Below are 57,671 nucleotides of genomic sequence, written 5' to 3' on the forward strand. Positions count from 1 at the left end.
TGCAGGTGCTCGATACCGGCACTGGCCGCTTCACCAGCGTCGTTCCAGCCCTCGAACGCCGCGATCAGCACCGGGCCGGTCAGCGCGGGGTCGGCTGCGGGTTGCTCGGGTCGTGGATCGGCATCAGTCACCTGCCTAGCGTACGACTCCAACGCCAGCCGCGAGACCGTACGCTGAGCGTATGTCTTCCTCGTTGCTGGAAACGCTCGCCACCCGGGTCGTCGTCGCCGACGGTGCCATGGGGACGGCGCTGCAGGCGCACGATCTGTCGCTGGACGACTTCGCCGGACTGGAAGGCTGCAACGAGATCCTGAACGTCACCCGCCCGGACGTGGTGCGTGGCATCCACCGCGGCTACCTCGAAGCGGGCGCGGACGCGATCGAGACCAACACGTTCGGGGCGAACTACGCCAACCTCGCCGAGTACGGCGTCACGGACCGGATCTACCAGCTCGCCGAGCGCGGGGCGGCGCTGGCCAGGGAAGTCGCCGACGAGTACAGCGCCCCCGGCCGCCCGCGGTTCGTGCTCGGGTCGGTCGGTCCCGGCACCAAGCTGCCCACGCTGGGGCACGCCCCGTTCGCCACGCTCCGGGACGCCTACTACGACCAGGTCCGCGGATTGCTCGACGGCGGCGTGGACGCCGTGCTGGTGGAGACCTGCCAGGACATCCTGCAGGCCAAGGCGGCGCTGATCGGCGCCCGCAGAGCGATGAAGGCCACCGGCAGGACCGTGCCGCTGCTGGCGTCGATCACCGTGGAGACGACCGGCACCATGCTGCTCGGCACCGAGGTCGGCGCGGCGCTGGCCGCACTGGAGCCGATGGGCATCGACGTCATCGGGCTCAACTGCGCCACCGGGCCCGCCGAGATGAGCGAGCATCTGCGGCAGCTGTCGCAGCAGGCGCGCATCCCGCTGTCGGTGATGCCCAACGCCGGGCTGCCGGAGCTGGGGCCGGACGGCGCGGTGTATCCGCTCACTCCGGACGAGCTGGCCGAGGCGCTGAGCACGTTCGTCACCGACTACGGCGTGCAGCTGATCGGCGGCTGTTGCGGCACCACGGCCGAGCACATCCGGCTGCTGGTGGAAGCGGCCAAGGACCTCACCCCGGCCCCGCGCAGGCCGCGGCCGGAGCCGGGGCTGTCGTCGCTGTACCAGGCGGTGCCGTTCGCGCAGGACGCCAGCGTGCTGATGATCGGCGAGCGGACCAACGCCAACGGCTCGAAGAAGTTCCGCGAGGCCATGCTGGACGGCCGGTACGGCGACTGCGTGGAGATCGCCCGCGAGCAGACCCGCGACGGCGCTCACGTCCTCGACCTGTGCGTGGACTACGTGGGCAGGGACGGCTGCGCCGACATGGCCGAACTGGCCGGCCGGTTCGCCACCGCGTCCACGCTGCCGATCATGCTCGACTCCACCGAGGTGGACGTGCTGCGCACCGGGCTGGAGCGGCTGGGCGGCCGGTGCGCGATCAACTCGGTCAACTACGAGGACGGAGACGGCCCGGACTCCCGCTTCGCCAAGGTGATGGACCTGGCAGCCGAGCACGGCGCGGCGGTCGTGGCGCTGACCATCGACGAGGAGGGCCAGGCCCGCACCGCGCAGCGCAAGGTCGAGGTGGCCGAACGGCTGATCGCCGACATCACCGGCAAGTGGGGGCTGGCCAAGTCGGACATCATCGTCGACACCCTGACGTTCACCATTGCCACCGGGCAGGAGGAGTCCCGGCGTGACGCGCTGGAGACCATCGAGGCGATCAGGGAGATCAAGCGCCGCCATCCCGACGTGCAGACCACGCTGGGCATCTCGAACGTCTCGTTCGGGTTGAACCCGGCGGCGCGGCAGGTGCTCAACTCGGTGTTCCTGCACGAGTGCGTGCAGGCGGGCCTGGACACGGCGATCGTGCACGCCTCCAAGATCCTGCCGATGAACAAGATCCCGGACGAGCAGCGCGAGGTCGCGCTCGACCTGATCTACGACCGGCGCCGGGAGGGCTACGACCCGCTGCAGAAGCTGATGCAGCTGTTCGAGGGCGTGTCCGCGGCGGCGGGACGGGAGTCCCGGGCGGCGGAGCTGGCCCGGCTGCCGCTGTTCGAGCGGCTGGAACGGCGCATCGTGGACGGCGAGCGCAACGGCCTGGAGGAGGACCTGGACGCCGCGCTGCGCGAGAAGCCCGCGCTGGCCATCATCAACGAGACGCTGCTGGCCGGCATGAAGACGGTGGGCGAGCTGTTCGGCTCCGGCCAGATGCAGCTGCCGTTCGTGCTGCAGTCGGCCGAGGTGATGAAGGCGGCGGTGGCCTACCTGGAGCCGCACATGGAGAAGTCCGACGCGGCGGGCAAGGGCAAGATCGTGCTGGCCACGGTCAAGGGCGACGTGCACGACATCGGCAAGAACCTGGTGGACATCATCCTGTCCAACAACGGCTACGAGGTCGTCAACCTGGGCATCAAGCAGCCGATCTCGGCCATCCTGGAGGCCGCCGAGCAGACCGACGCCGACGTGATCGGGATGTCCGGGCTGCTGGTGAAGTCCACCGTGGTGATGAAGGAGAACCTGGAGGAGATGAACCGGCGCGGGGTGAGCGCCCGCTGGCCGGTGCTGCTCGGCGGTGCGGCGCTGACCCGCTCGTACGTGGAGAACGACCTCGACGAGTTGTACCTGGGCGAGGTCCGCTACGCCCGCGACGCGTTCGAGGGCCTGCGGCTGATGGACGCCATCATGGCCGCCAAGCGCGGCGAGAGCCCGCTGATCGACGAGGCGGAACAGGCCAAGCGCGCCGAGCGCAAGGCACGCCGCGAGCGGTCGTTGCGGATCGCTGCCAAGCGCAAGGCCCAGACCGCGCAGCAGCCGCCGGAGGAGCTACCGGCCCGTTCGGACGTGGCGACCGACGTGCCGCTGCCCACTCCGCCGTTCTGGGGCACCCGCGTGGTCAAGGGCATCCCGCTCAACGAGTACGCGTCGATGATCGACGAACGGGCCACGTTCATGGGCCAATGGGGCCTGCGCGGGGCCCGCGGCGGCAACGGTCCTACTTACGAGGAGCTGGTGGAGACCGAGGGGCGTCCCCGGCTGCGCTACTGGCTGGACCGGCTCACCGCGGACGGCGTCCTGGCGCACGCCGCGGTCGTCTACGGGTACTTCCCGTGCCTGGCCGAAGGTGACGACGTAGTGGTGCTCAGCGAGCCGCGGCAGGACGCCGACGAGCTGCTGCGCTTCACGTTCCCGCGGCAGGCGCGCGACCGGCGGCTGTGCCTTGCCGACTTCTACCGGCCACGAGAGCTGGCCGCGCCCGGCGAGGTGGACGTGCTGCCGCTGACCCTGGTCACCATGGGCCAGCCGATCGCCGACTACGCCGCCGAGCTGTTCTCCGCCAACGCCTACCGCGACTACCTGGAGGTGCACGGCCTCGGCGTGCAGCTGACCGAGGCGCTGGCGGAGTACTGGCACTGCCGGGTCCGGCAGGAGCTGCGGTTCTCCTCCGGGGCGACGGTGGCCGACGAAGACCCGGAGGACGTCGAGGAGTTCTTCCGGCTCGGCTACCGCGGTGCGCGCTTCTCCCTCGGCTACGGCGCCTGCCCCAACCTGGAGGACCGGGCCAAGATCGTCCGGCTGCTGGAGCCGGAACGGATCGGCGTCAAGCTCTCCGAGGAGTTCCAGCTGCACCCGGAGCAGTCCACCGACGCGATCGTCTGCCACCACCCGGAGGCGAAGTACTTCAACACGTGACGCGGGCGCACGGCGGCCGGCCGGTGCGCCCGGCGGGCGGGTCAGGAGCGCTCGCGCACCATCAGTGCCTGGGCACCGGTGCCGACCGGTCCCTCCAGGTCGTGCAGCACGGAGTTGGCGCACCCGACCCCGTGCGGGCCGATCGTGGTGGCGGCGTCCAGCCCGATCCACTCGCCCTGCGGTGGCCGGACGACGTGCACGGTGAGCTCGGTGTTGATGAACCACCAGCGATTCGGGTCCAGTCGGCCGGAGACGCCGTTGCCGGAGTCGGCCACGGTCATCAGCCGCTGCAACGGCGTGGGCTCCTCCCCGCGCACCAGCGGGATGCGCTGCCGAACCCACACCGTGGCCGGGCCGGGCTCACCCAGGCCACCCTTGATCGAGTGCCACTCCATCGCGTCGATGTAGCCGGGGTGCCAGCCCTCCGGGCGCCCGAACTCGTGCGCGTTCTCCGGCCCGGGCAGCCGGTCGGCGTGCGTGCTGAGCACCGAGGTGGTGTCGCTGTGGATGATCCGCCACGCCCTGGCCTGGGCGACGGTGCGACCGGCCGCGGTCATGTCCGCCTCCAGCATCTCCACCGACCGTCCCGGCCGCACCAGCCGTGCCGTGACGTGCAGCTCGGCGACGGGAACCGGGCCCAGGATCTCCACCGTCACGCGGGCGATCGAGCGGTCGTCGCCGCCCGGCACGCCCTCCAGCGCCCTGGTCAGCAGGGCCGACGGCGGCCCGAGGTGCTGCATGCCCGGGCCCCACGGGCCGTTGGTGTGCTCGGTGGAGGCGTAGGTCTCATCGTCCAGCTGCTGGTAAAAGGCCTCGTCGCTCACGCGGCTAGTCTGCCAGCGAAAGGAGCGTGATGGACTTCGAGCTGCCCGACGCGGTGTTGTGGGACATGGACGGCACCCTCGTCGACACGGAGAAATTGTGGGAGATCGCTCTCGCCGAGCTGGCCGGACGGCTCGGCGGCACGCTGTCGGCGGAGACCCGGGCGGCGATCGTGGGTTCCAACAGCAGACGGACCATGCGCCTGCTGTTCGACGACCTCGGCCTCGAGCTGACCGACGACGCCTACGCCGAGGCGAATGCCTGGCTCGAGGCCCGGATGCACGAGCTGTTCGCCGGCGACGTCCCGTGGCGCCCTGGCGCCGAGGAGGCGCTGCGCATGGTGCGCGAGACCGGGCTGCCCACGGCGCTGGTCACCTCCACGGTGCGGCCGCTGGCCGAGCGCGCGCTGGACCACATCGGCAGGCACTGGTTCGACACCACCGTGGCCGGGGACGAGGTCGACGGGCTCAACAAACCGCATCCGCGTCCGTATCTGCGCGCGGCCGAGCTGCTGGGCGTGGCGCCGAGCCGCTGCGTGGCGATCGAGGATTCCCCGGTGGGCAGCGCCGCCGCGCAGGCGGCAGGCTGCGGGGTGATCGTGGTGCCGAACGACGTTCCGGTGGAGCCGGGGCCGTCGATGCTGATGCTGGAGACCCTCGTCGGGCTGCGGCCGCGGCATCTCGGCGACGCCTTCGCCCTGGTCCGCCGTACGCGGGAGGGCGACGGCGACCGGGCTTGCCGAACCGCGTGACGGCACCGCCGCGTGAGTGTGACGCCCGACGCCGCGGCGTGGCCCGCGCACGCGGGCGACCGGGCGGAGTGCGAGGATTGGCGTCCGTGAAGACCTTCGACGAACTGTTCGCCGAGCTGACCGAAAAGGCCCGTACCCGGCCGCCGGATTCCGGGACGGTGCGGGCACTGGACGCCGGCGTGCACGAGCAGGGCAAGAAGGTCCTCGAAGAAGCGGGCGAGGTCTGGCTGGCCGCCGAGCACGAATCCGACGAGGCGCTGGCCGAGGAGATCTCGCAGCTGCTGTACCGCGTGCAGGTGCTCATGCTCTCCCGCGGCCTGACCCTCGACGACGTCTACCGGTACCTGTAGGGGAGAACCATGCTGAGAGTCGCCGTGCCCAACAAGGGCGCGCTGGCCGGCGCCGCATCCGAGATGCTTGCCGAGGCGGGGTACCGGCAACGCCATGAGCCGCGCGACCTGACGGTGCTCGACCAGGCCAACGACGTGGAGTTCTTCTTCCTGCGGCCCAAGGACATCCCGATCTACGTCGGATCCGGCGAGCTCGACCTGGGCATCACCGGCCGGGACCTGGCGCTGGACTCGGGTGCGCCGGTGGTGGAGCGGCTGGCGCTGGGCTTCGGCGGCTCGACGTTCCGCTACGCCACCACCGCGGGCCGCGACTGGGAGGTCTCCGACCTGCACGGCAAGCGCATCGCCACGTCCTACCCGCGGCTGGTGGCGGGCGATCTGGCCAAGCGCGGCATCGAGGCGGACATCATCCGGCTGGACGGGGCGGTGGAGATCTCCATCCAGCTCGGCGTCGCCGACGCCATCGCCGACGTGGTGGGCAGCGGCCGTACCCTGCGCCAGCACAACCTGGCCCCGTTCGGCGAGCCGATCTGCGTGTCGGAGGCGGTGCTGATCGAGCGGGCCAACGGCAGGCGGCCGGAATACGACAAAGCGAAGGACCAGCTCACCGCGCGGGTGCAGGGCGTGGTGTTCGCGCAGCAGTACCTGATGCTCGACTACAACTGCCCGCGCGACAAGCTCGACGCCGCCACGGCCATCACGCCGGGGCTGGAGTCGCCCACGATGTCCCCGCTGGCCGACGAGAACTGGGTGGCGGTGCGCGCCATGGTCGCCCGCCGCGAGGTCAACCAGATCATGGACGCGCTCGCCGAGGTCGGCGCCAAGGCGATCCTGGCGTCGGACATCCGCTCCTGCCGGTTGTGAGGCGCCCTGCTGGGGCGGCCGGTCGCGTCCGCGCTGGCCACCGGGGCCGCGTTCGGCCTGGTCCTGCAGCGCATCGAAGGCCGGCGAGCGGGCCGTGCCTGCGGGCGGCGTCGCCGGCTACTTCTTCACCGCCATGGTGAGCCCGTCGGCCACGGTCAGCAGCACCACGTCCACCCGCGTATCGGCCGCGACATGGGCGTTGAACGCGGCGATGTGCTCGGTCATCGGGTTGCCGTCCGGGTCCGCTCCCGGCACGACCCGCCCGCTCCACAGCGTGTTGTCCGCCAGCACCACGCCGCCGCGGCGCATACGCGGGACCAGCTCCTCCCAGTAGTCGATGTAGGACTCCTTGTCCGCGTCGATGAAGGCCAGGTCGATGATCGGGGCCCTGGGCAGCGACGCGAGCGTCTGCCTGGCCGGGGCGATCCGCAGCTCGATGCGGTCGGACACCCCGGCCAGCTCCCAGTGCTTGCGGGCGATGGCCGTCCACTCCTCGCTGACGTCGCAGCACAGCATCCGCCCGCCGTCGACGAGCCCGCGGGCGATCGCCAGCGACGAATACCCGGTGAACGTCCCGACTTCGACCGCGTAGCGCGCGGACATCACGCGCGCCAGCAAGGTGAGGAACACGCCCTGATCGACCGAGACCTGCATGGTGGCCGCATTGCCGGTCGCGCGTGCCGTTTCCTCGATGAGCGACCGCTGCACGTCGTCCGGCTGATTGCTGTGTGCGAGGACGTAGTCGTGCAGCTGCGGCGTGATGTTCAGCGTGGGTCGCGGCGCCATGCTTGGACCCTACTGCCGGATGCGGCCGTCCAGCGGTGGTCCTTCCGGATGAAGTGCGCCTCCGGCGGGCTGCGGTGCACGATGACGACGTCGCGCGCCAGGGCTCGGTGGGTCAGCGCCGAGTGCGCTTGGGCATCATGTCGTAGAGGTTGTTCCGTTGCTCGGCGTCCTGACGGCGCCGCTGACCGGCGACTTCGGTGATGAAGTCCTCGAAGTCGAACTCACGGCTGGGGACCTGCCGCCGGTGCACCCGCCTGGCCAGGTGCGAATCGACCACGCGAGCGATCTGCCGCATGGCGACCGCCTGCGGGCTCTGCGGCGCGTAGGTGGTCACGGGCATGCCCCGCTCGGCCGCCTCGTTCACCACCACGCCCATCGGAACGTGCGCCAGGATCGGCATGCCGACGCCCTGGAAGGCCCGCAGCACGGCTTCCGAGTAGGCGCTCAGCGGCCTGCGGTACAGCCCGGGCACCAGCCCGAAGTACTCGATCGGCGGGCGGTCGATGCGCTGCTCCAGGTGCCGCACCTGCTCGGTGAGCAGCCGCACCGCCCGGATGCTGGTGCGGTCCGGCTGCACCGGCACCAGGACGCCGTCGGTCGCCGCCAGCGCGTTGTTGGTGAGCAGGTCCAGCGCGGGCGGGCAGTCGATGATCACGTGCTGGTAGTCGGCGAACTGCAGGACCCTGGCCAGCTCCCACGGGGCGACCCGCAGCCGGTGCTGCCGCCGGATGAGGTCGAACATCGCCCGCGCGGTGGGCACCACGTGGAAGCACCCGCCGGGGCCGATGTTGCTGCGCTGGTGGGGGACGGCGAGCTCGGAGATCGGCCCCTTCCACATCTTGGTCAGCGCCATCGGCAGGCACGGCCGTCCTGGCGGGACCTCAGGCAGGCCGAGGAACTCGGTGGTGGCGTGTCCCTGGGGATCCAGATCGATCAACAGCACTCGGCGGCCCTGCTCGGCCAGCGCGGCGGCGACGCCCACCGACAGTGCCGTCTTGCCGACCCCGCCCTTCTGGTTGACCACCGAGGTGACTTGCATCGTCACGTTCGTCCGCTCTCCCTCACGGTGACAGCACGTGCTGACCCGCTCACAGCTGAGGTTAACGACGCTAGTTGATCACGTGCGCGCGTGGGTGATCCAGCCAGGCCGGTCAGTCGGCGCGATCGAGCGCCGTCTCGGTGCCGAGGTCGAGCGCGGGCCAGCCCGGGTAGGCAGGCGGGGTTCCGCCGAAGGCCGGGCAGTGCGCCTTGTGGTCGCACCAGTCGCACAGCTTGCTCTTCGACGGGCGGAAGTCGCCGGTCTCGCCCGCGCGCAGGATCGCGCGCCAGATCGCGCCCAGGGTGCGCTCGAACCGCACCAGCTCCGCCTCGTCGGGGGAGTAGGCGAGCGCTTCGCCGTCCTTCAGGTAGATCAGCTTCAGCTGGCGGGGCACCACACCGCGCAGCCGCCACAGCGCCACGGCGTAGAACTTCATCTGGAACAGCGCCCGCATCTCGCCGACCGCCCGCGGCGCGGCACCGGTCTTGTAGTCCACCACCCGCAGGTCGCCGGTCGGTGCCACGTCCAGCCGGTCGACGAACCCGCGGAGCAGCAGGCCGTCGCCGATCTCCACCTCGACCCGCAGCTCACACGCCTCCGGCTCCAGCCGCCGCGGATCCTCCAGCCGGAAATAGGTGTCGATCAGCTTGCCGGCCGACTCCAGCCACGCGGTCTCCGGAGTGACCTCGTCCTCGTGGAACACCCGTGCCAGTTCGGGCTGCTCGGCGGCGAGCTTTTCCCATGCGGGCACCAGCAGCGCCTTGGCGCGCTCGGGCACCCGCTCGGCGGCGGGCAGCGAGAACAGCCGCTCCAGCACCGTGTGCACCAGGGTGCCGCGGACCTGCGCCGGGGTCGGCCGTTCCGGCAGCTTGTCCACCACCCGGAACCGGTACAGCAGCGGGCACTGCTTGAAGTCGCCTGCCCGGGACGGGGACAGGGCGGGCCGGCGGACGGTGCCTGCCGCCTCCGGCGTCCCAGCGCGGGCGGGCTCTGCCGAGTCCGTGGCGGTGATCATGCGACGACCATAGGGCAGGGCGCCGACGAAGTGGCGCCCCGACACGGATCCGTTGCCGGCTCGTGGCGGGAGCGACCGGAGCCTGCTGGGGACCGGCCGGGCGTGGCGGGCGGGCCGAGCGGTGGGAATTCGCCCGGGCCGGCCGGGCGTGACCGACGGGCCGAGCGGTGGGGAATTCGCCGGGTTCGCGCGTTCACCCCGGCCCCACACCGAGCGATCTAAGCTCGGAACATGGCACCGCAGCGGACACCACCCGGCACGCCCTACGGCGTGCGGCCGGCTGTGCCCGCCGAACCCGGCGAAGGGCTGCGGTTGTTCTCGGTCACCGGCGTGCCGGTGTTCCTGGCGCCGTCCTGGTGGGTGGGCTCGCTGGTGGTCGTCCTGCTGTATGCGCCGCTGGTCGAGCGCCTGCTGCCCGGTGCCGGTGCGGGGCTGTCCCTGGCCCTGGCTGCCTCGTTCGCGGTGCTGCTCGGGGTGTCGGTACTGGCCCACGAGCTGGGGCACACCCTGGTGGCGGTCCGGCTCGGCATGCCGGTTCGCCGCCTGAAGCTGTATCTGCTCGGTGGTTTGTCCGAGGTGGTGCGCACGCCGCGCAAGCCGAGGGAGGAAGGCCTGGTCGCGGCGGCCGGCCCGGTGGTCTCGCTGATCCTGGCGGGCGGGTTCGGGCTGTTGCTGCTCGTGGTGCCGCCGGGGGCGAGCTGGCTGCTGGTGGCGCAATGCGCGGTGGCCAACCTGGCCGTCGCGGTGTTCAACGTGCTGCCCGGGCTGCCGCTGGACGGCGGACGGATGCTGCGTGCCGGGGTGTGGGCGCTGACCGGGCGCCGTGCCATCGGAACCAGGGCGGCCGTCGTGGGCGGGTGGCTGGTCACCGTGGTGCTGGCCGGCTGGGCGGTCTGGGGGCTGATGGAGGGCAGCCAGGACCGGTGGCTGCGCCTCGCGGTGAGCGTGATCACCGGCTGGTTCGTGGTCACCGGGGCGCATGCCGAGCTCGTCGGCGAGCAGCAGCGGCGGCAGTGGCCGGCCGAGCTGGACGTGCGCAAGGTGATGCGTCCGGTGCTGCAGCTGCCCGCGGAAAGCCCGGTGTCGGCCGCGTGGGAAGCGTCGGCCGGACGAGGCGTGGTGCTGGTCCGGGCCGACGGGGTGGCCGCCGGCCTGCTCGACGGCTCGGCCGCACGCAGGCTGGCCGAGGAGACGCCGAACGCACCCGCCGAGCTGGCGGCCGAGCCGGTCCGCCCGGAATCGGTGCTGCTCGTCTCCGAGCCGGGTGACGAGATCGCCGCACGGGTGCGCGAGACCCCGGCGGTGCAGTTCCTGGTGGTGGACGACGACGGCAGGCCGGTGGGCGTCCTCCGGCGCGAGGACGTGCGTGCCGCCATGCTGGCCGATCGGGGCGCCTGACGCCGGGCTAAGTAGGCTGCTGCGGCGATGAACGAGGACGCGGCTCGCGGGTGCTTCCACCCCGGCGACAGAGTGCAGCTGACCGATCCCAAGGGGCGCAAGTACACGGTCGTGCTGAACAAGGGGGACGCCTTCCACACTCACCACGGCGTGATCGCGCACGACGACCTGATCGGCCTGCCGGAGGGGTCAGTGGTCACGTCCAGCGGTGGCACGGCGTTTCTGGCGTTGCGACCGCTGCTGGCCGACTACGTGCTGTCGATGCCGCGTGGCGCGCAGGTGATCTACCCCAAGGACGCGGCGCAGATCGTCATGTGGGGCGACATCTTCCCGGGAGCGCGCGTGCTGGAAGCCGGAGCCGGATCCGGTGCCCTGACCTGCTCGCTGCTGCGCGCGGTCGGCCGCGACGGCGAGGTCATTTCCTACGAGGTGCGCGACGACCACGCCAAGCACGCCGAACGGAACGTGGCGCGGTTCTTCGGCGAGATGCCGGAGAACTGGACTTTGCATGTCGCCGACGTCAGCACACACAGCGGTGACGTGGACCGTGTCATTCTCGACATGCTGGCCCCGTGGGACGTGCTGCCGACCGTGGCCGAGAACCTCGTTCCCGGCGGTGTTCTGGTGGTGTACGTGGCCACGGTGACACAGCTGTCCCGGATCACCGAGGCGCTGCGGGAACAGCAGTGCTGGACCGAGCCGCAGGCGTGGGAGACGCTGCAGCGGCCCTGGCACGTGGTCGGTCTCGCGGTGCGGCCGGAGCACAAGATGCAGGCGCACACCGCTTTCCTGCTCACCGCACGGCGGCTGGCCGACGGGGTGACGCCGCCGCCGGTACACCGGCGCCCGTCGGCCAGCCGGTAGCCCGCGCGCGGCCGGGTGCCCGTCAGCCAGCCGGTAGCCGCGCACGGTCGCGGAGGTTCCACCGGAGAAGGCGCAGGCCCCGGAGCCGTCGGCGTCCGGGGCCTGCGGCCGCTACTTCGTGCGTCCGGGGGCCTGCGGGCGTTACTTCGTCACGCACCAGCCGCTGCTTTCCTTGCGCAGCGGCATCTTGCCGTCGAGGCTGGTGCCCTTGTTGACGATGTCGACCGGGACCTTGGCGGTCGTGCCGGTGATTTCCGGGTCTCCGGTGATGGTCATGGTGATGTCCGGCGCCTTGCTGAAGTCGACGTTGTGGAGTTCACCGGCGTCGGAACAGAGGGTCGTGACCAGGCGGTCCTTGTCCTTGGCGTTGAACGCGGAGACGAAGGTCTGCGCCACCGACATCACGGCGGCCGACTCCGCCCCGCCGCCCGCCGGGGGCACGTCACCACCGGGAGGCACGTCGCCGCCCGGCACGTCACCCCCGGGCAGCCCTCCCGGGGTCTTGATGTCGGGCTTCGGGGGCACCTGGCCGCTGGAGCCGGAGGCGGTCGTGGCCGGCGCCGCGACGTTGTCGTCGCCGTCCTTGCCGTCGTCGTCGGAGAGGAAGAACCCCGGCTTCCAGAATCCGGTGATCCCGACCGCGGCGAGGATCACCACCACCGCGACGACCACCCCGACGATCGCGCCGACGTTCTTCTTCTTCGGCGGTTCGCCGCCCGGCTGGCCGGGGATCGGATAGGCGCCCTGCGGGTACGGCGGCTGCGGCGGGTGGCCCGGCTGTTGCGGCGGCCAGCCCTGCGGCTGGCCGTACGGCCCCTGCGGCGGGTAGCTCATGGTGACCCCTCCTGCGTTGTGTCGTGGTGCACATCCCGGCGCGTCGGGGATACCCCGCCGGCACCGCACAGCGATCGCACCAGCCGGCAGTCGGTCCGGCCGGATGAGACGAGGCGAAGACGTGCCGACCTGTCGGTCGATCACGCGACGCGCTGTCCGTGATCACAAGCGTCTGTGCACTCTACGACGTTTCCGGGGCCGGGATGGATCCGGGCGGGAACCGTCGGGTTTCGGACGGCGTCGTCGCACCAGGGCATGCGGCGGCGGAACCCGGCCACCTGCCAGGCGCAATCGTCCGCCTCAGCCGATGGACGAGGCGCACCAGCCGTCGCCTTCCTTGCGGAAGTTCAGCGTGCTGGTGCGTTCCCCGGCCGGGCCGGACACCTTGACCGGAATGGTCGCGCGCTGGCCGTTGATCGTGGCGTCACCGGCGATGCTCCACCGGATGCCGTCCGGGAACGAGTCGTAGTCGGACTGCCGCTCGTTCTCCGGATTGCACGACACCGTCTTGACTTTCGCGGAGTTCTTGGTGTTCAGGCCCTCGATCACCGTGGTGGCGATCTGCTTGACCCTGACGATGTCCGTCGCGGGGCCGCCGTCCAGCGGATGCGCCGGCCCCTGGCCGCCCTGCAGCGTCGGGCCGGTGCCTGCGCCGCCCGCCTGGCCGTCCTGCTGCTGGCCGGACTGAGCCTGGCCGGTGCCGGGCTCGTCGCCGAGGAAGAATCCCGGCGCCACGAACCCGGTGAACAGCACGACGCCGGCCACCACGGCGACTGCGCCCGCGGTGATGCCGATCAGGCGACCATTGCGCGGCGGCTCGTCCTCCGGGTACTCGTCGCCGATCTGGCCGGGGCCGTACGGGGCGTAGGGATCATCCGGCCGGTTGCCGCTGCCGGTGGGCGGGCAAGGATGACCGTAGGGCCCGTAGTGCGGCTGTGCACGGTGAGGCTGCTGTTCGTACGGCTGGGCGGGCTGCTGCGCGAAAGCCGGCCCATACGGACCGGCGTGCCCGTCGTACGGTCCACCATGCTGGACGTCGAACCCGCCGCCGTACGGTTGCTGCCGGTACGGGTCTGCCGGGTGTGGTGGGTAAGACATGGCGCCCCTTGTCTGTCTGTCCGACCCCAGTGGGAACCTTCCTCCCTGCGTCGCCAACCGCCTCCAACAAGCGTTACCGAATGTTATCCAGCCGGTGTCCGAATGCAGTGAAATCGGCGCGTGCGGCCACCGCGGGTGGCCGGAAAGGCACCAGCCGCACCGGTTCGGACCAATGATCGATCGGACCGTTCCATGGTTCCGGCGCGGACATTGCCGGTGCGTGAACGGTCGGTAGCCGTGAGGTGTCGTCGGCTCTACCGCAACGGAGGATTGCGGGTCAGCCGATGATCACATTTGCGACTCGCCGGGCCGATTCCTTCTCATGGAACCCCTTTGCATGTCGCCGCTCGTCGGTACCGTGGTAATCGAGAACGCAAGGAGGTGCCGCATGCACAACGAGCGCCCAGGGGGCCGGCACGAGGAGGACGGCGGCCTGACGGAACACGCGGAGACGGCCGGCGACACACCGGCGGCGGCCGGGGAGACCGACGGTGCGCTCAGCGGCGAGCAGGCCCGCGAGGTCAGGTACCTGCAGGAGGAAGCGTCCAGGCTGCGCCGCAGGGCGGCGTCGGCGCCGGACTCCGACCGGGTCCTGGAACAGCGACTGGCCGAGGCGTCGGAGCGGATCGCCCAGCTGACCGAGCGCAACGCCAAGCTGGTGGAGACGTTGCGGGACGCCCGCAGCCAACTGATCGCGTTGCGCGAGGAAGTGGACCGGCTTGCCCAGCCGCCGAGCAGCTACGGCACGTTCTTGCGGGCATTCGACGACGGCACCGTGGACGTGTTCACCTCGGGCAGGCGGATGCGCGTGGCGGTGTCGCCCACGATCGACGTCGAACAGCTCAAGCGCGGCCAGACGCTGCGGCTGAACGAAGCGCTGACGGTGGTGGAGGCGGGCGACTTCGAGCGCACCGGCGAGGTGTGCACGCTGCGCGAGCTGCTGCCCGCAGCCGCCGACGGCGAGGCGGAGCGTGCCCTGGTGGTCGGCCATGCCGACGAGGAGCGGGTGGTCTGGCTGGCCGATCCGCTGGTCGACTCGGAGACCAAGCTCAGGCCGGGTGACTCGCTGCTGGTCGACCTCAAGGCCGGGTACGCCTACGAGCGGGTGCCCAAGTCCGAGGTCGAGGACCTGGTGCTGGAAGAGGTGCCGGACGTCAGCTACGAGGACATCGGCGGCCTGCAGAAGCAGATCGAGCAGATCCGCGACGCGGTCGAGCTGCCGTTCCTGCACGCCGACCTGTACCGCGAGTACCAGCTGCGCCCGCCGAAGGGCGTGCTGCTGTACGGCCCGCCCGGCTGCGGCAAGACGCTCATCGCCAAGGCGGTGGCGAACTCGCTGGCCAAGCAGGTAGCCGCGGGCAAGGGCGGCAACCCGAAGGAGGCGAAGTCCTACTTCCTCAACATCAAGGGCCCGGAGCTGCTGAACAAGTTCGTCGGCGAGACCGAACGGCACATCCGGATGATCTTCCAGCGGGCGCGGGAGAAGGCGTCCGACGGCACGCCGGTGATCGTGTTCTTCGACGAGATGGACTCGATCTTCCGTACCCGCGGCAGCGGGGTGTCCTCGGACGTGGAGACCACGATCGTGCCGCAGCTGCTGTCGGAGATCGACGGTGTCGAGGGGCTGGAGAACGTCATCGTCATCGGGGCGTCCAACCGCGAGGACATGATCGACCCGGCGATCCTGCGGCCCGGCAGGCTCGACGTGAAGATCAAGATCGAGCGGCCGGACGCGGAAGGCGCCAAGGACATCTTCTCCAAGTACCTCAAGACCGGCCTGCCGATCCACGCCGACGACCTGGCCGAGTTCGGCGGCGACGAGCAGGCGTGCCTGGACGCGATGATCCAGCACACCGTGGAGCGGATGTACGCCGAGACGGAGGAGAACCGCTTCCTGGAGGTCACCTACGCCAACGGCGACAAGGAAGTGCTGTACTTCCGCGACTTCAACTCCGGTGCCATGATTCAGAACATCGTGGACCGGTCGAAGAAGGCGGCCATCAAGTCGGTGCTGGAGACCAACCAGCCCGGCCTGCGGGTGCAGCACCTGCTGGACGCCATCGTGGACGAGTTCGCGGAGAACGAGGACCTGCCCAACACCACCAACCCGGACGACTGGGCGCGCATCTCCGGCAAGAAGGGCGAGCGCATCGTCTACATCCGGACGTTGGTGTCGGGCAAGAACCAGGACGCCGGCAGGGCCATCGACACGGCCACCAACACCGGCCAGTACTTGTGACGCTCGGCGCGGGGCACGCCCCCACGAGCAGTGTTGTCGGAAGGTCGGAGGGCGCCCGGCACGCGGTTCGGACCGCGGCCGGGCGCCTTCTTCCTGCCGCGGCTGGCGCAGGTCGGCACGGTGGGATGCGGGAAGCGGCCGCGGCCTGACACGGGTTTGCTCGTCCGCCGGACGGACGGCGTCGTGCTGCCGTTCGACCGCGTGACTGGGGCGGTTTCGGGTCGTACGGGCTCCCGGTCGGTTCCCTTGCCCGTCAAGGCGGCCGCCGTGCCCCAGGTGCCCGAGCGTGGGAGCCCGGTCGTGTCTCGGCGCTACCGGGTTTCGGTCGGCCTGTGCTCGATGGCAGGCGCGATGCGCGTCCACAGGCCTCGTCCAAGGGGCGGCGGAGTGTTCAAGCCAGGGCTACCGCCGCTGAGCGGGGGAAAGGCAAGTTCGAGCCACGGCTGCCACCGAAGGGCAGGGGAGCAGTGGGACGCGAGCCACAGCTGCTGTTCACGGGGCGGTGACCGCTGAGGTTCGAGCCGCACCTGCCGTCCGAGGGGGAGAGTGACCGGCGGGTTGAGAGCGGTCGCACGGCGGGGAGCGGCGGGATGCGCGCCACGGTTGCTGTCGGACGGGAGAGTGACCAGCGGGATCCGAGCCACCCAGCCTGCACCGGTATCCGCCACGTGCGCCGAAGAGACTCCAGCCCGGGCGCCTACCTCTGCGCTTGCGCCCCGCCATGGAGGCACGTCGCCCCGCCACCGCGGTGAGCTCTCTGCCTCGTACATGGCGAACCGCCCGCCGGCCCGCGTGGTCGCGAGCCGGCGGGCGGTGTCGGCACACCGGAATTCGGACAGGAATCAGATCGTCATGCGCGCTGCCACAGTGCCGGAACGTTCGGCGGCTCCCAGCCGGTCAGCGCCGTGTGACCCTGCAGGCAGACGTAGGTGACACCGTCGTAGGTGACCTTGTCGCCGGCCTTGTAGGTCGTCCCTGGCTGCCATGCCTGGACGGTCCCGTCGCCGTCGTCTCCGCCACCGTTGTCGCCGTCACCGCCGTCGCCGTCGTCATCGTCATCGTCGTCCCCGTTGCCGGGGTTCCCCGGAAGACCACCGGCCAGTGCGGCGATCAGCTCACCGTTGGCGGTGTCGCCGCTGAGTTCCCAGAAGAACGCTCCGCCCAGGCCCTGGTCGCGGACGTAATCCATCTTGCCCGCGATGGTCTGCGGCGTGTCGTAGCTCCACCACTCCTGGCCGCAGTGCGCGTACGCGGTTCCGGCCACCTGCCCGGTCGGCGGGCACTTGGTCTTGAGCACCTTGTAGTCCTCGATGCCCTGCTCGTAGGTGCCCGGAGCGGGGCCGGAGGCGGAACCGCCGGGAGCGGACTGGGACACGCCGGTCCAGCCGCGGCCGTAGAAGCCGATGCCGAGCAGCAGCTTGTCCGCCGGGATGCCCTTGCCCTTGAGCTTCTGGATCGCCGCGTCCGAGTTGAAGCCCTGGGTCGGAATGCCGTCGTAGCTGGTCAGCGGTGAGTGGGGAGCCGTCGGCCCCTGTGCCTCCCATGCGCCGAAGAAGTCGTACGTCATCACGTTGTACCAGTCGACGTACTGTGCCGCGGCGGCGTAATCGGCGGCGTCGATCTTGCCTCCCGGGGACGCGTCGGCGGTGATGGCCGCGGTGACCAGGTTGTCCGGACCGAACCTGTTGCGCAGCGCCCGCATCAGGTTGGCGAACGCTTCCGGGCCGCTGTCGTCGCAGGTGTCCCCGCAGGCGTTCGGGTACTCCCAGTCGATGTCGATGCCGTCGAACACGTCGGCCCATCGCGGGTCCTCGACCAGCCGGTAGCAGGACTCGGCGAAGGCCTCGGGGTTCTTCGCGGCCTCGCCGAACCCGCTGGACCAGGTCCAGCCGCCGAACGAGTAGAGGATCTTCAGGTGCGGGTACATCTGCTTCAGCTTGCGCAGCTGGTTGAAGTTGCCCCGCAGGGCGCCTTGGTCCCAGGTGTCCGGCTGGCCGTCCACGCTGGACGCGGCGTCGTAGAACTTGTCGTAGTCGGCGTAGGCGTCACCGATCTGGCACTGGCCGTTGGTGACGTTGCCGAACGCGTAGTTGATGTGCGTCAGCTTCTCCGCCGACCCGCTGGTGTGGATGTTCTTGACGTGGTAGTTGCGCTGGTAGACGCCCCAGTTGACGAAATACCCCAGCCGGACGCCCGCCGCCGATGCGGACGGCGCCGACGCGGTGCCCTCGTTCTCCGATGCGCTGACCGGCCCGGCGAGCATGCCCGCCGTGGTGAGCCCAGCGGCCGCGAGTGCGAGCAGCCGCCATCGCTTTCTGGACATCCCGGTTCCTTCCGATAGCAGGGGTGTGTGGATCGGAAAGCGCAGCACGGGCCCGACGCTGCTCACGCTGTGTGACCTGATTCACAACGTATTAGGTAACAATACTTCCAGTTTTCGCGATGGTCCAGATCAAACGTGAAAACTTCTCGCTAAAGTTCTGTGTCAAGGACCGTGACCAGGCGAAACGCCGGTGCAGCGGGAAAGGTCGGTACTTCCGACCTGATCCAAGTGGTCCGTACGGGCAATCCGAGTGGCGACGAGCCGGAGCCGGAGGGCGCTGGGCGACGCGGCCTCACGCAGACGTTCGAGCACTCTGCGTGATGGGGTGCCGACGGACTTGGGCGATCGGCTGGACGTGCCGTGCGAATCGGTTCGACGGACAGCAGCGTGCGGGAGCCCGGTGGACGGCCCAATGGCTCGCCCAGACCGCCGTGACGCGATGCCACGCCCTTGCGTCGGCGTGCGGCCGTCAGCGCGGTGGCCGGTTCAACGTGGCGACGAACTTGTACCGGTCACCGCGATACACCGAGCGCACCCACTCCACGGGGGTGCCGTGGGTGTCGAACGAGTGCCGGGACAACAGCAGCATCGGCATGCCGATGTCGGCGCCGAGCGCGTGCGCCTCGTCCGGTCCGGCCAGGGCGGTCTCGATCGTCTCCTCGGCGTGCCCGAGCTCGACCTGGTAGCGGTCGCGCAGCGTCTGGTAGAGCGACTTGCCCGCCCGCAAGTACCGGCGCAGTCCCGGGTACCGGAAGTTGGCCAGGTGCGTGATCTCCACCGCCATCGGTTCGTCGTCGGCCAGCCGCAGCCTGCGGACCCGCAGCACGGTCTCACCCCGTCGCATGCCCAGCCGTTCGGCCAGCTCGGTGTCCGCCGGGATGTCGTCGATGGCGAGCAGCCGGGACGACGGCGTCTTCCCCTGCGCCTGCATGTCCTCGGTGTAGGAGGACAGCTGCAGGGGCTGCGCCACCTTGGGCTCGGCGACGAACGTGCCGCTGCCCTGCACCCTGCGCACCCGGCCCTCCACCGTGAGGTCGGCCAGCGCCTGGCGGACGGTGGTGCGGGAGGCCCCGAACTCCATGGCCAAGCTGCGTTCCGTCGGGATGGCGGTACCGGGCGGCAACGTGTCGAGCATGCGCAGCAGGCGCTGCTTGACCCCCCAGTACTTCGGTGCGCGGACTCGGCCGGAGGCGGTCGCAACTTCGTCGGACGTCAACGGGTCTCCCAGTCGATGCGGGCAGGGGGCGGCAATCGTGTCGAAGCACAGCATGCCTTGTCCGCCCCGGAGCGCCGCTATGTGTCCCACGAGCTGTCAACCCGTAGGGTGGAGGCATGCGCCGGATCATGGGAACTGAGGTGGAGTACGGCATCGCCGTTCCGGGGGATGCCACCGCCAACCCGGTACTGACGTCGACACAGATCGTGCTGGCCTACGCCGCCGCGGTGGACATCCCGCGCTCGCGCCGGGCCCGATGGGACTACGAGGTCGAGTCCCCGCTGCGGGACGCGCGCGGCTTCGACCTCACCGCCCCCAACCAGCAGCCCCAGGAGCCCGACGTGGACGATCTGGGTGCGGCGAACGTCATCCTCACCAACGGCGCGCGGCTGTACGTCGACCACGCTCACCCGGAGTACTCCACGCCCGAGGTCACCAACCCCCGCGACGCGGTGATCTGGGACAAGGCGGGCGAGCGGGTGATGGAGACCGCGTCGATCAAGGCCGCCACCGTGCCCGGCCAGCCGCGGTTGCAGCTGTACAAGAACAACGTCGACGGCAAGGGCGCCAGCTACGGCTCGCACGAGAACTACCTGATGGCGCGGGCCACACCGTTCACCGCGGTGATCAGCGGGCTGACCCCGTTCTTCGTCTCCCGCCAGGTGATCACCGGTTCCGGCCGGGTCGGCATCGGCCAGCAGAGCGAGGAGGACGGCTACCAGCTGTCCCAGCGTGCCGACTACATCGAGGTCGAGGTGGGCCTGGAGACCACGCTCAAGCGGGGCATCATCAACACCCGCGACGAGCCGCACGCGGACGCGGACAAGTACCGGCGGCTGCACGTCATCATCGGCGACGCCAACCTGTCCGAGTACTCCACCTACCTCAAGCTCGGCAGCACAGCGCTGGTGCTGGACATGATCGAGGCGGGGATCTCGTTCGAGGACCTGCGGCTGCGCGAACCGGTGCGCGCGGTACGGCAGATCAGCCACGACCCGACGCTGAAGACCACCGTGGAACTGGCCGACGGGCGCTGGTTCACCGGTCTGGACATCCAGCGCGCCTACCACGAGCGTGCGGTCGAGTGCGCCGAGCGGGGGCAGATCGAGCCGTCCGAGGAGTCGCAGAACGTGCTGCGGCTGTGGGGCGAGATCGTCGACGCGCTGGCCCGCGACCCGTTCGAGTGCGCCGACCGGCTGGACTGGGTGGCCAAGCTGCGGCTGCTGGAGCGTTACCGCGAGCGTGACGGGCTGAGCTGGGGATCGCCCCGGCTGCACATGATCGACCTGCAGTACTCCGACGTCCGGATGGACAAGGGCCTGTACAACCGGCTGGTGGCGCGCGGATCGATGAAGCGCCTGGTCGACGAGGACGAGGTGCAGGCGGCGATGACCAACCCGCCGCAGGACACCCGCGCCTACTTCCGCGGCAGGGCGCTGGAGAAGTACGCCGCGTCGATCGCGGCCGCATCGTGGGATTCGGTCATCTTCGACATCGGCCGGGAATCCCTGGTGCGGATCCCGACGTTGGAACCGCTGCGGGGGACGAAGTCGCACGTCGGGCAGCTGCTCGACGCCGCGGAGACGGCCGAGGAGCTGGTGAAAGCGCTGACCAGCTAGATCAGATGGGCAAACCGTGATCATTCGGATGGTCCCTTCCGGGACTACCGCTGGGTAGGCTGACGTCAGGACCCGATGCGAACCGGGAGGGGCAATGGCTCAGGAGCAGATCCCGAAGCAGCGCGAGGAAGAAGAGGAAGTTCAGGACCCGGGCGCCGATGCCGGTGGTGAGGGTGCCACCGCGACGCAGGAGCGACTGGAGAAGATTGGCGAGGACGTCGACACGATCCTGGACGAGATCGACGACGTCCTGGAGGAGAACGCCGAGGACTTCGTGCGAGCGTACGTGCAGAAGGGCGGACAATAGGACGCATGGAGCAGCCGCAAGCCGGGCCGTTGTCGCCGGCCTACCTGAGCATGTCCACGTCGTCGTTCACCGAGTTCCTTCGGGCGCAGTCACCGGATCTGCTGCCCGGGCGCAGGCAGCTGGGTGATGCGACCTCGTTACAGGCTCCCCACGGCACCACCATCGTTGCGTTGACGTTCTCCGGCGGGGTGGCCATAGCCGGGGACCGGCGAGCGACCGCAGGCAACACGATTGCGGCGCGCGACCTGGAGAAGGTCTACATCACGGACGCCTACTCCGCGGTGGGCATCGCGGGTACCGCGGGCATCGCGCTGGAGCTGGTCCGGCTGTACGCCGTCGAGCTGGCGCACTACGAGAAGATCGAGGGCGTGGCGTTGTCGCTGGACGGCAAGGCCAACAAGCTGGCCACCATGGTCCGCGCCAACCTGGACGTCGCCATGGCCGGGCTGGCCGCCGTGCCGATGTTCGTCGGCTACGACACCGACGCCGCGGACCCGGCCAGGGCCGGGCGCATCATCTCGTTCGACGTCACCGGCGGCCGCTACGAGGAGCGCGGCGGGTTCCACGCCATCGGATCCGGGTCGCCGTACGCCAAGTCCGCGCTGAAGAAGCTCTACGACCCGGACGCCGACGCCGACGCGGCGGTACGCACCGCGGTGGCCGCGCTGTACGACGCGGCCGACGACGACGCCGCCACGGGTGGCCCGGACACGGTGCGCAGAATCTACCCGCAGGTGGTCACCATCACCGCCGAAGAGGGCGCGGTGCACGTTCCCGAGGAACGGATCGAGGCGGCCACCGAGGCCGTGCTGGACGAGCGGCGGTCCGCCCGCGAGGCGCGTCGGTGAAGCACGGCAGGCGGATGCCGCACACCAGGGGAGAACGGAGTAAGACGCAGTGACGTTGCCGATTTACGCCTCGCCCGAGCAGTTGATGCGGGACCGCTCGGAGTACGCCCGCAAAGGCATCGCTCGCGGCCGCAGTGTGGTGGCGCTGAAGTATGCGGACGGCTTGCTGTTCGTCGCCGAGAACCCGTCCGCCACGCTGCACAAGATCTCGGAGATCTACGACCGGATCGGGTTCGCCGCGGCGGGCAGGTACAGCGAGTACGAGAGCCTGCGCCGGGCCGGTATCCGCCACGTCGACCTGCAGGGATACGCCTACGACCGGCGGGACGTCTCGGCGCGGCAGCTGGCGAACGTCTACGCGCAGACCCTCGGTGCGATCTTCACCGAACAGGTCAAGCCGTTCGAGGTCGAGCTCGCGGTGGCCGAAGTGGGTGCCCGGCCGGAGGAGGACCAGCTGTTCCGGCTGACCTACGACGGCTCGATCGTGGACGAGCCCCGGTTCCTGGTGATGGGCGGCCAGACCGATCCGGTGGTCAGCAAACTCAAGGAGGTCTACGTCGAGGGCTCCGCGCTGGCGGAGGCGTTCGCGCAGGCCGTGCAGGGACTGAAGGCGGGCCTGTCCAACGGTGCCGAGCTGGGCAAGCTCGAGGTGGCGATCCTCGACCGGCACCGTCCCGGCCGCGCCTTCCGCCGGATCACCGGCGCCGAGCTGGACGCGCTGATGCCCGCCAACGGGGACGGGGCCAAGGAGCAGGACAAGCAGGCGCAGGGCGAGGACAAGGGCGCCAAGCAGGCCACGGCGGACAAGAAGGAGCCCGGCAAGGCGGGCGAGGCGGACAAGGGCCGGCAGGCGGGCGACGGGCAGGGCGAGTAATGCTCGACTTGGCACCCGCGGCGCAGCGTCTGGCGGCGGTCGTCGGGCAGATCGGCGACGATCAGCTGGCGGCGCCGACCCCGTGCGAGAAGTACCAGGTCAGTGGACTGGTCGCGCATGTGCTCGGGCTGGCGGTGGCGTTCCGGCTGGCCGCGGTGAAGGACCCGGCTGCGTCGGCCGACCCGCCGTCGGAAGACCCGGATCCCACCGCTGTGCTGCCGGAGGGCTGGCGCGAAGAGCTCGCCCGCAGGCTCGACGCCCTGGTCGCCGCCTGGCGGGAGCCGGCCGCGTGGCACGGGCAGACCGAAGTCGGCGGGGTGAGCCTTCCCGCCGAGCAGGCCGGAGTCGTCGCGCTGCAGGAGTTGGTCGTGCACGGCTGGGATCTGGCCACCGCCACCGGTCAGCACTACGACCTGGACGAGAACACCCTCCGCAAAGTGTTCGTGGCGTTGGATGGTTCGGTCGACGAGAACGGCACGCCGGGGCTCTTCGCGCCACCGGTGCCGGTGCCGATGGACGCGCCGTTGCTGGATCGCACCATCGCCCTGACCGGCCGCGACCCGAAGTGGCGGCCGGCTCAACGGTAGACGGTCAGCGCGTCGGAGCGGGAGCGGAAGACGAACCGGTTGCCGAGCGGCCCGACCTCGCCGTCGGTGGCGACCCGCCGGTTGCCGTCCAGCAAGCGGACTTCCAGCTCGGGCAGGTCGTACTGCCGGTAGACGTGGCTGGTGGCCAGCGTGTTGGTGATGCTGGCCAGCACGAACCGGGCACGCGAGTAGGGCACGTCGGCGCGGAGGTAGCGGACGTCCAGCTTGCCGGAGTCCATGGCCGGGCGGCTGCTCGGCGCGAACCCCTTCGGGTGGTAGCTGCCGTTGCCGACGAAGATCATCCAGACCAGGTGTTCCTGACCGTTGAGCAGCACCCGGATCGGGCTGGCGTGGCGCAGCGTGCGGACCATCGCGATCACGCCCGCGATCCACTTCGGGTAGTGCTTCTCGAGCACTTCGCGCAGCCGCACCATCTCCGGGTAGCCACCGATGCCTGCGGTGTTGAGGAACCAGCGCCGGGAGGTGCCGTCGTCGCCGAACGTGGTGACTTCGCCCAGATCGACGCCGATCGCGGTGCCCGCCTCGGTCGCCTCGTCCGCGTCGCGCACCGACTGCACCCCCACGTCGCGGGCGAAGTGGTTCAGCGTGCCCGCGGGAATCAGCACCAGCGGGAGCTTGTTCTCGGCCGCGACCGACGCCACGGCGGCCACGGTGCCGTCACCTCCGGCGACGGCCAGGGCGCGTACCGGACGACCCTGTGCCGCGCGCTCGTCGATCAGCTGCTGGAGCTGTTCGACGATGTCGCGTCCTTGCTCGGGCTGCACGAATGTGGCCAGCGGCCACGCGACGCGAGTAAGTGCGGTGGGATCGTCGCCGTCGTCGCCGGACTTCGGGTTCACCAACGCCACCATGTCCACCCCGTCCGGCATGACCGGGGCGTCGGCGGGGTGCTCGGAACGCGCGGGCTCGGACGGGTGCAGCGGCCACCAGTGCCGTGTTGCAGCGGCGACCGCGCCGCCGATCAGCACACCGGCCGCCACGTCACTCGGCCAGTGCACGCCGGTGTGCACCCGGGAGTAGGCCACTGCTGCGGCCAGCGGAACGGCGACTGCGCCGGCAAGTGGTGACTCCATGGCGGCGGCCGTGACGAACGCGGCCGCGGAAGCGCTGTGCCCCGACGGGAACGACGACGAGGTTGGACGCCTGCGCAACCGCCGCCGGGCGGGGAGGAGGGCCGCGGCGGGCCGCCTGCGCGGGAACAGCGGTTTGGTGATCACATTGGCGAAGAAGCTGGCGCCCGCGACAGCGACGGCGCCGCGCAGCCCCGCCCGCCGTAGTTTGCCTTTGCGTAGAGCGAACGCGCCGGCCATGGCGAACCACAGCAGGCCGCGATCGGCGGCGCGGGACACGGCACGGAGCGCGTCGTCGGCCGGCCCCGCGGGAAGCCGGGCACTGCGTCGCATGAGGGCCGTGTCGGCCCTTCCGACGCGGGCGAGCCGCCGTCGCAGGTCGAGGTTCACGCTGTGCAACATAGCCCAGGAGCCGAGACTCCCCCCAACAGCGCACCGAAAAGTCGGCAAGTGCGCCTAGCATGAAGAAATGCAGCGTCGGATCTTTGGCATCGAGACCGAGTTCGGGGTCACGTGCACGTTTCACGGTCAGCGGCGGCTGTCCCCGGACGAAGTTGCCCGGTATCTGTTCCGCCGGGTCGTCTCGTGGGGCCGGTCGTCCAACGTCTTCCTGTCCAACGGTTCCCGCCTGTACCTGGACGTGGGTTCGCATCCGGAGTACGCCACCGCCGAATGCGACGACCTGATCCAGCTGGTCACGCACGACAAGGCGGGCGAGCGGATCCTGGAGGATCTGCTGGTCGACGCCGAGCGCAGGCTCGCCGACGAGGGCATCGGCGGGGACATCTACCTGTTCAAGAACAACACCGATTCCGCGGGCAACTCCTACGGCTGCCACGAGAACTACCTGGTGGGCAGGTCGGGGGAGTTCTCCAGGATCGCCGACGTGTTGCTGCCCTTCTTGGTGTCCCGCCAGCTCATCTGCGGCGCAGGCAAGGTGCTGCAGACCCCGCGCGGCGCGGTGTTCTGCCTGTCGCAGCGGGCCGAGCACATCTGGGAAGGCGTGTCGAGCGCGACCACGCGCAGCCGCCCGATCATCAACACCCGCGACGAGCCGCACGCCGACGCTGAGCGTTACCGCAGGCTGCACGTGATCGTCGGGGACTCCAACATGGCGGAGCCGACCACGTTGCTCAAGGTCGGCACGGCCAACCTTGTGCTGCGGATGATCGAGGAAGGCGTGCAGTTCAAGGACTTCACGCTGGACAACCCGATCAGGGCGATCCGCGAGATCAGTCACGACCTGACCGGCCGCAGGCGGGTGCGGCTGGCGGGCGGCCGCGAGGCGTCGGCGCTGGAGATCCAGCGCGAGTACTACGAGCGGGCGGTGGCGCACATCGACTCGGCCGGTGCCGACCCGACCACCCATCAGGTCGTCGAGCTGTGGGGACGCACGCTGGACGCGGTCGAACAGCAGGACTTCGGCAAGATCGACACCGAGATCGACTGGGCGATCAAGTACCGGCTGGTGGAGCGGTACCGGAAGAAGTTCGACTTGGATCTGTCCAGCCCCCGCATCGCGCAGCTGGATCTGGCCTACCACGACATCCGGCGCGGCCGCGGAGTGTTCGACGTGCTGCAGAGCAAGGGCCTGGTCAAGCGGGTGACCGACGACGGGGAGATCGAGCTGGCCAAGGACACCCCGCCGCAGACCACCAGGGCGAAGCTCCGGGGCGACTTCATCGCGGCGGCGCAGGCGGCCCAGCGGGACTTCACCGTCGACTGGGTGCACTTGAAGCTGAACGATCAGGCCCAGCGCACCGTGCTGTGCAAGGACCCGTTCCGGCACGTCGACGAGCGGGTGGAGCGGCTGATCGCCAGCCTGTGACCGGCGGGCGCGGGCAGGCTAGTTGACGCACGGGATCTCGTCGGCCGTGATCGGGCGGTTGCCGCCTTCCGGCGTCTGCTCGCCGTCTTCCGGCGGCTGCGCGGTGCTCGGGGGAACCTCCGGCGGCGTGGCGGACTCTGCCCGCGGCGGGGGAGCGCTGGTGGTGGCAGACGGCGGGGCGGAGCCGGTCGTCGACGGCGGAGCGGACGAGTTGCCCGGCGGCGGGGGAGCGGACGAAGACCGCTCACGGGCCGCAGCGGCTTCCTCGTCCTCCTCCTCGGACAGCGAAGCGATGAATTCCCGCACGCGCTGCGGATCGACCTCCACGGCCGCTCCGTCGGCAGGTGTCGGCAACGCCAGGCTGCCCACCGGGATGGTGCGGAACTCCACCCGGTCGGTCGTCAGCGAGCTCATCCGCTGGGCGAAAGCCATGATGTCCCAGCCCTTGCTGAGCACCACCGAGCGGGTGATCGCGTCCATCAGGTCGTTCAGCCGCTGCGGGTCGGTCAGCGTCCCGGTGGACAACACCTTGCGGGCCAGCCCGGTGAGGAACACCTGCTGCCGGACGATGCGGTCGAGATCGCCACGTGGCAGGCCGTGCCGTTGCCGGACGAACGCCAGCGCGTCGCCCTCGGAGATGACCTGCCGCCCGGCGGGGAAGTCCGCATGCGACTTGACGTCCTGCACCGGTGCCTTCAAGCAGACCTCGATCCCGCCGATGGCCTTGGTGATCTCGTAGAACCCGAGCAGGTTGACCGACGCGTAGTGATCGATGGTGCGGCCGGTCAGCTTCTCCACCGTCTTCAGCAGGACCCGGGCCCCCGCCTGGTGCGACCGCCGCTCCAGTTCCTCGCCGGGTGGCATCCCGGCGGCCAGCAGGCGTTCCCGCTCCACGTTCCGGCCGCGCGGATACGCGGAATTGATCTTGTGCATGCCGAACCCGGGGATGTCCACGTAGGAATCCCGGGGGATCGACACCGCCACCGCGCGGCTGGTGTCGCTCGGCACGTGCACCAGGATGATCGTGTCGGTGTTGACCTCGCCGTCACCGGCGTTGACCCGTAGCAGCTTGCGCTGCTCGGCGGACAGCGGTCGCCCGCGCGCGTCGGTCCTGCTGTCCATGCCGACCAGCAGGATGTCCACCGTGCCGTCCAGCGGCCGCTCGGCGTCGGCCTGCGGGCTCAGCACGTCGGCGACCACCACGCGCCTGTTGAAATCCCGCAGCAGGAACCAGCCGTAGCCGGTGACCCCGAGGACCGCCGCCGCAACGAGGGCAGCGGTCACCTTCCCCAGAACGCCCGCGAAGACCCCAGCGCCCCGACGCACCGGTGCTCCTTCCGCCTGCTTCGGCCCGGATTCGCTTCAGCGTCACCGCCGGCGCAGGACCGGACGGATCACCTGCCGAGACCGTGATACTTCCATCCTGCCGCGCGCCAGCGGTCGGCGTCGAGGACGTTCCTGCCGTCGAGGATGACCCGGTTGGCCACGACCTCGTTGAGCGCCTGCGGGTCCATCTCGCGGAACTCCGCCCACTCGGTCAGGTGCAGCACGATGTCGGCACCGCGGCAGGTCTCGATCACCGACGAGCCGTAGCCCAGGGTGGGGAAGGCCTTGCGGGCGTTGTCCATGGCCTTCGGGTCGTACACGGTGACGTGGCCACCCTGCAGCTGGATCTGGCCCGCGATGTTCAGCGCCGGCGAGTCGCGGATGTCGTCGGAGTTGGGCTTGAACGCCGCGCCGAGCACCGCCACCCGCTTGCCGATGAACGTGCCGCCGACCAGCTCGCGGGCCAGGTCGACGGTGCGCACCCGGCGGCGCATGTTGATGGCGTCCACCTCGCGCAGGAACATCAGCGCGTGATCGGCGCCCAGCTCGCCGGCGCGGGCCATGAAGGCCCGGATGTCCTTGGGCAGGCAGCCGCCGCCGAAGCCGACGCCGGCGTTGAGGAACTTGCGCCCGATCCGGTCGTCGTGGCCGAGCGCGTCGGCCAGGACGGTCACGTCGGCACCGGCCAGCTCGCAGACCTCGGCCATGGCGTTGATGAAGGAGATCTTGGTGGCCAGGAACGCGTTCGCGGCCACCTTCACCAGCTCGGCGGTGGCGAAGTCGGCCACGATGAACGGCGTGCCGTTGGCGATCGCGTCGGCGTAGACGGTGCGCAGCGTCTGTTCGGCCTCGGCCGACCGCACCCCGATGACCAGCCGGTCGGGCCGCAGCGTGTCGTTCACCGCGTAACCCTCCCGGAGGAATTCCGGGTTCCACGCCAGCTCCGCCTTGACGCCGGACGGGGCCAGCTCGGCCAGCTTGCGGGCCAGCCGGTCCGCGGTGCCCACCGGGACGGTGGACTTGCCGACCACCAGGCTGTCCTTGGCCAGGTGCGGGGCCAGCGACTCCAGCGCGGCGTCGATGTAGGTCAGGTCCGCGGCCAGCTCACCGTGCCGTTGCGGCGTGCCGACGCACAGGAAGTGCACGTCGCCGAACTTCCCCGCCTCCTCGTAGGAGGTGGTGAAGCGCAGCGTCTGCGACTCGATGTGCTTGCGCAGCAGCGGCTCCAGGTCGGGCTCGTAGAACGGCACCCGGCCTTCCTGCAACGCGGCGACCTTGGCCTCGTCGACGTCGACGCCGAGTACCTCGAACCCGAGCTCGGCCATGCACGCCGCGTGCGTCGCGCCGAGGTAGCCGGTCCCGATTACCGTGATCTTGAGCTTTCGCGGTGCCAATCCATCTCCCTAGGTCTGCTCGCGCGCGATAGTATCGCCGCCACGATTCGTCACCGTCCGCCCGGGGTGGGTCGTGCCGCGAATCCGCGCTACGGGCGAGTATCGTTCCAGTCACCATGAGCATCCAACCCGAGCAGCAGCCCGGCGCCGCTGGTCCGGACGCCGCCGAGTACCCCGGTGTGTCGGTCGTCATGACCGTGCTGAACGAGGAACGGCACCTGGCCTCCGCAGTGCGGGCGGTGCTGGACCAGGACTACCCCGGAGAGCTCGAGCTGGTCGTCGCGCTGGGGCCGTCCACGGACGCCACCGACGCCATCGCGGCGGAACTGGCCGCCCAGGACAGCCGCATGCGCACGGTGCCGAACCCGGAGGGCGCCACCCCGGTCGGGCTCAACCGCGCGATCAAGGACGCCAAGTACGACATCATCGTGCGGGTGGACGGGCATGCAGTGCTGCCGCGGGACTACGTGCGGACTGCGGTGGAGGTGCTGCAGGAGACGGGTGCGGACAACGTCGGCGGCATCATGCACGCCGAAGGCACCACGCCGTTCGAGAAGGCCGTGGCCTGCGCCACCAACAGCTGGCTGGGCGTGGGTGGCGCGCGGTTCCACGTCGGCGGCGAGGCAGGCCCGGCGGAGACGGTCTACCTGGGCTCGTTCCGCCGGTCGGCCCTGGAGCGGGTCGGCGGCTTCGACGAGGGCATGCGCCGCGCGCAGGACTGGGAGCTGAACTACCGGCTGCGCCGCTCGGGTGGCACGGTCTGGTTCACGCCGCGGATGCGGGTGTCGTACCGGCCGCGGTCGACCGTGAAGGCGCTGGCCAAGCAGTACTTCCGGACCGGGCAGTGGCGCCGGGAGGTGGTGCGGCGGCACAGCGAGACGGTGAGTGCCCGCTATCTGGCGCCGCCGCTGGCGCTGGTGGGCATGGTCGGCGGCACCATCGCGGGCGTGGCCGGGTTCTGGCCGGGGTTCGTCATTCCGGGCGGCTATCTGGCCGGCGTCCTGGTCGGGTCGGCGATCGTCGGGCGCAAGCTGCCGTGGAAGTCGAAGCTGATGCTGCCGATCGTGTGCGCGACCATGCACACGTCATGGGGCGCCGGCTTCATCTTCAGCCCGCGCAACCTGAAGTAGGCCGGGCAACTGGGAAGGAGCGATCGGCGGGCAGTCGCACGACGTGCGGGCTGCCGTCACGCTGCGACCAGTCGATGCGCCGGGGCAGCCACCGCCCCGGACGTCACGGACGTCAGCGTGCCCAGGCTTCCAGTTGCTCGACGAACGCCTTCTGATCGACCCGCCAGTTGTAGTCGGTCAGCGCGGCGTCGTGGCCGCGCCGGGCCATCGTCACCCGCAGCTCGGCGTCGTCGCGCAGCTTCAGGATCGCGTCGGCGGCAGCCTTCGGATCGTCGAACGGGGTCACGATGCCTGCCTCGAACTTCTCCGCCAGCTCGGGGGCGGGCGGGGTCGGCGTGCTCACCCACGGCACCCCGTGGGCCATGTACTCGATGACCTTGGTGGCCCACGAGTTGCGGTAGTTCGCCTCGTCGTGCCGCAGCGACAACCCGGCCAGCGACCCCTGCACCAGCTCGAGCGCCTGCTTGTTCGGCATGAACCCGTGCCAGACGACGGATCCTTCGTCGTGCGCCTGCTGGACCAGCGGCTTCATCTGGTCGTCCGCGTCGCCGATCAGTTCGACCCGGACCTTGCCCTTGAGCAGGCGGCCGACCTCGATCATCTCCTCCGTGCCGCGCGCCCTGGTCAGGTGGCCCACGTAGACCACCCGCTCGTCGCCCGGCTCGGGCACCTGCTCCGGCACGTAGGTCGTGTTGCGCACCACCGGGTGCTCGTGCTCGAACAGCTCGCGGTAGCCGTCGTCGGCCAGGATCAGGTGGTAGTGCTGCTCGGCGTAGCGTTCGATGAACTTCGCCAGCCGTACCCCGGCGGGCCGGGCAGGCTTGGGCAGCCACGGCTTCAAGGTCATGGTCGCCGCAGTGTCCTCGTGCACGTCCCACACCACGGGGGGCAGGTCCTTCAGCCGCGCCACCGCCAGCACCAGCTCGGGGTCGTGCATCAGCACGATGTCCTTGCCGGGGGCGTGCATGGCCACCGCCGCCCGGGCCTCACGCAGCGCGCCGAGCCGCTTGCGGCCCTCGGCGCGGGAAATGGAGAAGCCGGTCAGGTTCTCGATGCCCTCGTCCTGCGGCAGCGGCTGCCCGAAGCGCTCGAACGGCGCCAGGTAGGTGACCTGGTGGCCGGCCTCCAGCAGGGCGCGGATCTGGCGGTAGCGGATGCGTGCGTCCGACGGGTTGTGGACCACGGTCACGACCAGAACGTGCACGAGTGCTCCTGAATCGTCGCGGACAGGTCAGGATTCGGCGAGATAGGCCTTGACGACCTCCTTGGTCGGGCCGTCCATGCGCAGCTTGCCCTTGTCCACCCAGATGGTGCGATCACACGTGTCGGTGATGCTCTTCATGCTGTGGCTGACCAGGAACACCGTGCCCGCAGCGTCGCGCAGCTCCCTGATCCGCTGCTCGGACTTCTTGCGGAACTCCTTGTCACCGGTGGCCAGCGCCTCGTCCACCAGCAGCACGTCGTGCGTCTTGGCGGCCGCGATGGCGAACCGCAGGCGCGCTCCCATGCCGGAGGAGTAGGTGCGCATGGGCATGTCGATGAACTCGCCGAGCCCGGAGAACTCGATGATCTCGTCCCGCTTGGCCTTCATCTCCTCGCGGGACATGCCCATTGCCAGACAGCCCAGCTCGATGTTGCGCAGCCCGCTCAAGCCGCTGATCAGCGCGGCGTTCACGCCGAGGAACGACGGCTGGCCCTGGGCGTAGACGGCGCCCTTGTGCGCGGGCAGCAGACCGGCGATGGCCCGCATCAGCGTGGACTTGCCCGACCCGTTGCGGCCGATGACCCCGATGGCCTCGCCCTCGTAGGCGACGAAGGAGATGCCCTTGAGCGCGTGCACTTCGCGCACGCCCGCGGGCTTGGCACCGCGCAGCAGCCTGCCGAGCGCGCTCGCCGCGTTTCCGTTCTTCTTGCCCGCGCCGACCACCCGGTACACGACGTGAAGGTTGTCCACCACCACGGTGGGGCGCCGTTCGGAGGCTCCGGACGCCTGCTTGCCCGCCTGCGTCTTCTGCTTCTCCTGCTCAGCCACGACCATAACGCTCCTCACGCCGCCAGAAGAAGATGAAGCCGCCGATGAAGAACACCACCGCCCACGCGGTCGACACCTGCCACACGTTCAAGCCCCACGGTAGCTCCAGCGGCCGGTGGGAATCGATGAGCACGCCGCGGTACAAGTCGAGGAACACCGCGCCGGGGTTGAGCACCAGCACGGTCTGCAGCACGTCCGGCAGGTTCTTGATGTACCGGGTCATCTCGAAGAAGACCCCGGACAGATAGAACCACACCCGGGTGATGAACGGCAGCAGCTGGTTGATGTCCGACGAGGTGGCGCCGATGCGGGCCATCACCAGGCTCAGGCCCATGTTGAACAGCATCTGCAACAGCATCGCCGGCACGACCAGCAGCCACGTGACGCTGATCGGCACGCCGACGGCGAGGACGAACCCGAACAGCACCACCATCGACACGAGCAGCTGCTGGAACTCGACCAGCACGAACGACAGCGGCAGCACCGCACGCGGGAAGTGCAGCGCGCGGATCATCTGCAGGTTGCCACTGATCGACTTGGCGCCGTTGTTCATCGACCGCTGCATGAACGTGAACACGAACACGCCGGTCACCAGAAACGCCGGATAGTCCTCGATGCCCCGGCTCAACCGCAGCAGCAGGCCGAACACCGCGTAGTACACCGCCGCCTGCATCAGCGGGGTGAGCACCTGCCAGATCTGGCCGAGCCAGGTGGAGGAATAGGTCTGCGCCTTGCGTGCCGCGGAATACGCGAGGATGAACTGACGCCGCTGCCACAGCTGCTTGACGTAACTGGTCAGGCTGGGACGAGCGGTGCTTTGCACCAGGCCGTACCGTGCCGCGAGCGCGGCGGCGTCGACGGGCTTGTCGTCGGCATCGCCGGCCGAGTCCGCCGACTTCGGCGCGCTCTGCTCGGTGTCGGGCATCTCCTTCTCCTTGATACTGCAAGCACTTTACGGGGCGGCCGGCGCATTGCTGCGAAGGACCCGCTGGCGTGCCGGGCACCACGCACTACGCCCCGACGGCCCGCACGTCGTAGTACTGACGGAGGATCGTTTCCCGCCGCTTCCGATAGTCGTCCGAGGCGCCGGTGATCAGGTGTTCCACCGGGTCGGCGCTGTGCTGCACCTGGCCGAAGTCCTCGGTCAGGTGCAACGGCCGGACGCCGTCCGGCAGTGCCCGCGGCGCCGCCGGTTCGCCGTCGGCGTCCGGGACCACCGTGACGGCCAGCGGCGCCGTCGGCCCGGCAGTGGGCGGCTTGCGCAGCGCTTTCCTGGCCACGGCCATCCCCTTGGGACCGAGCACGCGCACCATCGCGGACTTGGCCCGCAGTCGGCGGTACGGCGCGGGGTCGAGCGGGCGCGGCGCATTCCGCAGCAGGCGCGCCACCTGCTCGGCGGCTTCCCGGGACCCGCCCGGTTTGGGCAGCTCCGCGCATGCCTTCCGGAGTCGTTCGCGCTCGTGCTCGTCGTGCAGCGCGCGCGCCTGCCGCCGGACGTCGTCCAGGTCGGAGGCGTCCGCGTGGCGCGCGAAACCTTGATCGGCCAGCCACCGGGTACGGGCGGGCTGATCGTCGGTACCCGACGTCGGGTTGGGCACGAACAACGTCGGGACGCCTGCGGTGAGCAGTTCGTGCACCGAGTTGTAGCCGCCGGCGGCGACCGCCGCGTCGAACGCGGCCAGATACCTAGCCAGCGGATACACCCCGGCCAGCTCGACGCACCGGGACTCGTCCGACAGGGGGATCCGGCCCGCCGCGATGTGCGAGCGGACCACGGCCACCTGCCAGTCCGGGTCCTCCAGCAGTGCGGTCACCGCGGCCGCGCCCGGGGTGACCACGTCGTTGAGCACCCCGGAGGACAGGGTGACCAGCGCCGTCGGCCTGCCGGGGTCCAAGCCCAGCTCGGCGGCTGCCTCCTCCCGGGGCAGCAGATCGAGGTACTCCAGCTGGGTGATGGGGGACAGGCGCACGGCATCCGTCCGGTGCGCGGTCGCCCCGTTGTCGCCCGCCGCCGCGAAGTCGCCCGGCTCCAGCACCAGGTCGAACAACGGCGCGGCGGCCAGCGGCGCGGTGCGCGCGCCGGGCCGCCAGAACCCGCGGCGCATCCAGACGAACCGTACGCCGGGCAGCCGGGCGCGGGCCAGCAGCAGCCCCTCGTAGGGCACCACGCCGTCGAACACCACGGCTTCCGCCTTGGTCTCGGCGACGAACGCGGTCAGCCGGTCCCGCAGGTAGTGGTGCCACAGGTGGGTGGGAATCCACCCGCGTTCCCGGCTCGGCGCGTACTCGCCGCGCTGGCCCTGGTGGCGGATCACGCCCACGGCCCTGGACAGCGAGAAGTAGACCGGCTCGGCGTCGTCACGCAGCGCATGCCCGACCGCCAGCTGACGGCTCAGATGCCCCAGGCCGGTGCCGTTGCTGGTGGCCAGGACCACCACGGGCTTGGACATCGCGATCAGAGTCTGGTCACCGCGGCGTCCGGGTCGGTGACGTCGACCTTGCCGCGGGTGTCGAACAGCAGCCGGGCCCGCTTGGCGATCGCCGTCAGGTCGTAGCTCGAGTGCGGCTGGAGCAGGATCGTCACGTCGGCGGACTCGAGCGCGGCGTTCAGGTCGGGCACGCACGCCAGCTGGTCGCCGTTGACCGACCAGGTCGGCACGAACGGGTCGTGGTACCACACCGTCGCGCCGAAGTTGGCCAGCTGCTTGGCCAGCGGCTGGGCGGGCGACTCCCGCTGGTCGTGGATGTCCGGCTTGTAGGTGACGCCCAGCAGCAGCACGGTGGAACCGCGCAGCGCCTTGCCCTGGTCGTTGAGCAGGTCCTGGGTCCGCCGCACCACGTAGGCGGGCATGGACGCGTTGATCTCCTGCGCCAGCTCGACGAAGCGGAACGGGTAGCCCAGCGTCTTGACCTTGTACGACAGGTAGTTCGGGTCGATCGGGATGCAGTGCCCGCCGACGCCGGGACCGGGGTAGAACGGCTGGAACCCGAACGGCTTGGTCGACGCGCACCGGATCGCGTCCCAGATGTCCACGTCCAGGTGCTGGCAGAACTTCGCCATCTCGTTGACCAGCGCGATGTTGATGTGCCGGTAGGTGTTCTCCAGCAGCTTGGCCATCTCGGCCTCGCGCACGCCGCGGGCCCGCACCACCGTGTCGACGATGCGGCCGTAGAACTGCGCCACCCGCTCGGTGCACGCCGGGGTGAGACCGCCGACCACCTTCGGGGTGTTCTTCAGGCCGAACGTCGGGTTGCCCGGGTCGATCCGCTCCGGGGAGAACGCCAGGTTGAAGTCCTTGCCCGCAACCAGGCCGCCCGCCTCCAGCAGCGGGCGCACCACCTCGTCGGTCGTGCCGGGGTAGGTGGTGGACTCCAGCACCACCAGCATGCCCGGGTGCAGGTGCTCGGCGATCGTCTTCGTGGCGCTCTTGACCGCGCTCAGGTCCGGGCCGCCGGAGTCGGACAGCGGCGTGGGCACGCAGATGACCACCGTGTCGGCGGTGGCCAGCACGGACGGGTCGGTGGTGGCACGAAAGCCCTTGTCGACCATGTCCGCGACGTCGGCGTCGGTGAGGTCGTCGATGTGCGACTTCTTGGCGTTCAGGCCGTCGACCGCCGTGGCGTCGACGTCCAGCCCGACCACCTTGAGCCCGGCCTGCACGGCGCCCTGCGCGAGCGGTAGCCCGACGTAGCCGAGGCCGATGATGACGAGATCTGTGGTGTTCTCGGTAGGCACGAGCGGATGCTACACCTGCGCCCGGAAGCTCCCGGCCGCCGTCGTGGGCCACGTCGACAGCGCCGGGGCCCGTGCACAAGCCCACGCCGCCCGCCCCTACAGTGCACGGTCATGCCGACGGTCATCCTGGCCACCAGCAACGGCACCGGAATGGGACATCTGGCGCGCGCCGCGGCCACCGCGCTGGCCGCGGGCGAGATGTTCCGCCCGGTGCTGTTCTCCATGTCGCAGGCGTTGCCGCTGGTCCGGTCGTCGTTGGGGCTGACCGGGGAGTACTGCCCGAGCCCCCAGCGGCGGTTCATGACGTCGGTTGACTGGCACGAGTACCTGGCGCGGCGGATCGAAGCGGTGATCGCGGAAACCGGCGCACAGGTCTTCGCGTTCGACGGCGCCTTCCCCTATCACGGTGTTTCGCTCGCCCGCCGGAGGCTGCCCGACGTGGCCTTCGTGTGGGTGCGGCGTGGCATGTGGAAGCCCGGCGCGAACCTGCACGCGCTGCGTAAGCGGCGCATGTTCGACGCCGTCCTCGAACCGGGTGATCTTGCCGCGGAGGCCGACCGGGGCGCCACGGCCGCGGCGGCCGACGTCGTCCGCGTTCCGCCGGTCACCCTGCTGGAGTGTGTCGATCGCGTGCCGAAGGAGCAGGCAAGGGCGGAGCTGGGGCTGGATCAGGACCGGCCGGTGGCGCTGGTGACGTTGCGTACGCAAGGGTCCGACGCGGCAATGGCCGCGGTGCGCACGATCCTTGCCGACGACAGCTGGCTGGTCGCTCTGACCCGGTCACCGATCAGCGCCGGTGATCTCGGGCTCGAACCCCACCTGGCGCAGCGGGTGGTCCGGTTGCACGGGGTCTTCCCGCTGGCCCGCTATCTGTCCGCCTTCGACGCGGCAGTGACCGAGACCGGCTACAACTCGTTCCACGAAATGCTGTACGGCCGGATGCCGGTGGTGTTCGTCCCCACCGAGGCGGCGCTCACCGACGACCAGGCGGCCCGGGCGAGCTGGGCGGCAGGCAAGAAGCTGGCGCTGAGCGCCCCGGAGCGGGACCCGGACCGGGTGGCCGGCGTCGTCACCCGGCTGCTGGACCACGACGTCCGGGCGGAACTCGCCGGGCGGCTCGCCGAGCTCTCCGCGCCCGAGGGCGCCGCCGCCGCGGCCACGACGCTGGCCGACGTGGCGGCGGGTTTCACCGCGCATCGGTTCTCGGTACCGGAGCGGGCGGAAATGGTTCGCGCTGCGGTGCGTCCGGCAGTGGAAAAGGTGATCGGCCCGCGGGCGGTGGCGGGAATCCAGCGGCTGCTCGGCAGGCGAGAGGAGCGGGTTCCGCCCTTACCCGGTCCGGTGACTTTCACCGAGTCGGCTGGCACCGACGCCGTGTCCGGGACCAGCCCGGTGGAGGACCTGCTGCCCGGATCGTCCGCCGGCTATCGCAGGCGCCGGGAAGAAATTGCCCGTACGTTCTACCCGTCAGGGTGAATTTGTGATCGCCCGCTCGGTGTGACTGGAGTCACGTTCGCTGCGCGTACGGTTCGTCCGACGCGGGTACGTACCGGTCAGCGACCTGATCGGGGCCGGAGCGAAGCCGGACCGAAATCCCCGGATGTGGCACCGCGGTGTGGCAGCCGCGGTGGCGGCAGGGAGCAGCCTCGGCCAACCGGGTGGAGTGCCGGACCGGGGCGACGAGGCCGAGCGGGAGGAGCACAGTGCGGCGCGTTGGGTTCGTGGCGTTGGTGCTCGTCGCCGGTGTCGTCGGCGGGGTCGCCGGGTGGCGGGCCGCATGGCTGTCTTCGGCCATCGCCGCCGCGACGTTCGTGCTGCTCGCCGGGGGACTGTGGTGGGTGCGCAACCGGCTCAACGCGGTGCGCAAACACCAGAGGAGCACCTACCGGCTGATCGAGTCGCTGCTGCGGCAGCAGAAGTCGCTGCATCGGCACCAGAAAGCGGTGGCCGCGGCGGTCTCGGCCGCGGGCCGGGCCCAGCGGGCGGAGACCAGGCACGCCCACCGGTCGGTGGCCAAAGCGGTGGGAGGCCGCACCAACGCGCTGGCCAAGCAGATCGAGCACGCCGCGGAGCAGGAAGCCGACCGGTCCCGGCGGCAAGCCGACCGGATGTTCCGCCAGCTGGAGGCGCTGCAGAACCTCTACCAGCTGATCCGCGTCCGCCGTGCCATGCCGCCCAGCCGCGGTTGGGCGCTCTCGCCGGACGTCCTGCTCAGCTACGTCGAGGAGATCCTGCGCGGCGAGCCTCGGACGGTGCTGGAGTGCGGTAGCGGCGCGTCGACCGTATGGGCCGCCTACGCGGTGGAACTGCTCGGGTCCGGCCGTGTCGTCGCACTGGAGCACGACCAGGAGTTCGCCGAGCGGACCCGCACGACACTCGCCGGGCACGGGCTGGCCGACGTCGCCGACGTGCGGCTGGCGCCGATCGCCCCGATCGACGTGCCCGCCGGGACCTGGCAGTGGTACGACACCGCCGCCCTGCACGATCTGCACGACATCGACCTGGTGCTGATCGACGGGCCGCCCAAGCCCACCCATCGCCAAGCCCGCTACCCGGCGGTTCCGGTGCTGCGCGATCGGCTGGCGCCGGGGGCGGTGCTGTTGCTCGACGACGCCGACCGGCCAGACGAGCGGGCGATCCTGCACCGGTGGCGATCCGAGTGGCCGGAGCTAACCTGGAACAAACTGCCGCACGAGAAAGGCACTGCCCGCTTGGTCGTCCCGCGGGCCTGATCCGGAGTAACCGACACACCACCGAGAACCTGGGCCCGCACAGCGTCGAGTGAGCGACCAAGTACTCTTGCTGACCATGTCAACCGCCAACCCGCTCATTCTGCATGTCACCGGGGCGCGTCCGAACTTCCCCAAGGCCGCGCCGGTCATCAAGGCGCTCACCGGGCGGGGCGTGGTGCAGAAGCTGGTGCACACCGGCCAGCACTACGACAAGCACATGTCCGACGTGTTCTTCGCGCAGCTCGGGCTGCCCGAACCGGACATCAACCTGGGCGTCGGGTCGGGAACCCACGCCAAGCAGACCGCCGCGGTGATGACCGCGCTGGAGGACTTGATCGTCGCCGAGCAGCCGGCGCTGGTCGTGGTGTACGGCGACGTAAACTCGACCGTCGCCGCCGCGCTGGTGACAGCGAAGCTCGGCGTGCCGATCGCGCACGTCGAGGCGGGGTTGCGCAGCTTCGACATGACCATGCCGGAGGAGGTCAACCGGATCGTCACCGACCGGCTGGCCGACCTGCTGCTGTGCACCAGCCCGGACGCCATCGCACACCTGGGCAACGAGGGCATCGACCCCGGCAAGATCCACCTGGTCGGCAACCCGATGATCGACACGCTGCTGGCCAACATGGACCGGTTCGACACCGAGGCCGCTGCGGCTCAGGCGGGCGTGTCCGGCGACTACGCGGTGGCCACGCTGCACCGCCCGAGCAACGTCGACGACCCGGCGGACGCCGCCGAGCTGGTCAAGGCGATGCACGCGGTGGCCGACCAGATCACCGTGGTGCTCCCGCTGCACCCCCGTGGGCGGCAGCGCCTGCGTGACGCGGGCCTGTTCGACCACCCGCGCATGAAGATCGTCGATCCGCTGGGCTACGTGGAGTTCATGGGCCTGGTGCGCGGGTCGAACGTGGTCATCACCGACTCGGGTGGGGTGCAGGAGGAGACGACGATCCTGGGTGTGCCGTGCCTGACGCTGCGACCCAACACCGAACGCCCGATCACCATCACCCACGGCACGAACCAGCTGGTGACGCGTGACTCGCTGCCCGGCGTGGTGGCCGACGTGCTGGCGGCGGGCCGCGCCGAGACCTGGCCGGTGCCGCCGCTGTGGGACGGCAAGGCAGGCGAGCGGATCGCCGATGTCGTGGTGCGGTTCCTCGGTGTCTAGCCGGCAGCCGGGGCCGGGCGCGGCCGGGCGGCGCGCGGCACATGCCCCCGACGTAAGTGGAGGAACAACCCTGTGGTCACCGAGGTGAGGCTCGGCAAACGGAGCGGAACCCAGCAGCCGCCGGCGCCGGGTGAAGCCAAGGCGACGTCGCCCATCTCCGGTTTCCGGCCCGACGTGGAAGGCCTACGCGCCATCGCCGTCGGCCTGGTGCTGCTGTACCACGCCGGGCTGCCGTCTCTGTCCGGCGGGTTCGTCGGCGTCGACGTCTTCTTCGTGATTTCCGGGTTCCTGATCACCGGGCTGCTGGTGAAGGAGGTCCAGCGCACCGGCACCATCTCGCTGGCGGGCTTCTACGCCCGCCGCGCCAAGCGGCTGCTGCCCGCCGCGGCCACGGTGCTGGCCACCACCGTGGCGCTGACCATGGTGTTCATCCCGCGCGTCTCCTGGGAGGAGATCGGCGGGGACATCGTCGCGTCGGCGCTGTACGTGGTGAACTGGCGGCTGGCCGACCGGTCGGTGGACTACCTGGCCGAGGACAGCGAGGCGTCCCCGGTCCAGCACTACTGGTCGCTGGCCGTGGAGGAGCAGTACTACCTGGTGTGGCCGCTGGTGCTCCTGGCCGTGGTGTTCCTGCTGCGCAAGCGCGGCAAGCAGCTCGGCAACCACTTGTGGATCGGGCTCGGCCTGATCGCCGTGCCCTCGTTCGCGTGGTCGGTGTACTACACCATGGCCGAGCCGCCGGTGGCGTTCTTCGTGACCACCACGCGCATGTGGGAGATGGCCATCGGCGGCGCGGTCGCGCTGGGTGCCGTCTGGTTCACCAAGCTGCCGCAGGCGGTGGCCGTCCTGCTGGGCTGGCTCGGCGTGGCGGCCATCGTGACCTCCGCGTTCGTCTACGACACCAGCGCGGAATGGCCGGGTTACGCCGCGGCGCTGCCCACCCTGGGCACCGCCGCGGTGATCGCGGCCGGGTTCGCCGCGGGGCGGCGCGGTCCGATCGCCGTGCTGGGCACCCGGCCGTTCACCTGGGTCGGCGGGCTGTCCTACTCGCTGTACCTGTGGCACTGGCCGATGATCGTGGCCGCGGCCTCCTACTGGGAGGGCCTGACGCCGGCCAAGGGCCTGGCGGTGGCGCTGTTCTCCTTCGTCCCCGCGTGGCTCACCCTGAAGTACATCGAGAACCCGATCAGGTTCTCCAGCACCACGTTCAAGGTGCCCAGGAACTCGCTCAAGCTCGGCGCCGTGCTGTCGGTGACCGGTGTCGCCCTCGGCTTCGGCCTGGTCGGGGTGACCGCGGCGGTGGCCGGTGGCGGGGTGGTCGACGCCAAGGGCGCGGCCGCCATCGAAGGTCCTCCGTCGGCGTTCAAGCCGCAGAAGTCGGCGGAGGCGATGGTGCCCGACCCGCTCGAGGCGACCGACGACGTGCCGGAGGCCTACGACAAGGGTTGCCAGGTCGACGTGCTGTCGGCGGAGCCGGTGGCCTGTACCTACGGTGACCCGGACGGCGACACGACGGTGACCCTGGTGGGTGACTCGAAGGCGCTGCAGTGGATCTCCGCGCTGGACACCATCGGCAAGGAGCGCGGCTGGCGGGTGGTCACCTACACCAAGTCCGCGTGCACGTTCGCCGACGTCACCATCTCGCAGGACGGCAAGCCGTACGACTCGTGCACCAAGTGGAGCCTGGCGGTCACCAGCAAGCTGCTGCAGGACCAGCCGGACGTGGTGCTCACCTCGCAGGGCAGGCAGAAGGCGCTGAAGGACCCGGGGAACGCCCAAGGGGGCTCCAGCGCGGAGGCCATGGTCGAGGGCATGACCGCTCGCTGGAGCAGGCTGGCGAAGGCCGGGATCACCGTGGCCGTGCTGCGCGACAACCCGTACCCGCCCGACGAAGTCGGCCCGGTCTACAAGTGCGTCGACGCCAACCGGGAAGATCTGGCCAAGTGCACGTTCGACCGCTCGGACGGTGAGAAGCAGGGCGGCGGCCCGGTCCAGCTGGAAGCGGTCAAAGAGGCCCCCGGCGTGGAGCTGATCGACCTCAACGACTACATCTGCCCCGGTGAGGTGTGCCCGCCGGTGATCGGCGACGTGCTGATCTACCGCCAGGGGTCGCACCTGACCAAGACCTACGTCGACAGCCTGGCGCCGCGGCTGGAGCGGGCCCTGGTGCCGATCGTCGACAAGGCGAAGTAGAGCCCACCGGACGACACAGAACCTGGAGACGCCATGACCGGTCGGCCCACTTCCCGCGCGAAGCTGGGCAGTGCCTTACGTGTGCTGCGCAAGTGGTCCCGCCAGCAGGAGGCGGAGCCGTCGTCGCCGACGTCGGCGACGATGGTGACTTCGGCGGCCGAGGACACCCCGGCGGAGCAGCCGCGTGAACCGCGTCCCCGCAGGTCGGACGTCACCGCCGCGGTGGCGGCGGGGGAACGGCTGCGCGCCGGGCTGGCATGGGAGTGGCGGCAGCTGGACCTGACGCCGGACAGCTGGCGCCAGGTGCTCGAGGGCAAGCCCGACCTGGCTCTGATCGAGTTCACCCGCTCCGGCGTGCCCGGGTGGGAGCGATCCGCCGTCGACGAGTTCGTCCACGCGGCGGACGCCGCGGGCATCGACGTGGTCGTGTGGGTGACCGACGCGGTACCCCCGGCATCGGCGCGGCCGTTGGCCAACCTGGCCAAGCTGGTGTGCGTGCACGACAAGTCGGTGGTCGACGCTTGGCGGGCCGAGTTCCCCGAGGGGAAGGTGGAGGTGCTGCTCCCGGCCGCCCAGCCGTTCGTGCACAACCCGGTCACGGGTGGGCCGGGGGACCGGCGGCAGCCGCAGGGCGTGCTGATCGTCGGCGAGCACGGATTCGACGAGTCCGAGGCGAAGATGTTCGCCGACGTGGTGACGCCAGCCCTCAAACCGGTGAAGTCCGCCGATTTCGACGTGTGGACGACCGGTCGGCGTCCGGAGGAACTGGACGGCAACGGTGTCAAGGCGAAGGTGCGCGGCACCGCCGGCTATCGGCGCTCGGTGGAGCTGGCGAGCTCGTACCGGGTGCTGCTGGACGCGGGCCGCTCGCACCGGGCCGACGCGTGGCGGGCGCTGGAGGCAGGCGCCGCGCAGACCGCGGTGGTCACCCTGCCGGAGTTCCGGGATGCCCTGCCGCCGGAGGTCGCCGAGCACGTCGCCGCGCAGGGCACGGAGAAGGAGCTGCGCGGTGAGGTGGTCGCCCGCACCTGGCAGACCGAGTTGCGGGACCGTGAGGCGTTGCGGTTGCACCGGGCGATCATGACCGGGCACACCTACGACCACCGGGTGGACAGCATCCTGGCCGGCCTGGGCAGGACCGCCGGGAGGCCGGTGCGCAGCGTCTCCGCCGTGGCGCCGACCAACCGGGCGCACGAGATCGGCAACATCTTCGACAACATCGGCAGGCAGGCCTACCCCGAGCTCGAGCTGGTGCTGGTGTTGCACGGTCTCGATCTCGACGACGCCGAGCTGCGGGCCCAGGCGGCCGACAAGGGCGTGCAGAATCTGACCATCGTGCACGCCGACCGGTCGCTGACCCTGGGCATGTGCATGAACCGCGGCATCGAGGCCGCATCGGGGGCCTACATCGCCAAGATCGACGACGACAACTTCTACGGCAAGCACTACCTGACCGACCTGATGGCCGCGTTCGACTACACCGACGCGGGCGTGGTCGGCAAGTGGGGTCACTACGTCTGGCTGCGCTCCACCGACGCCGTCGTGCTGCGCTACCCAGACGCCGAGCACACCTACGAGCGCCGCATTCAGGGTGGCTCGATGCTCATCGAGGGCGACCTGGCGCGTAGCCTGAAGTTCAGTGACATTCCGCGCGCCGTCGACAGCGACTTCCTGGACCGCGCCATGGCCGACGGCGTGCGCATCTATTCCGGTGACCGGTTCAACTTCGTCAGCGTGCGCGGTTCGGATCGGACCTCGCACACTTGGCAGGTACCCGACGTCACCTTCATGACCAAGACCGGGCGGTTGGTCTTCTTCGGTGACCCACGCGTCCACGTCGAGGTCTGAGCACATGGACCGTCCGGCCGGTCGCACATGATCCGGCGACACCTAGGGGAGCTCCGAAACACGATGTCCTCACTCAAGCGCCGCATGAAGGAAACCGTGCTCAAGGCCGCCTACCCGGTGGCGGTGCGGATTCCGCCGACCGTCGGCCCGGCGAAAGTGCGCAAGCTCAACGCGCGCATGCGCGTCAGCAAGGCGTTGCGGCTCATCCGGCAGAAAGAGGATTTCGCCAAGGCCGAGGCGGTCGCGCAGCCGCTGTTCGGCACGCCGTCGGAAGCCGGGGCCTGGCACGTGCGTGCGGTGCTGAAGCAGAAACAGGCCGACCTGACCGGCGCACTGGAGGACATCCGCAAGGCGGGGGAGCTGGATCCGAAGGATCTGGACATCAAGCTGGTGCATCTGCAGCTGGCTGGCCAGACCCAGCGCACCGCCGAGCAGCGGGAGATCCTGGAACAGCTGGCGGCGCGCACGCCACGCCACGGTGGTGAGGTGCGCAAGACGCTCGACGCGCTGGCCGAAAGCGAGGACGCCGAGCTGGTCGCCCGCTACGACAAGGTGCTGCAGGCTTCCTCGGTGTCCTACGAGCCGGAGCGGGTGCGGGAGCTGGAGGAGCAGCTGCGGCTGATCCAGCTGTTCCGCACCGACCGGAAGGCCTACGACGAGCACGTGGCGCGGATCACCGCGGAGCGCGAGCGGCCGGTGCACATCGTCGCCAGGGCGTTGTTCACCCTGCAGCAGTGGCAGGAACTGGCCGCCTACCTGGAGGAGAACACCGCGGGCACGCCGAGCGAGGACGGCAGGCCGCTGACGCTGCGGCAGCTGCGCAAGGCGGCACGCAAGGCGCAGGGATCCGGGCACCTCGCCGCCGCGATGTCGCTGGCCAAGCGGGTGCTGATCGACGAGCCCGGCGACGAGAAGATGAACGAGATGGTGGCCAGCTGCAGCGACCAGCTGGCCATCGTGGCCAACGGCTGGCCGGAGCTGGCCCCGGCGCCGGAGAAGACCGATCACCAGCCGCGGAAGGGTGCGGTGCTGTCGGTGCTGGCGCAGTCGCTGCCGATGACGTCCGGCGGTTACGCCACGCGGTCGCACGGCATCCTGAGCAGCTTGCACCAGCGCGGGTGGGACGTCCGCGCGGTGACCCGGCTGGGCTTCCCGTTCGACTGGTGGCGCGGCATCGGCGAACGCACCGTCAACCGGGTGGACGTGGTCGACGAGATCGAATACCACCGGCTGTACGACGAAGGTGTCACGCACTACCCCAAGCATCCGCTGGAGAAGTTCACCGAACGCTTCACCCAGGGCCTGGTGTCGCTGGCGCGGGACCACGGCGCGTCCCTGATCCACGCGTCGAGCTTCTACTTCAACGGGCTGGCAGGCGCGCGGGCCGCCCGTCAGCTGGGGATCCCGTTCATCTACGAGATGCGCGGCCTGGAAGACCTGATGAAGGTCTCCCGCGACGAAGGATTCGCCGAAACCGAACGGTACAAGTTCCTCACGTCGATCGAGAACGCCGCGTGCCGGGACGCGGACGTGGTGTTCGTGATCACCGAGGCGCTGCGTCGCGAGATGATCGACCGGGGTGTCCCGGAGGAGCGCCTGCGGGTGCTGCCCAACGGCGTGCACGCGAGCCGATTCGCCCCGCGCGAGCGGGACACCGAGCTGGCCGCCCAGCTGGGCGTGACGGACAAGACCGTGATCGGCTACGCCGGCGGCCTGGTGGACTACGAGGGCCTGGACCTGCTGCTGCAGGCCACCGCGGCGCTGAAGCAGAAGCGGTCGGACTTCCACGTGGTGATCGTCGGTGACGGCCACCACGAGCACGTGCTCCGCGGCATGGCGGACGAACTGCGGCTGGGTGACGTGGTGACGTTCACTGGGCGGGTGCCGCACGCCGAGGTCGGCCGGTACATTTCGCTGTTCGACATCGCCCCGTTCCCGCGGTTGCCGCTGCCGGTGTGCGAGCTGATCTCGCCGATCAAGCCGTTCGAGTCGATGGCCATGGGCAAGGCGGTGGTGTCGTCCAGCGTCGCCGCGCTCACCGAGATCGTCGACGACGGCAAGACCGGCCTGGTGTTCGAGAAGGGGTCGGCGGAGGCGTTCGCCGCGGTGCTCGGCAAGCTGCTCGACTCGCCGGAATTGCGTGCCGAGCTGGGCAAGGCGGCCCGCGAGTGGGTGCTCGCCGAGCGTGACTGGGCGCAGATCACCACCATCGTCGACGAGACGTACCACGAGCTGCTGGATCGCAAGGCCGGGAAGGCGGAATGACCGCTGAGGCCGCTGCCTCGCGGGTGGGCTCCGCGGTGCGCGCCGTGCTGCGGCGCGTCCGGTCGGCGATCAGCGGCCCGGACGCGGTCCGGCGTGCCGACCTGCGGGCGGCGCAGCGGGCGTATCGGCCGCCCACCCCCGTTCCTGCCCGGCCCGACCTGCGCGCCGCGGTGGCCGCCGACAGCCGATTGCTCGCGCTGTTGGCGTGGGAGTGGTCCCAGCAGGAGCTGACCCGGCAGAACTGGTCGTCGGTGCTGACCGACGGCGCCGTCGACATCGTCGTGCTGGAAGCCCGGCACGGGCGGCTGGCGGGATGGGATGACGCGCTCGCTCGCTGCGCCGACATGGCGATTCCCGTCGCGGTGTGGGTGACCGGCACCGTGACGGACGCCGACACGTCCTGGGCGGAGAAGGTCGACCAGGTGTTCGTCGACGACGATCGCTCGCTTGCCGCGTTCCCCGGCGCCGAGGTGCTGCCTCCGGCCGTGCAGCCACGACTGCACAACCCGTCGGTGGGTCGTCCCCGGCAGCAGGCGGCCGCCGTGCTCGGACCGGCTGTGAGCGGTGTCGACGCCGGCAAGCAGGATCTGTGGGATCCGGGCGCCTTGCCGGCTTCCGGGCCGGAGGTGTCCGGCTATCCGGTCGTCGTGCAGCGCCGTTCGCACGCGTGGCACGTGCTGGCCGCGCTTGCCGGTGGCAGCAGCTTGCTGACCTCGAGCACCGAGGGGCTCCCGGCAGATGTCGTCGGCAATGCCACCGTGGTCGAGGACGAGGAGACGTTGCGTGCGCAGCTGACGGCGCACCTGTACCAGGCCGAGCTGGCCGACCGTGAGGGGCACGTGCTGGGCCGCATCGTGCGCCGTCGGCACGCCGCCGCGCGCCGGGTGGAGCGGCTGGCCGAGCTGGCGGGCCGGCCGGGGCGTCCCGCCGAACGCACCGTGTCGGCGGTGGTGCCGACCAACCGCGCCCACGAGCTGGACAACGTGTTCGCCAACGTGGCCAGGCAAGCGCACCCCGCGGTTCAGCTCGTGCTGGTACTGCACGGGTTGCGCGCCGCCGAGCTGGATTTGCGGGCCCGTGCCAAGGCCGCGGGAGTGGAGCACATCACCGTGCTGGAAGCCGACCCCTCGCTGCCGCTGGGCGCCTGCATGAACATGGGCCTGGACGCCGCAGATGGCGAGTTCGTCGCGAAGATGGACGACGACAACTTCTACGGGACCCACTACCTGGACGACCTGCTGGACGCGTTCGACTACACCGACGCAGGCATCGTGGGCAAGTGGGCCCACTACGTGTGGCTACGGTCCAGCGGGGCCGTCGTGCTGCGCTGCCCGCGCTCCGAGCATCGTTACGAACGACTCGTGCAAGGCGGGTCGATGCTGCTCAAGGCCGATGTGGCCCGCGCGCTGCGGTTCGACGACTCGCTGCCGCGCGGCGTGGACACCGACATTCTGAACCGTGCGCAGCGGGAAGGCGTCGCGACCTACTCGGCCGACCGGTTCAACTACGTCAGCGTGCGGGGAGCCGATCGCACCGCACACACCTGGACGATCACCGACGCAGCGCTGATGAACCGGGCCGGTTGCCTGATCTTCTTCGGCGACCCCCGCGAACACGTCGACATCTGAGTGCTTGGGGCCACCAGGCGCTCAGGAGCGTCGCAGCGAGGCGTACAGCTCGGCATACCGTCGGCCGTTCGCCGACCACTGCCGTTCGGCGACCACCCAATCGCGGGCTCGCTGTGCCATCGCCGACCGCTCGGCCGGATCGGCGTGCAGGCCGGCAAGGACGTCGGCCAAACCGCCTGCGTCGCCCGCACGGAAGTAGCGGCCGCGACGTCCGTCACCGGTGATCTCCCGCAGCGCAGGCAGATCGGAGGTGACCAGCGGGATGCCCGCCGCCATCGCCTCGAAAGGCTTGAGCGGTGTGACCAGCCGGGCGGCCCGTTCGTCGACCCGGGGAATCACGAACACGTCGAGCAGCGCGTAGTAGTCGAGTACCCGATCGTGCGGGACACGGCCGGTGAAAATCACCGCGTCACCGGCCTGCCTGCGCTGGGCCAGCTGTTCCAGCTCACCGCGCCGTCGACCGTCGCCCACGATCAATGCGGTTGCCGGAACGCCGCGACGACGAAGCTCGACCGCGGCGTCGATCAGCAGCTCCTGCCCCTCGCGGTAGTGGTCGAGGTTGCTGACGTAGCCGAAGGTGAACTTGCCTTCCAGGCCGAGGTGCGCCACCAGTTCGGCGGAACGGTCGCGTGGCTGGAATGCGTCGACGTCGACGCCGTTGGGCACCACGTGCACGCTTTCCGCATCGATGCCGCGCTGCACGATCTCGTCGCGCATCGACTCGCTCAGCGTCACCACGGCGTCGGCCTCGGCCATGCACCGGTTCTCGGTGTCACGCCGGCGCCGGTAGATCTCCGAGGATTCGGCCCATCGGGTGTCGGAGGTCCACAGCGACTCGAAGAAGCCGCGCACCTCGTAGACCACCGGGATGCCGAAGTGCCTGCCGAGGGCCAGCCCCACCAGGGCGGCTTCGAACCCGCGGTGGCCGGAGTGGACGTGGATGACGGCGGGCGCTTCGGCCCTGACCACCTCCGCGGCCGCCTCGGTGTAGTCCTGCAGGTATTCGTCCGCCGGCTTGTCGAAGTCGTAGTCCGCCCCGGGGTCGAGCCGCAGGTACCGCACGCCGCCGATGGTCTCCTCGGCAGCCGCGTCGGTGACTCCGATCTGCCGTGGGAAGCCGAGCGCGGTGACCACGACCGGCTGCAACCCGGCGGCCAGCTGTCCCTCGACGGTGTATTTGGAGCGGACGCTGTACCCGCTCTGCCGGTAGGGCAGGGAAATCTTCAGCAGGTGCAGCACCTTGTTCTCGGCGGCGGGCCGCAGCGGCTCAGGGTCTCCCGGCACCGTCGGCCGCCACGACGGGGACGTCTCCCGGAGCCGGCCGTCCAGCTGCGCGGCCTTGGCCGCCATCGCCGGATCGATCGCCCCCAGCAGCCGGGCGGCGTCGCGCTGGCCGGTGAGGGCCCCCGCCTTGCCGAGCGTCGACACCGCCTGCCGCAGCCACGCCTCGTCGTGCGGGAAATCGGTCAGATGGCGCTGAGCGAACTCCGCCGCCTCGGCGTAGCGTCGTTGCATGGTCAGGCGTTTGAGCCGGGCGAGCTGACCGGTCGAGGCGCGCGGCCCCGGCCTGCGCGGGCTGCGGGCCCGATCCCGGACGGCGGCCAGCCGGGCGCGCAGGCCTGGCGGTAGCGGGCTCATCGGCGTGCTGTCCCCGGGTTGCGGTCGGTCACGGCGGTGGATCCTACGGCACCGCCGGCCGGCCGCCGCCGGGTCTCGACCGACCGGGTCGCGGCGGCCGCCGTGGGGGTCAGTAGGCTACCGGCAGCAGCGAGTGACAACAGGGAGTAATCATGGCCGAGGATGCGGCGGCGATGGAGAAGGCGCTGGTCAGGGCTGGTTGGGAGCTCGTCGACGTCCTCGGTGCCCTGGGTGCGGGCCAGTCGCAGCGGTTGTTCGAACGCCGATGGACTGCGGAGCGTGACCGGGCGGAGCGGGACCTGACCCCGCTGAAGACCGGCCCGTCGATCAGCGGGGCGACCGAGCGGCTGTACCGCAGCCCGGCGAACTGGACCCGGTTCCGGCGCACGATCGACTTCGTCCGGCCGGGGGAGCGGCTGTTCGAGATCGGCCTCGGGCGTGGCTACCTGGCCGGCATCTTCCTGCGGGACGGCCAGGTCGGCGCGTATCACGGCATCGACCTGGAGCCGGACAACGTGTCCGCCACCCGGGAAACGCTCGAGCTGAACGGGCTGGCCGACCGGGCAGAGGTGCGGCAAGGCGACCTGTACGACCTGACCCGCGACGAGGTCGCCGAGTTCGGTGCCGACCTGGTGGTCTGCTGCGAGGTCATCGAGCACGTCCCGGACCCGGAGGCGGCGGTGAAGACGCTGGCCGCCGCGCTGCCGGACGACGCGGACCTGCTCATCTCCGTGCCGCTGCTCGGCAGGCTGGAGAACGTCTGGGGGCACGTCGCGCTGTTCGACGCCCAGCGCATCCGGGCGATGGTCGAGGGTGCGGGCCTGACGACCCACCTGGTCGACGTCGTGGACAACACCTGGGCGTTCGTGCTGGCTTCGCATCGGCAGGGGCCGAACGCGCGCGCGGCGGCCGCTGCGGCCGCGTCGACCGATCCGTGGGCCGACGTTCCCGCCGACCCGGAGCTGCCGCGCGCGTTGCGCCGGGTGGACCTGGAACTGGCCGTGCCGAGCCGGTGGAACCGGCGGCTGGCGCACTCCGAGGTGCGGGTGCAGGACGGCGCGGTGCTGTGCTCGTTCACCGGGGAGGACCGCTCCGACGGGCCTGGCCAGTACGGCGGTGCGGCCATCCCGGTGGCCGATTCGCTGGGTATCCGGCTGGAGCTCGCGCTCGACGACATCGACGACGTCGAGGTGTTCTACGTCGACGCGTACGCCGAGTCGAAGCGGGTCGCGCGGTGGAAGTGGGAGCCCGGTGCGCGGCGTCCCCGGTCCAACCCGGCCACGTTCGTGTTGCGCAAGGGCCGCAAGGGGCTGAACTTCGTGCCGCTGCACGTGGACGACCTGTCCTCGGCCGACACCTACGAGGTGTTCGCCCGTATCAAGCCGGGCTCGTCGGTGCAGTTCCGGATCACCAGGGCCGCTGTGCTGACCAACGCGGTCCGGTGACCGGCACCGCGCCCGGCCGGGCACGCTTCGTGGCCGTGCTGATGCGGATGGTGCCCGGCGAGCGCGAACTGTGCCGCCGGTGGCGATCAGCGGCACGCTAGCGGCGGCGAACCTGGCGGGGCGGCGCAAAACAGCTGGCCAACCGCGTTACTCTCGGCAAGGTGTCCACCGCGCGTGCAGAACGACTGGTCAACCTCGTGCTCGCGCTGCTGTCGACGCGCCAGTACCTGACCGCGGAGCGCATCCGCGCCATCGTGCCTGGCTATGCCGACGCGCCGAGCGACGAGGCGTTCTTCCGCATGTTCGAGCGCGACAAGATGGAGCTGCGCGAGCTGGGCATCCCCATGGAGACCGGGCGCAACTCGCCGTTCGACACGGTCGACGGGTACCGCATCGCGCGGCGGGACTACGAGCTGGGCGAGATCGAGCTGGCGCCCGACGAGGCGGCCGCCGTCGGGCTGGCGGTGCGGCTGTGGGACTCGCCGGAGCTGACCGGGCAGGCCCAGGCCGCCTTGGTCAAGCTGCGCGCGGCGGGCGTCGAGGTGGATCAGCAGGTGCCCGCACCGGTGCAGCCGCGGGTGCGCGCCGACGCCGCGTTCGGCCCGATGCTCTCGGCGGTGCAACAGGGCCGCGCGGTGCGGTTCGAGTACCGGCGGTCGGGCTCGCCGGAGCGGATGACCCGGACGGTGGAGCCGTGGGGTGTGGTGTCGTGGCGCGGCCGCTGGTACCTCGTGGGCCACGACCGGGATCGTGACGCACCACGTTGCTTCCGGTTGTCCCGGGTGCAGGGGAAGGTCACGCCGTTCGGCCCGGCAGGCGCGGTCAAGCGGCCCGACGGGGTGAATTTGCTCGACTTCGTCGCGGCCAGCCACGAGCCGGAGTTCGACGCGCCGGCGTCGAAGGCGCGGCTGTGGGTGGCCGACGGCAAGGCCGCGGGCATTCGCCGCAGGGCGCGCGTGATCGGCAGGCGCACGGTCGCGGGCATCGAGGGCGACGAGATCGAGCGCAACGTCTACTACTTGGACGGCATGGCGAAGTGGATCGCCGGATACGGGCCCGACGTGCTGGTGCTGGAGCCGGACGTGCTGGCCAAGGCGGTGCACGAGCGGCTCAGCGCGCTCGCCCACCCAGGGGGTGATCGGCGATGACGTCGAGCGCACGCGGGGTCGGCGCACGCCTGCCGCGGCTTCTTGCGCTGGTGCCTTACCTGCTGGCCCGGCCGGGGATCCGGATCGAGGACGCGGCAGCCGACTTCGGGGTGAGCGCGAAGCAGCTGCGCAAGGATCTGGAACTGCTGTGGATGTGCGGGCTGCCCGGTTACGGCCCCGGCGACCTGATCGATCTGTCGTTCGAGGGCGACACGGTGACCGTGACCTACGACGCGGGCATGCGCAGGCCGTTGCGGCTCACCGGGGGAGAGGCGACCGCCTTGCTGGTGGCGTTGCGCGCCCTGGCCGAGACGCCGGGTGTGCTCGACGCCGACGCGGTGCGGCGGGCGATTGCCAAGATCGAGGCGGCCGCGGGTCAGGCGCAGCCCGCGGGTGTCGTGGTCGATGCCGGGTTGCGTGAGGCACGCCGCACGGCCGAGACGCGCCGCGTGGTGCAGGAGGCACTGAACGCGCAGCGAGCGGTGCGCATGCAGTACTACACGGCGTCGAAGGACAGGATGAGCGAGCGGGTGGTCGACCCGATGCGGCTGCTGGTCGTCGAGGGACGCAGCTACCTGGAGGCGTGGTGCAGGCGCGCCGAGGACGTGCGGTTGTTCCGGGTCGACCGGATCGACGAGATCGAGGTGCTGGCCGAACCGGCACGCCCGCCGGAGGATGCGCAGCCGCACGACGTGTCCGCCGGCTTGTTCGCGCCGAGCCCGGAGCAGCCCACCGCGACACTGGTGCTGGCGCCGGATGCCCGCTGGGTGGCGGAGTACTACTCGTGCGAGGAGCTCGAGGAGCTGGAGGGCGGGCGCCTGCGGGTGGCGATGCGCTACGGGGACGAGTCGTGGATGGTGCGTCTGGTGCTCGGCCTGGGTGGGGACGCGGTCGTCGAGGAGCCCGCCGAGCTGGCCGGCAAGGTTCGGGAACGTGCCGCCGCCGCGCTCGAGCTGGCCGCGGCCGCGCAGCTGGCGCAGTGACGCCACCACCGGAACGCCATTGATCTCGCGGCGAACGCGTACCGGCGTCGTGGTGAACGCGCTGGAAGTGTCGGTGCCCGGCCATAGGGTTGCGGCATGCCTCTGACACGGGAAGAACGCGAGGCGTTCCTGGCCGAGCCGCATGTCGCAGCATTGTCGGTGGACGCCGGGCCGGGCAGGGCGCCGCTGACCGTACCGATCTGGTACCAGTACCGGCCGGGGGAGAACCCGTGGATTCTCACTCCGGCCGAGTCGCGGAAGGCGAAGCTGATCACGGCGGCCGGGCGGTTCTCGCTGATGGTCGACACGGTGCATCCGCGGGTGCGCTACGTGTCGGTGGAGGGGCCGGCCGCCGCGGTGCAGGAGGCCGACGAAGCCGCGCACCGCGAACTGGCCACCCGTTACCTTCCCGCAGGCGCGGTCGAAGAGTACGTAGCGATGGCGCGTCGCGACTTCGGGCGGCAGCTGGTCATCCACCTCCGGCCACAGCGGTGGCTGTCGGCGGACCTGACCATGGCGTGAGACGCCGCCTTGACTTCGAGTCAACTCGAAGTTCTAGCGTGACGGGATGCCGGGCACGGAGAAAACCGGAGGCGGAGTGTCGGTGGTGTCCGGCATCCTGTTCGAGCACATCATCCGATTTGACTGGAGTACCGCAGTGGAGCACGCGATATGGGCCGAAGGCTTGGTCAAGCGTTTCGGCGAGACGACAGCGCTGAACGGGGTCGACCTCGCCGTGCGCACTGGATCGGTCTTCGGCCTGCTGGGGCCGAACGGTGCAGGCAAGACCACGGCGGTGCGCATCCTGGCCACGCTGCTGCGGATGGACGAGGGAAAGGCCACGGTCGGCGGGTACGACGTGGCCACGCAGGCGCACCAGGTGCGCCAGCTGATCGGCCTGACCGGGCAGTACGCCTCGGTGGACGAAACGCTCACCGGCATGGAGAACTTGCTGCTCATCGGCAGGCTGCTCGGCATGCCGAGGCGCGAGGCGAAGGCCAGGGCGAAGCAGCTGCTGGCCGATTTCAGGCTGAGCGAGGCGGCAGGCCGGGCGGCGAAGACGTACTCCGGCGGCATGCGGCGCAGGCTGGACCTGGCGGCCAGCCTGGTGGGGCGGCCGCGGATCCTCTACCTTGACGAGCCGACCACCGGCCTGGACCCCCGCGCCCGGCTGGAGTTGTGGGACCTGCTGCGTGAGCTGGTGGCCGGCGGGGTGACGATCCTGCTCACCACGCAGTACCTGGACGAGGCGGATGCGCTGGCCGACGAGATCGCGGTGATCGACCACGGCCGGGTGATCGCCAACGGCACCCCGGACGAGCTGAAGGCCAAGACCGGTGCACAGACCCTGGCGGTGCGGCCGGCGCTGGACAGCGACCTGCCGGTGGTGCAGCGGGTGGTCGCCGAGCTCACCGGTGCGCAGCCGGACGTGCAGGGATCGCTGGTCACCGCGCAGGTGACCGAGCCGTCCGTGCTGCCTGCCGCCGTCCGCCGGTTCGACGACGCCGGAGTGGTGCTGGCCGAGTTGCAACTGCGCAGTTCCAGCCTGGACGAGGTGTTCCTGGCGTTGACCGGGCGGCCCGCCGAGGAAGCGCAGGCCGCCGAGTCCGAGGAGGTGCCGGCATGACCGCGACGACGACGGAAGCGGCAGGCGCGCCGCAGCGGGAGCCGGAGCTGGCCGTCCGGGTCACTCCCGCGGAGGGTGTCCGGCAGTCGCTCACGCTGGCCTGGCGCAGCGTCGTGCAGGTCCGGCACAACCCGTGGGAGCTGGGCGACTTCAGTTTCCAGCCGATCATGTTCGTGCTGCTGTTCACGTTCATGTTCGGTGGCGCGATCATGGGCGACTGGCAGGCGTACCTGCAGTTCATGCTGCCCGGCATGTTGGTGATGAACATGCTGTTCGTGACCCTGTACGTGGGCCAGGGCCTGAACACCGACATCACCAAGGGCGTGTTCGACCGGCTGCAGTCGCTGCCGATCGCCCGGTGGGCGCCGCTGGCCGGCCGCATCCTGGCCGATCAGGTCAAGCAGGCGTGGTCGATCTTCCTGGTGCTGGTGATCGGGTTCGTGCTCGGCTTCAGCCTCACCGGCACCGTGGGCGGCCTGCTCGCCGCGATCGCCCTGCTGCTGGGGTTCGCCCTGTGCTTCTCCTGGGTGTCGGTGCTGGTCGGGATCGTCGCCAAGGACCCGGAGCGGGTGCAGATCTTCGGGTTCACCGCGATGTTCCCGTTGACCATGGTGAGCAACGTGTTCGTGCCGGCGGCGACGCTGCCCGGATGGCTGAAGGCATTCGTCGACATCAACCCGGTCAGCGTCATCTCCGACGCGGTGCGCGGCCTGATGCTCGGCGGCCCGGTCGCCGATCCGCTGATGTGGTCGATCGTCTGGGCGCTCGGCTTCCTGGTGGTGTTCGCGCCGCTGTCGGTGTGGGCGTTCAAGCGGCGGCTCGCCTAGGCAACGAGCAGCGGCAGATCCGGTAACGATTCGCCGGGCGGCGGCCGGGTGATCACCCGGTCGTTCCGCCGTGCCGCTACGGTAGCGGCGTGACGTACTACTGGGTCAGTGCCGGGCTCGTGGTCGCGGGTGTGGTGGTGCTCGTCCTGGTAGCGTTACGCCTCCGTCGTGCGCTGCGGCACTTCACGGCGCTGGGCAATGCCACCCGGGAGGTGCTGCGCAGCGAGCTCGGCATGCTGCGGGCCCGCCGGGCCGCCTTGGCGGTGGCCGCCAGGAGGCGAGTGGGCGCGCGGGCGGAGCACGCGGCGGACGACGCTGCTGCGGTTCGTGACACCACCGCCGCGGACCGTAGACTGGTTGCTGACAGGCATATGCCGTGAAGGGAGGCCCAGATGGGTTCGCTGTCGCCTTGGCACCTGCTCATCCTGGTGGCCGTGTTGGTGCTGCTGTTCGGTGCGAAGAAGCTGCCGGATGCGGCGCGTGCGGTTGGTCGTTCGCTGAAGATCCTCAAGGCGGAGACCAAGGACATGCGGGGCGAGGCCGACGACACCACTCCGGGTGAGCAGCCCGCGGCCAAGGCGCTCCCGTCGGCGCAGGCGCCGGCCGCCGGCGTGCAATCGACCGAGGAGAAGGTGGCCGAACTGCAGCGCCAGCTCGACGAGCTGAAGCAGCAGCAGAAGAACGCGGGCTGACGCCACGGGGAGAGAACGAGGCGTCGTGGCCGAGTCGACCAAGTCGCGCCGGGAACGCAGGCGGGAGCTGCGCAGGTTGCGCAGCCGCAAGCACAACCCGGACGGGACCATGACGTTGGTCCAGCACATCTACGAGTTCCGTCGGCGGTTGTCGTACGCGTTGCTGGCCATCGTGGCGGGCGGCATCCTCGGCTTCATCTGGTTCGAACAGCCGGTCGGGCCGATTCCGTCGCTGGGTGAGCTGATCCGCGGTCCGTACTGCGCGCTGCCGGATTCCATGCTGGCGGACTTCGCAGGCGACGGGGAATGCCGGCTGCTGCAAACCAAGCCGTTCGAAGTGTTCATGATCCGGCTCAAGGTCGGCATCGCGGCGGGCGCGGTCCTGCTGTCCCCGGTCTGGCTGTACCAGTTCTGGGCGTTCGTGGCGCCCGGGCTGTACGAGCGGGAGCGCAAGTACGGCAGGGCGTTCGTCAGCATCGCCACCGTGTTGTTCGTGATCGGCGCGGCGCTGGCCTACATCCTGGTGCCGGTCGCGTTGCGGATGCTGGTCGGCTTCGGCGGTGACAACTTCGCCACCGCGCTCACCGGTGACGACTACATCTCGTTCATCATCACCCTGCTGGTGATCTTCGGGGTGAGCTTCGAGATCCCGCTGCTGATCATCATGCTCAACCGCGCGGGTGTGCTCAGCTACGAGCAGCTCAGCCGGTGGCGGCGCGGCCTGATCATGGCGTTGTTCGTCTTCGCCGCGATCGTCACCCCGGCGGACCCGTTCTCCATGTTGGCGCTGGCGCTGGCGCTGACGTTGCTGTTCGAGGCGGCGATCCAGGTCGCCCGGCTGCACGACCGCAAGCGCGCCAAGAAGCGCAAGGAACTGGGCTGGGACGACGTGCCGGACGACGAAGCCGCCCCGTTCGAGTACACCCCCAGCGGGCCGCAGGGTGAGGACGTGACCTGACCCGGGCACAGGGTGAGAATGCGGCCCGACACGGCGCGCAGGGCCATGACCTGACCCGGTAAGCAGGGTGAGGATGTGACCGGACCTGGCGCGGGGTGACGTGGCTCGACCCGCCTGCAGGGTCACGACCCGACTCGGCCGAGGGTCGTGACCTGGCTCGGCCGCTGGGCGAGGGGCGTGACTGGTTGCAGGCCGAGGGGTGTGATCTGACCCGGTCGCCATGACTGCTTCTCGAGGTGCGGACCTTGCCGGGCCGGGCGGCGCGGTCGAGCGTTGTTCGCGGGGGAGACCTGGCCAACAGGCGCCGTCAGCCGGGTGCTGGGCGAACCGGCCCCAAGCGACCCGAGCGGCTCCGGACAGCCGCGCAGCGGTACTGAACAACGCGCCACGGTTCCTCGTCGTGCGCGAACAGCTCCGCCCG

At 70.4% G+C, this 57,671-nt stretch carries 48 protein-coding genes and 1 pseudogene (1 of these 49 only partly in view); 30 read left to right on the forward strand and 19 right to left on the reverse strand.

What is annotated here, in order from left to right; translation table 11 throughout:
* On the reverse strand, nt 1-131 hold the 5' end (the start) of the coding sequence (locus CXP56_RS15550; protein WP_028846072.1) for a PAC2 family protein. The gene continues 745 nt to the left of window position 1, outside the view; only the first 131 of its 876 coding nucleotides appear in the window; the start codon lies at nt 129-131; its stop codon lies beyond the left edge, outside the window.
* A gap of 50 nt (nt 132-181) precedes the next feature.
* Between CXP56_RS15550 and metH the strand changes: the two genes are divergently transcribed.
* On the forward strand, nt 182-3,727 hold the full coding sequence (metH, locus tag CXP56_RS15555) for a methionine synthase (protein WP_286901682.1): 3,546 nt from the start codon (nt 182-184) through the stop codon (nt 3,725-3,727).
* Nucleotides 3,728-3,768: 41 nt separating this feature from the next.
* Here the strand turns inward: metH and CXP56_RS15560 are convergent, their stop codons facing one another.
* Nucleotides 3,769-4,551 carry a thioesterase family protein gene (locus CXP56_RS15560; RefSeq protein ID WP_286901685.1) on the reverse strand — a complete coding sequence of 261 codons (783 nt, stop codon included), beginning with the start codon at nt 4,549-4,551 and terminating at the stop codon, nt 3,769-3,771.
* A 29-nt stretch (nt 4,552-4,580) separates the two neighbouring features.
* Here CXP56_RS15560 and CXP56_RS15565 point away from each other — a divergent pair, with 29 nt between their 5' ends.
* The 3 genes from CXP56_RS15565 to hisG all read left to right on the forward strand — a co-directional run bounded on the left by CXP56_RS15565 (nt 4,581) and on the right by hisG (nt 6,514).
* Nucleotides 4,581-5,300, forward strand: a complete 720-nt coding sequence (locus CXP56_RS15565; protein WP_051309519.1) for an HAD family hydrolase — start codon at nt 4,581-4,583, stop codon at nt 5,298-5,300.
* An 86-nt stretch (nt 5,301-5,386) separates the two neighbouring features.
* Entirely contained in the window at nt 5,387-5,650 is a 264-nt protein-coding gene (locus tag CXP56_RS15570; protein ID WP_028846069.1) for a phosphoribosyl-ATP diphosphatase, read from the forward strand.
* 9 nt (nt 5,651-5,659) lie between these two features.
* Nucleotides 5,660-6,514: an ATP phosphoribosyltransferase gene (gene hisG / locus CXP56_RS15575; RefSeq protein ID WP_028846068.1), complete on the forward strand. Its 855-nt coding sequence runs from the start codon at nt 5,660-5,662 to the stop codon at nt 6,512-6,514.
* Nucleotides 6,515-6,631: 117 nt separating this feature from the next.
* Here the strand turns inward: hisG and CXP56_RS15580 are convergent, their stop codons facing one another.
* The 3 genes from CXP56_RS15580 to CXP56_RS15590 all read right to left on the reverse strand — a co-directional run bounded on the left by CXP56_RS15580 (nt 6,632) and on the right by CXP56_RS15590 (nt 9,354).
* Nucleotides 6,632-7,300 (reverse strand): O-methyltransferase, encoded by a 669-nt coding sequence (locus tag CXP56_RS15580; RefSeq protein ID WP_028846067.1) that lies wholly within the window; start codon nt 7,298-7,300, stop codon nt 6,632-6,634.
* Nucleotides 7,301-7,412: 112 nt separating this feature from the next.
* Nucleotides 7,413-8,339 carry a ParA family protein gene (locus CXP56_RS15585; protein WP_028846066.1) on the reverse strand — a complete coding sequence of 309 codons (927 nt, stop codon included), beginning with the start codon at nt 8,337-8,339 and terminating at the stop codon, nt 7,413-7,415.
* A 112-nt stretch (nt 8,340-8,451) separates the two neighbouring features.
* Entirely contained in the window at nt 8,452-9,354 is a 903-nt protein-coding gene (locus CXP56_RS15590; RefSeq protein ID WP_038044213.1) for a RecB family exonuclease, read from the reverse strand.
* Between the two features lie 231 nt (nt 9,355-9,585).
* Here CXP56_RS15590 and CXP56_RS15595 point away from each other — a divergent pair, with 231 nt between their 5' ends.
* Together CXP56_RS15595 and CXP56_RS15600 are read left to right on the forward strand one after the other, a co-directional pair.
* Entirely contained in the window at nt 9,586-10,752 is a 1,167-nt protein-coding gene (locus CXP56_RS15595; protein ID WP_425426096.1) for a site-2 protease family protein, read from the forward strand.
* A 27-nt stretch (nt 10,753-10,779) separates the two neighbouring features.
* Complete coding sequence (locus CXP56_RS15600) at nt 10,780-11,616, forward strand: tRNA (adenine-N1)-methyltransferase (protein WP_028846063.1); 837 nt, start codon at nt 10,780-10,782, stop codon at nt 11,614-11,616.
* A 141-nt stretch (nt 11,617-11,757) separates the two neighbouring features.
* Here the strand turns inward: CXP56_RS15600 and CXP56_RS15605 are convergent, their stop codons facing one another.
* Nucleotides 11,758-12,450: a hypothetical protein gene (locus CXP56_RS15605; protein ID WP_286901690.1), complete on the reverse strand. Its 693-nt coding sequence runs from the start codon at nt 12,448-12,450 to the stop codon at nt 11,758-11,760.
* Between the two features lie 300 nt (nt 12,451-12,750).
* On the reverse strand, nt 12,751-13,548 hold the full coding sequence (locus CXP56_RS15610; protein ID WP_028846061.1) for a hypothetical protein: 798 nt from the start codon (nt 13,546-13,548) through the stop codon (nt 12,751-12,753).
* A 388-nt stretch (nt 13,549-13,936) separates the two neighbouring features.
* On the opposite strand from CXP56_RS15610, the gene arc reads away from it, so the two are divergent.
* The gene (gene arc / locus CXP56_RS15615; protein WP_028846060.1) at nt 13,937-15,787 is read left to right on the forward strand and encodes a proteasome ATPase; all 1,851 of its coding nucleotides are present in this window, start codon (nt 13,937-13,939) and stop codon (nt 15,785-15,787) included.
* Nucleotides 15,788-16,637: 850 nt separating this feature from the next.
* Here the strand turns inward: arc and CXP56_RS19090 are convergent.
* The 3 genes and pseudogenes from CXP56_RS19090 to CXP56_RS15625 form a co-directional block, all read right to left on the reverse strand.
* Entirely contained in the window at nt 16,638-16,901 is a 264-nt protein-coding gene (locus CXP56_RS19090) for a carbohydrate-binding protein (protein ID WP_353744568.1), read from the reverse strand.
* Nucleotides 16,884-18,110 (reverse strand): annotated as a pseudogene (locus CXP56_RS15620) (glycoside hydrolase family 18 protein); the annotation flags it as partial. The pseudogene CXP56_RS15620 and the gene CXP56_RS19090, both read right to left, overlap by 18 nt.
* A gap of 469 nt (nt 18,111-18,579) precedes the next feature.
* Nucleotides 18,580-19,326 (reverse strand): GntR family transcriptional regulator, encoded by a 747-nt coding sequence (locus tag CXP56_RS15625; protein WP_038044212.1) that lies wholly within the window; start codon nt 19,324-19,326, stop codon nt 18,580-18,582.
* A gap of 116 nt (nt 19,327-19,442) precedes the next feature.
* On the opposite strand from CXP56_RS15625, the gene dop reads away from it, so the two are divergent.
* The 5 genes from dop to CXP56_RS15650 all read left to right on the forward strand — a co-directional run bounded on the left by dop (nt 19,443) and on the right by CXP56_RS15650 (nt 23,561).
* Entirely contained in the window at nt 19,443-20,945 is a 1,503-nt protein-coding gene (dop, locus tag CXP56_RS15630; RefSeq protein ID WP_286901694.1) for a depupylase/deamidase Dop, read from the forward strand.
* A 94-nt stretch (nt 20,946-21,039) separates the two neighbouring features.
* On the forward strand, nt 21,040-21,252 hold the full coding sequence (locus CXP56_RS15635) for a ubiquitin-like protein Pup (RefSeq protein ID WP_028846057.1): 213 nt from the start codon (nt 21,040-21,042) through the stop codon (nt 21,250-21,252).
* Between the two features lie 5 nt (nt 21,253-21,257).
* On the forward strand, nt 21,258-22,100 hold the full coding sequence (gene prcB / locus CXP56_RS15640; protein WP_028846056.1) for a proteasome subunit beta: 843 nt from the start codon (nt 21,258-21,260) through the stop codon (nt 22,098-22,100).
* Nucleotides 22,101-22,149: 49 nt separating this feature from the next.
* On the forward strand, nt 22,150-22,974 hold the full coding sequence (gene prcA / locus CXP56_RS15645; RefSeq protein ID WP_051309441.1) for a proteasome subunit alpha: 825 nt from the start codon (nt 22,150-22,152) through the stop codon (nt 22,972-22,974).
* A complete protein-coding gene (locus CXP56_RS15650; RefSeq protein WP_028846055.1) occupies nt 22,974-23,561 on the forward strand; it encodes a TIGR03086 family metal-binding protein in 588 nt (195 codons plus the stop codon). Before prcA ends, CXP56_RS15650 begins: the two co-directional genes overlap by 1 nt.
* Here the strand turns inward: CXP56_RS15650 and CXP56_RS15655 are convergent.
* Nucleotides 23,552-24,985: a bifunctional phosphatase PAP2/diacylglycerol kinase family protein gene (locus tag CXP56_RS15655; RefSeq protein WP_245566508.1), complete on the reverse strand. Its 1,434-nt coding sequence runs from the start codon at nt 24,983-24,985 to the stop codon at nt 23,552-23,554. The genes CXP56_RS15650 and CXP56_RS15655 overlap by 10 nt on opposite strands.
* 136 nt (nt 24,986-25,121) lie before the next feature.
* On the opposite strand from CXP56_RS15655, the gene pafA reads away from it, so the two are divergent.
* Nucleotides 25,122-26,480, forward strand: a complete 1,359-nt coding sequence (gene pafA, locus CXP56_RS15660) for a Pup--protein ligase (protein WP_028846053.1) — start codon at nt 25,122-25,124, stop codon at nt 26,478-26,480.
* An 18-nt stretch (nt 26,481-26,498) separates the two neighbouring features.
* On the opposite strand, the gene CXP56_RS15665 is transcribed toward pafA, so the two are convergent.
* A complete protein-coding gene (locus CXP56_RS15665) occupies nt 26,499-27,806 on the reverse strand; it encodes an LCP family protein (protein WP_286901701.1) in 1,308 nt (435 codons plus the stop codon).
* Between the two features lie 68 nt (nt 27,807-27,874).
* Nucleotides 27,875-29,200 carry a UDP-glucose dehydrogenase family protein gene (locus CXP56_RS15670; protein ID WP_028846052.1) on the reverse strand — a complete coding sequence of 442 codons (1,326 nt, stop codon included), beginning with the start codon at nt 29,198-29,200 and terminating at the stop codon, nt 27,875-27,877.
* Nucleotides 29,201-29,316: 116 nt separating this feature from the next.
* Here CXP56_RS15670 and CXP56_RS15675 point away from each other — a divergent pair, with 116 nt between their 5' ends.
* Nucleotides 29,317-30,330, forward strand: a complete 1,014-nt coding sequence (locus CXP56_RS15675) for a glycosyltransferase family 2 protein (protein WP_286901705.1) — start codon at nt 29,317-29,319, stop codon at nt 30,328-30,330.
* A gap of 112 nt (nt 30,331-30,442) precedes the next feature.
* Here the strand turns inward: CXP56_RS15675 and CXP56_RS15680 are convergent, their stop codons facing one another.
* The 5 genes from CXP56_RS15680 to CXP56_RS15700 all read right to left on the reverse strand — a co-directional run bounded on the left by CXP56_RS15680 (nt 30,443) and on the right by CXP56_RS15700 (nt 36,098).
* Nucleotides 30,443-31,534: a glycosyltransferase gene (locus CXP56_RS15680; protein WP_028846050.1), complete on the reverse strand. Its 1,092-nt coding sequence runs from the start codon at nt 31,532-31,534 to the stop codon at nt 30,443-30,445.
* A 27-nt stretch (nt 31,535-31,561) separates the two neighbouring features.
* A complete protein-coding gene (locus tag CXP56_RS15685; protein WP_211227453.1) occupies nt 31,562-32,362 on the reverse strand; it encodes an ABC transporter ATP-binding protein in 801 nt (266 codons plus the stop codon).
* Nucleotides 32,355-33,287, reverse strand: a complete 933-nt coding sequence (locus CXP56_RS15690; protein WP_028846048.1) for an ABC transporter permease — start codon at nt 33,285-33,287, stop codon at nt 32,355-32,357. Before CXP56_RS15690 ends, CXP56_RS15685 begins: the two co-directional genes overlap by 8 nt.
* A gap of 85 nt (nt 33,288-33,372) precedes the next feature.
* Complete coding sequence (locus CXP56_RS15695; RefSeq protein ID WP_286901710.1) at nt 33,373-34,812, reverse strand: glycosyltransferase; 1,440 nt, start codon at nt 34,810-34,812, stop codon at nt 33,373-33,375.
* 5 nt (nt 34,813-34,817) lie between these two features.
* Nucleotides 34,818-36,098, reverse strand: a complete 1,281-nt coding sequence (locus CXP56_RS15700) for a nucleotide sugar dehydrogenase (protein WP_286901714.1) — start codon at nt 36,096-36,098, stop codon at nt 34,818-34,820.
* Nucleotides 36,099-36,209: 111 nt separating this feature from the next.
* On the opposite strand from CXP56_RS15700, the gene CXP56_RS15705 reads away from it, so the two are divergent.
* From CXP56_RS15705 to CXP56_RS15735, 7 genes are all read left to right on the forward strand, one after another.
* Nucleotides 36,210-37,574, forward strand: coding sequence for a glycosyltransferase family protein (locus CXP56_RS15705; protein ID WP_051309434.1), 1,365 nt, complete (start codon nt 36,210-36,212; stop codon nt 37,572-37,574).
* Nucleotides 37,575-37,801: 227 nt separating this feature from the next.
* On the forward strand, nt 37,802-38,830 hold the full coding sequence (locus CXP56_RS15710) for an O-methyltransferase (RefSeq protein ID WP_286901717.1): 1,029 nt from the start codon (nt 37,802-37,804) through the stop codon (nt 38,828-38,830).
* Between the two features lie 76 nt (nt 38,831-38,906).
* Nucleotides 38,907-39,998 (forward strand): non-hydrolyzing UDP-N-acetylglucosamine 2-epimerase, encoded by a 1,092-nt coding sequence (wecB, locus tag CXP56_RS15715; protein WP_028846046.1) that lies wholly within the window; start codon nt 38,907-38,909, stop codon nt 39,996-39,998.
* A 72-nt stretch (nt 39,999-40,070) separates the two neighbouring features.
* Nucleotides 40,071-42,191 carry an acyltransferase family protein gene (locus CXP56_RS15720; RefSeq protein WP_286901720.1) on the forward strand — a complete coding sequence of 707 codons (2,121 nt, stop codon included), beginning with the start codon at nt 40,071-40,073 and terminating at the stop codon, nt 42,189-42,191.
* Nucleotides 42,192-42,224: 33 nt separating this feature from the next.
* Nucleotides 42,225-44,039 (forward strand): glycosyltransferase family A protein, encoded by a 1,815-nt coding sequence (locus tag CXP56_RS15725; RefSeq protein ID WP_028846044.1) that lies wholly within the window; start codon nt 42,225-42,227, stop codon nt 44,037-44,039.
* A gap of 63 nt (nt 44,040-44,102) precedes the next feature.
* Complete coding sequence (locus CXP56_RS15730) at nt 44,103-46,304, forward strand: glycosyltransferase family 4 protein (RefSeq protein ID WP_169725198.1); 2,202 nt, start codon at nt 44,103-44,105, stop codon at nt 46,302-46,304.
* Nucleotides 46,301-47,932, forward strand: coding sequence for a glycosyltransferase family A protein (locus CXP56_RS15735; RefSeq protein WP_286901723.1), 1,632 nt, complete (start codon nt 46,301-46,303; stop codon nt 47,930-47,932). Before CXP56_RS15730 ends, CXP56_RS15735 begins: the two co-directional genes overlap by 4 nt.
* A gap of 21 nt (nt 47,933-47,953) precedes the next feature.
* Here the strand turns inward: CXP56_RS15735 and CXP56_RS15740 are convergent, their stop codons facing one another.
* Entirely contained in the window at nt 47,954-49,570 is a 1,617-nt protein-coding gene (locus CXP56_RS15740; protein ID WP_051309424.1) for a glycosyltransferase family 4 protein, read from the reverse strand.
* A gap of 152 nt (nt 49,571-49,722) precedes the next feature.
* Here CXP56_RS15740 and CXP56_RS15745 point away from each other — a divergent pair, with 152 nt between their 5' ends.
* From CXP56_RS15745 to tatC, 9 genes are all read left to right on the forward strand, one after another.
* Entirely contained in the window at nt 49,723-51,015 is a 1,293-nt protein-coding gene (locus tag CXP56_RS15745) for a class I SAM-dependent methyltransferase (RefSeq protein ID WP_028846043.1), read from the forward strand.
* A gap of 161 nt (nt 51,016-51,176) precedes the next feature.
* Nucleotides 51,177-52,163 (forward strand): helix-turn-helix transcriptional regulator, encoded by a 987-nt coding sequence (locus CXP56_RS15750; protein ID WP_028846042.1) that lies wholly within the window; start codon nt 51,177-51,179, stop codon nt 52,161-52,163.
* On the forward strand, nt 52,160-53,146 hold the full coding sequence (locus CXP56_RS15755) for a helix-turn-helix transcriptional regulator (protein ID WP_028846041.1): 987 nt from the start codon (nt 52,160-52,162) through the stop codon (nt 53,144-53,146). The genes CXP56_RS15750 and CXP56_RS15755 overlap by 4 nt, the downstream gene beginning before the upstream one ends.
* Nucleotides 53,147-53,242: 96 nt before the next feature.
* Nucleotides 53,243-53,668: a pyridoxamine 5'-phosphate oxidase family protein gene (locus CXP56_RS15760; RefSeq protein WP_028846040.1), complete on the forward strand. Its 426-nt coding sequence runs from the start codon at nt 53,243-53,245 to the stop codon at nt 53,666-53,668.
* Nucleotides 53,669-53,804: 136 nt separating this feature from the next.
* Entirely contained in the window at nt 53,805-54,773 is a 969-nt protein-coding gene (locus CXP56_RS15765) for a daunorubicin resistance protein DrrA family ABC transporter ATP-binding protein (protein WP_028846039.1), read from the forward strand.
* Entirely contained in the window at nt 54,770-55,600 is an 831-nt protein-coding gene (locus CXP56_RS15770; protein WP_084608748.1) for an ABC transporter permease, read from the forward strand. The genes CXP56_RS15765 and CXP56_RS15770 overlap by 4 nt, the downstream gene beginning before the upstream one ends.
* An 89-nt stretch (nt 55,601-55,689) precedes the next feature.
* Nucleotides 55,690-55,980: a hypothetical protein gene (locus tag CXP56_RS15775; protein ID WP_028846037.1), complete on the forward strand. Its 291-nt coding sequence runs from the start codon at nt 55,690-55,692 to the stop codon at nt 55,978-55,980.
* A 12-nt stretch (nt 55,981-55,992) separates the two neighbouring features.
* Entirely contained in the window at nt 55,993-56,292 is a 300-nt protein-coding gene (gene tatA, locus CXP56_RS15780; RefSeq protein ID WP_028846036.1) for a Sec-independent protein translocase subunit TatA, read from the forward strand.
* Between the two features lie 25 nt (nt 56,293-56,317).
* Entirely contained in the window at nt 56,318-57,250 is a 933-nt protein-coding gene (tatC, locus tag CXP56_RS15785) for a twin-arginine translocase subunit TatC (protein WP_038044210.1), read from the forward strand.
* Nucleotides 57,251-57,671: the final 421 nt, after the last annotated feature.

It is taken from the genome of Thermocrispum sp., from assembly GCF_002919275.1.
GTDB classification, from domain to species: domain Bacteria; phylum Actinomycetota; class Actinomycetes; order Mycobacteriales; family Pseudonocardiaceae; genus Thermocrispum; species Thermocrispum agreste.

Coding starts and splice junctions, on each gene's coding strand:
- arc (WP_028846060.1), top strand. CDS start 13,937: ATGCACAACGAGCGCCCAGGGGGCCGGCACGAGGAGGACGGCGGCCTG.
- CXP56_RS15755 (WP_028846041.1), top strand. CDS start 52,160: ATGACGTCGAGCGCACGCGGGGTCGGCGCACGCCTGCCGCGGCTTCTT.
- CXP56_RS15695 (WP_286901710.1), bottom strand. CDS start 34,812: ATGTCCAAGCCCGTGGTGGTCCTGGCCACCAGCAACGGCACCGGCCTG.
- CXP56_RS15585 (WP_028846066.1), bottom strand. CDS start 8,339: ATGCAAGTCACCTCGGTGGTCAACCAGAAGGGCGGGGTCGGCAAGACG.
- CXP56_RS15650 (WP_028846055.1), top strand. CDS start 22,974: ATGCTCGACTTGGCACCCGCGGCGCAGCGTCTGGCGGCGGTCGTCGGG.
- hisG (WP_028846068.1), top strand. CDS start 5,660: ATGCTGAGAGTCGCCGTGCCCAACAAGGGCGCGCTGGCCGGCGCCGCA.
- tatA (WP_028846036.1), top strand. CDS start 55,993: ATGGGTTCGCTGTCGCCTTGGCACCTGCTCATCCTGGTGGCCGTGTTG.
- CXP56_RS15730 (WP_169725198.1), top strand. CDS start 44,103: ATGTCCTCACTCAAGCGCCGCATGAAGGAAACCGTGCTCAAGGCCGCC.
- CXP56_RS15735 (WP_286901723.1), top strand. CDS start 46,301: ATGACCGCTGAGGCCGCTGCCTCGCGGGTGGGCTCCGCGGTGCGCGCC.
- CXP56_RS15590 (WP_038044213.1), bottom strand. CDS start 9,354: ATGATCACCGCCACGGACTCGGCAGAGCCCGCCCGCGCTGGGACGCCG.
- CXP56_RS15760 (WP_028846040.1), top strand. CDS start 53,243: ATGCCTCTGACACGGGAAGAACGCGAGGCGTTCCTGGCCGAGCCGCAT.
- CXP56_RS15610 (WP_028846061.1), bottom strand. CDS start 13,548: ATGTCTTACCCACCACACCCGGCAGACCCGTACCGGCAGCAACCGTAC.
- CXP56_RS15675 (WP_286901705.1), top strand. CDS start 29,317: ATGAGCATCCAACCCGAGCAGCAGCCCGGCGCCGCTGGTCCGGACGCC.
- dop (WP_286901694.1), top strand. CDS start 19,443: ATGCGCCGGATCATGGGAACTGAGGTGGAGTACGGCATCGCCGTTCCG.
- CXP56_RS15745 (WP_028846043.1), top strand. CDS start 49,723: ATGGCCGAGGATGCGGCGGCGATGGAGAAGGCGCTGGTCAGGGCTGGT.
- CXP56_RS15770 (WP_084608748.1), top strand. CDS start 54,770: ATGACCGCGACGACGACGGAAGCGGCAGGCGCGCCGCAGCGGGAGCCG.
- CXP56_RS15705 (WP_051309434.1), top strand. CDS start 36,210: ATGCCGACGGTCATCCTGGCCACCAGCAACGGCACCGGAATGGGACAT.
- metH (WP_286901682.1), top strand. CDS start 182: ATGTCTTCCTCGTTGCTGGAAACGCTCGCCACCCGGGTCGTCGTCGCC.
- wecB (WP_028846046.1), top strand. CDS start 38,907: ATGTCAACCGCCAACCCGCTCATTCTGCATGTCACCGGGGCGCGTCCG.
- CXP56_RS15655 (WP_245566508.1), bottom strand. CDS start 24,985: ATGCGACGCAGTGCCCGGCTTCCCGCGGGGCCGGCCGACGACGCGCTC.
- CXP56_RS15595 (WP_425426096.1), top strand. CDS start 9,586: ATGGCACCGCAGCGGACACCACCCGGCACGCCCTACGGCGTGCGGCCG.
- CXP56_RS15565 (WP_051309519.1), top strand. CDS start 4,581: ATGGACTTCGAGCTGCCCGACGCGGTGTTGTGGGACATGGACGGCACC.
- CXP56_RS15740 (WP_051309424.1), bottom strand. CDS start 49,570: ATGAGCCCGCTACCGCCAGGCCTGCGCGCCCGGCTGGCCGCCGTCCGG.
- CXP56_RS15605 (WP_286901690.1), bottom strand. CDS start 12,450: ATGAGCTACCCGCCGCAGGGGCCGTACGGCCAGCCGCAGGGCTGGCCG.
- CXP56_RS15600 (WP_028846063.1), top strand. CDS start 10,780: ATGAACGAGGACGCGGCTCGCGGGTGCTTCCACCCCGGCGACAGAGTG.
- CXP56_RS15635 (WP_028846057.1), top strand. CDS start 21,040: ATGGCTCAGGAGCAGATCCCGAAGCAGCGCGAGGAAGAAGAGGAAGTT.
- pafA (WP_028846053.1), top strand. CDS start 25,122: ATGCAGCGTCGGATCTTTGGCATCGAGACCGAGTTCGGGGTCACGTGC.
- CXP56_RS15690 (WP_028846048.1), bottom strand. CDS start 33,287: ATGCCCGACACCGAGCAGAGCGCGCCGAAGTCGGCGGACTCGGCCGGC.
- CXP56_RS15725 (WP_028846044.1), top strand. CDS start 42,225: ATGACCGGTCGGCCCACTTCCCGCGCGAAGCTGGGCAGTGCCTTACGT.
- CXP56_RS15580 (WP_028846067.1), bottom strand. CDS start 7,300: ATGGCGCCGCGACCCACGCTGAACATCACGCCGCAGCTGCACGACTAC.
- prcB (WP_028846056.1), top strand. CDS start 21,258: ATGGAGCAGCCGCAAGCCGGGCCGTTGTCGCCGGCCTACCTGAGCATG.